A 57441-nucleotide genomic window follows, 5' to 3' on the forward strand; every position below is an offset into this window, starting at 1 on the left:
CCCGTGGGTCCGGTGTTCCCCGTGGGTCCGGTGTTCCCCGTGGGTCCGGTGTTCCCCGTGGGTCCGGTGTTCCCCGTGGATCCGGTGTTCCCCGTGGATCCGGTGTTCCCCGTGGGCCCAGTGTTTCCGTTAGAACCGCTGTTGCGCCTGCCGTCGCAACTAAAATAATTACGTGGGTACATATATGTTCTCCTTTCTATATTTTCAAAATCTAGTTTTTAAAATAGAACTACTATATATATATTATGAATTCTATAATTTTGTGTGGCAGATCGTATTTTGTGTCTAGATTTCAAAAGATAGCGGGAGGAGAATTAAGTAGTGTTAGAGCCACCATTTCTCCTGCGGAAGCAAAATAACATCCACATCAAAATTCTCTTTAAACCAATCATACATCAATGTCTCTTTTACTAAATATTCAGAGGCAGAGTGTGACACGCCAATTAGAGACATATTCGTTTCTTTTACATAATCCATAATGAGCGAGTATTTATGTCGGCCGTAATTATTGTCGATATGGCAATGGATTTCTCCTGTAATATATGCTTCAGCACCTTTTTCTTCTGCTTCCTTCATTAAAGATACAACATCGCCACATCCAGCGATAATTGCGATTTTTTTGATGGAATCATGTCGTTTACCTTCGAAGTCTGTGTAAGGAATCTGGAAGAGTTGTTTTAGATGTTTTTGGAGTGCTTCTGTTGATGTTTCATCTATTTCACAAATAAGGCCAACTGGTTCTTGTTCTGGACCTCCATATGCAAAGTTGTCCACTACAGTAGCATTTAATGCTTTTGCAATTGAAATACTCGTTCCATGTGTTTGATGAAAATCCATTGGTACGTGACATGTATATATAGAAAGTTGTTTTTCCTTTATTCCTTGCAAATATTTTTCAGGAATTGGTATGAAACCGCGGCCTGATCTTCCAATTGGATCACCGCACTCCATTACAAGGGGATGGTGCATAAAGAGTAAATCACCGGGTGTGGATTGTGAAATGAATGTTTCAAGAACGTCATCTGTAGGGAATACAGCTAAAAATACTTTGTTTACATTTTCAGATCCGTGCATCATAAGGCCGTTAAATAAATCTACAAAATTTGCTTCGAAAAATTGTTGCCAAGGAAATTTGATAGGATCATATACGGCTGGGATAAATCGACTAAAGGCGCTATCTTTTCCGTATTTTTCAATTTGAAATAAGTGATCGAGTGATTGCTCTATTTTTTTTAAGGCTGGCATGTTTGATAATCCTCCTTAAGATGATTCTTGCTTTATGAGTTGTTTGTATTCTTCGTAGCAAAATAAGAAGCGGATAGGAAACAAATAAAACCTAGAATCCAGCCAATAGAAGGAGAATAGGGAAGTACATGCTGTAATAGCATTCCGCTAGAAATGAAGAAACTACTAAATAGACCTAATAACATAGGATATCGTTGTAGTTTGAACACAGATAGTAAACATCCTTTCTCCTGCATGAACTACTCATAAAAGCTCGATTGCTGAAACTTTATGACATACATTGTATATTAGTCTTAATTTTCTGTATATAACTTTTAAGAAAAATGGTGATACAATATATAAATGATAAGAGAAGAGAGGATGAAGATTAACATATGTACGTTACTGTAACAGAAGCAGCATATAAAAAGATTATGGATACGATTCCAAGTGAAGCGAAATATATAAAGTTATTTTACGATAATGAGGGTTGCGGTTGTGTTATGAGCGGAATCATCGATTTAGTAGCTGTAGCAGAGAAAGATGAGCGCGATGTGGATATTGAATCAAGCACAATGAATTTTATCGCTGATCGTACAAAGCTTGTATTTATGGACGATAAGTTAACGGTTGATTGGCATGAAGGTGGAGGAACTTTTCAGTTGAAGAGCCCAAGCCAGTTTTATAATCCAAATATGAAATTACACGTTCGAGTATAGTAAAGGAAATGTGAGTCCAAAATGTATTTTGGACTCACATTTTTTTATTTTATAAGTCGCTATTATTGTCGATTTTTGTTGATAAGTCGATATATTGAAAAAATCGCTGATATAAATGGAGTTGCGCTGATATATTTGGGAAATCGCCGATATAATTTCATTTACCAAAACGTTTCAATAGTAAAAAGATTTTTTCACATAATGAAATGTACATGTGATTGAATTTTCTGTATAATCTTCTTTGCGGAGGGGATACGCATGAGAAGATGGGGAATTGAGTTATTAATTTTAAGTGTTGTTATTATTTGGGGGATTAACTATACGATTGCAAAGTATGGATTTTTAGAATTTACAGCAATTGAATTTACTGCACTTCGTATGATGGCGGCGGCACCGCTCCTGTTACTTCTTACCTTTTTTATTGAAAAGTCGGTTTATATGGAGCGAAAGGATATACCTAGACTAATCATCGTTAGCGTTGTAGGTATTATACTGTATCAAACGTTATTTATGGAAACTGTCAAATATACATCCGCTACAAATGCCTCTTTACTCATTTCTATTTCACCTATTTTTACAACTGTATTTGCGATTTTTCTGAAACAAGAAAATTTTTCTTCTCGAAAGTTAATCGGTTCTATGATTGCTTTTGTTGGTGCAGCATTAGTTTTAGTAGCAGGACATTCACTTACTAGTTCTTTTTATGGCAATGGAATTGGACTTATTACATCAATATGCTGGGGGCTTTATCCTGTTTTAGCAGGACCATTAATTAAAAAATATTCAGCATTACGTGTTACAGCATGGTCTGCATTAGTGGGTGCGATTCCGCTATTATTGTTAAGTGGTCCGCATGTGTTTGTCATGCCATTTCACATTACTCACGGAATGACACTATTTGCTTTACTATATTCTATTTTCTTTGTCACAGTATTTGGTCTAGTAATGTGGTATGTTGGTGTTCAAAAAATTGGGGCGTCACATACGATGGTATATATGTATATAACGCCGCTTGTAGCTGTTTTATTTGCAGCTGTCTGGGCAAATGAATATGTATCGTTTCAACAAATCATCGGTGGAATTATCATTTTTGTCGGTTTATGGTTTGTGAAATCGGAGAAAGTAAAAGTTCATTCTATTGCAGGGGAACCTATATCAAAATAGGAAAACAGATCACCTATGATCTGCTTTCCTATTTTTTTATTTTTGGTAAGAAGATGAGAAATAAGATAGCAGTAATAAGTGGAATTAAGTTTAAAAATGGAATACGGAAGAGTGTAATAAGAATAATACCTGGAAGAAGAACACCGAGGACAGCGTAAAAAATGCTATGGTTTTTCGTGTACCAATACAACGAAAGTCCGATAAGTGCAGGGATAATGAGATGAATGAGAGCCATTAAAAAATAAATCATTAGACGCCCCCTTTATTTGTGTGCTTATTACATCATATCCGTATGTTCATAAATTGATATCATTTTTTTCATAAATGGACGAAAAAAGTTTGAAAAACCGTCACAAAATATGAGAATATAATGTTTGAAATCTTGTATAATATTATTTTCTAAAAGCATTTAAACAACATAAACATACTGTTTATGTTGTTTTTAATTTGAGTGAAATGGATGTAAGGAATATGAATTTGAAAGAAATTTTTTGTTGGATAGATAAGAACGAATGAAGAGAGGTACAGCATGATTAGTATGTCACTAAGATCATTTAAAATCCAATCGTATTATATACTAGGTATTTTGTTACTAGGTTGGATGTTAACACCGTTTTCAGCACACTTTTTAGGCGCTGGAATTGGGCTTATTGTAAGTATGTATTGCGTTTGGCTTCTAGGGAGAAGAATTGAGAAGCTTGGAGATAGTATTGTAAAGAAGACGAAAGCACCGACACTCGGTATGTTTAACCGTTTTGCAGCTGCCATTTTGGGTGCTATTATTATGTACGAAATTGAGCACCACATGGTTATGTGGGCATTTGCAGTAGGGATTATGGGTGGTTATTTCTTAATCGTTGTGAATTTAGGATACTATAGCATGAAAGATGAGAAAGAACTAACAAAGAGCTAAAAGAGATAAAAAGATAAAAGACTTCTTTTTAGATGGAATAGATGATCCAGCCACAAATAGAAGCGGTCAGGGCCTTTTTTAACCCCATACGATGTGAAACTCGAGAGATGTAGCGAGTAGTGATATAATGTATATATTCGAAGCTGTAATTTTATAATCTAGGTCACAGATGAAGAGATTAGCATTTCACTTTATATAAGATATAGAAAGAAGCTTACGTTTTCACGTAAGCTTCTTTTTTATGTAAGTGTGTGTAACCGTTAAGCCGCATTGGGTTTTGTCGGTGAGTACGCGAAACTTTACGGTTACACGACACTTATTCATATGAGTAAAGGGTTATTCCAACAGAAAGTTTTAATTTAAGCGATTGGACCGCCTAAGTTAATGATATCTTCAGAAACGCTTTCGAACTTTTTGAAGTTCTCTTTGAATTCATTTGCAAGCTCGATTGCTTTTGCTTTGTAAGCAGCTTTATCAGCCCAAGTTTGTTCAGGCATTAACACTTCGTCAGGTACACCTGGTACGTGAAGTGGAACTTCAAGACCGAAGATGTCATGTTTAGCTGTTTCAGTTTTTGCAAGTTCGCCGCTTAATGCTGCTTGAATCATTGCACGAGTATAACCTAAGTTCATACGTTTACCAACTCCGTACTCGCCGCCAGTCCAGCCAGTGTTTACTAGGAATACTTTCGCATCGTGTTTCTCGATTTTTTCACCAAGCATTTCAGCGTAGCGAGATGCATCAAGTGGTAAGAATGGTGAACCGAAGCAAGTTGAGAATGTAGCTTGCGGAGATGTAACGCCGCGCTCTGTTCCTGCTAGTTTACTAGTGTAACCACTTAAGAAATGATACATAGCTTGCTCTTTTGATAACTTACTGATTGGAGGCAATACGCCAGATGCATCAGCAGTTAAGAAAATAATTGTATTTGGGTGTCCAGCAACACTTGGCAGTACGATATTGTCGATCGCATGCATAGGGTATGCAGCACGAGTATTTTCTGTTAAAGTAGTATCGTTGTAGTCGGCGATACGCGTTTGGTCATTAATGATAACGTTTTCTAAAACAGATCCAAATTTGATTGCATCGAAAATTTGTGGTTCTTTCTCGTGAGAAAGGTTTACACATTTTGCATAGCAACCGCCTTCAATATTGAATACACCGTTATCAGACCAACCGTGCTCATCATCACCGATTAATTTACGGTTTGGATCAGCAGATAATGTTGTTTTACCTGTTCCAGATAAACCGAAGAATAGTGCTACGTCGCCTTCTTCACCTACGTTTGCAGAGCAATGCATAGAAAGGATATCTTGTTCAGGTAATAAGAAGTTCATAATAGAGAAGATTGATTTTTTCATTTCTCCAGCGTATTCTGTACCACCAATTAGTACGATACGTTTTTCGAATGAAACCATAATGAATGCTTCAGAGTTTGTACCGTCAACAGCTGGATCAGCTTTGAAATTCGGTGCAGAAACAATTGTGAACTCTGATTCATGAGTTGTTAATTCTTCTTCAGTTGGACGAATGAATAATTGATGTACAAATAAATTGTGCCATGCATATTCGTTAATAACTTGAATTGGTAGGCGGTAATTGCGGTCAGCGCCTGCAAATCCTTTGAAGACGAATAACTCTTCTTTTTCTTTTAAGTATTCTAAAACTTTAGTATATAATTTATTAAAATGTTCTTCAGAAATCGGTTGGTTCACAGCTCCCCAAGCAATTTTGTCAGCAACCGATGCTTCTTTCACAATAAATTTATCTTTAGGAGAACGTCCTGTATATTTTCCAGTTGAAGCAGAAACGGCACCAGTCGAAGTTAATTTCCCTTCATTTCGCATTAATACTTTTTCCACTAATTGCGGAACACTTAGTTGAATCTGTGCATTGCTTCCGTTCAATAATTCGTGTAAACCAATTTGGACATTCACAGTACTCATATTTATATACCATCCTTTTCATTTAATGAAATATTTCTCGTAATCCCCAACAAGAGTATAACACAATTATATAAATAATGTATACTATTTATTTCTTTTTGTTTGTGTGAATGTATTATTTCCCTATTAATATTTCATTTCAGGCGTATTGAGAAAAACTTTCAGGAAAATGTGAATATTAATTGACAAATGAATATCATTTCTTTAGTATAGGTTGGGACGGATACTCTCTTATCCCGAGCTGGCGGAGGGACAGGCCCGATGAAGCCCAGCAACCTCACTTGTATTGATAAATGCAGGTGAATAGGTGCTAAAACCTGTGCGAGGCTACAGGTCTCGAACGATAAGAGCGAAGGGCAAAAAGCAGTATGCAAGTAGCAAATTAAACCTTTCCTCTATGTAAAGTAGGAAAGGTTTTTCTGTATGCTTGTGTGGGAGAATAAATGTATGTCGCAGTTTGTGGCAAATTAAGGATGAGTTCCGTACAATATATACAATTACTGTAGGGAGGTTTACCACATGACAAAAAAACGTCATCTGTTCACATCTGAGTCTGTAACTGAAGGACATCCAGATAAAATTTGTGACCAAATTTCTGATTCAATTTTAGATGCGATCTTATCAAAAGACGCAAATGCACGTGTAGCTTGTGAAACAACTGTAACAACTGGTTTAGTATTGGTAGCGGGGGAAATTACGACTTCTACTTACGTAGATATTCCAAAAATCGTTCGTGAAACAATTCAAGGCATTGGTTACACACGCGCAAAATACGGATTCGATGCAGAAACTTGTGCTGTTTTAACATCTATCGATGAGCAGTCTGCTGACATCGCTATGGGTGTTGACCAAGCGCTAGAAGCACGCGAAGGTCAAATGACTGACGCTGAGATTGAGGCAATTGGTGCAGGAGACCAAGGTTTAATGTTTGGTTTCGCATGTAATGAAACACAAGAGTTAATGCCACTTCCAATCTCGCTTGCTCACAAATTAGCTCGCCGTTTAACTGAAGTACGTAAAGATGATACATTATCATACTTACGTCCAGATGGAAAAACGCAAGTTACAGTTGAGTATGATGAAAATGGTAAACCAGTACGTGTTGATACTATCGTAATTTCTACACAACATCACCCAGATGTTACATGGGAAGAAATCGATCGCGACTTAAAAGAGCACGTAATTAAAGCTGTAGTACCAGCAGAATTAATGGATGGAGAAACGAAATTCTTCATTAATCCAACTGGCCGCTTCGTAATTGGTGGACCACAAGGTGATGCTGGTTTAACAGGACGTAAAATCATCGTTGATACTTACGGTGGATACGCTCGCCATGGCGGCGGTGCATTCTCTGGTAAAGATGCAACAAAAGTTGACCGTTCTGCAGCATATGCAGCTCGTTATGTTGCGAAAAACATCGTAGCAGCTGGTCTTGCTGACAAAGCAGAAGTACAACTTGCATACGCAATCGGTGTAGCACAACCAGTATCAATTTCAGTTGATACATTCGGCACAGGTAAAGTATCTGAAGACGTACTAGTAGAACTAGTTCGTAACAACTTCGATCTTCGCCCAGCTGGTATTATTAAAATGCTAGACTTACGTCGCCCAATTTACAAACAAACAGCAGCTTACGGCCACTTCGGACGTACTGATGTAGATCTTTCATGGGAACGTACAGACAAAGCTGCAGCTTTAAAAGAGCAAGCTGGTCTATAATATATGAAAAAAAGCTTTGCGCGGTGAGCGCAAAGCTTTTTTTATTTCGTTTTACTTACAATTTGAATGCATGATTTGCAATATACTTCGCCTTCTAGCTCAATATACTTTTTCGTATTAGTCATGCCACTTGCTGGAAAAGGCATATGAATCCATGCCTTTTCATACGTTTGTATTTCCTTTTACATGATTTACAAAGGGTGGATTTCTTCTGGAAGATATGCAATCAACCTTTCATTTGACGTGCTTTACCTGCGCAAAAGGCACTGTTTAGTAAAAATAGTGTCGCGAATATAATGCTTACTAATGTAGCGTATGGAATTGCACCTTTTAAGGAAAAGCCGACAGTGATTGAAGCGATGAATAAGAGGATGAATGTTGTTGTTAATTTTTTATAAAGTTCCATACTATGTAGACCTCCAATTTATTTTTTAGTACAAGTTTTAAAATTGAATTCTATTATGTAGAAAATATAAAGAGTAACTAAAGATATGTAGTCTAGGAGTATAAGAAAGTGCAGTTTCCTTTTTGTGGGTTAGTATACTTATATTGTATCATGGCGCATGATTGGCTTCATACATAATTGTGTAAAGATATGTATGATAAAATGAAGAAAAGTCTTTAAGAAAGGAAAGATAAAAAATGAGTGTAACTGAACATAAAAAACAAGCTCCAAAAGAAGTGCGTTGCAAGATTGTTACGATTTCCGATACACGTACGGAAGAAACGGATAAGAGCGGACAACTATTACATGAATTGTTAAAAGAAGCGGGCCATACAGTAACCTCTTATGAAATTGTAAAAGATGATAAAGAAAGTATTCAGCAAGCAGTGTTAGCTGGTTATCATAAGGAAGATGTAGATGTTGTATTAACAAATGGCGGTACTGGTATTACGAAGCGTGATGTAACAATTGAAGCAGTGTCAGCTCTATTAGATAAAGAGATTGTCGGGTTTGGTGAGTTGTTCCGCATGATTAGTTATTTAGAAGATATCGGGAGCAGCGCAATGTTAAGTAGAGCGATTGGGGGTACAATTGGGCGCAAAGTAGTTTTCTCGATGCCAGGATCGAGCGGGGCGGTTCGCCTTGCGATGAATAAATTAATTTTACCGGAATTAGGCCATATTACATTTGAGCTACATCGCCAATGAGTAGGTGGGCTGGAATTGTATTAGCGGGCGGTATGTCGAGTAGATTTGGTGAGCCGAAAGCGTTAGCGAGCTGGCAAGGTAGTACTTTTATTGAGCATATTTTGAAAGAGATGACAAGTGCGCTCCAAGAAGTTGTAGTCATTAGTCATTCTGATATAAAAGAGCGAGTAGAGCAATTCGTACAAGTTCCTGTTATAGAAGATATCCCGCACTATAAAGGGAATGGACCGCTGGCCGGTATTGTATCCGGAATGGAATACATAGAAGCAGATTGGTATGCTATTATGCCTTGCGATGCGCCAAATGTTTCGCATGAATGGTTTACCATTTTACTGGAGCAAACGAGCAATGAATATGATGCAGTTGTACCTATTATTAATGGAAGAAAACAGCCGCTACTTGCAGCGTATCATAACCGTGTGAAAGAAAAGATTTATGCTTTACTTCAGGAAGAGAAAAGAAGTATGGGGCAGCTTTTATCACAATGTAATGTGAAGTATGTTGCTGGAGAAGATGTACAAGCGAATACAGATTGGTTTATAAATGTAAATACAAAAGAAGAATATGTGCAGGCTCAAAAAAACCTTTCAAATGAATGAAAGGTTTTTTGATATACAGAATTGGGGAACAATTGCTGTATAAAGGTATGTGAGTAAGTTGATTTTAAGGGGAATTCTTAAAATCATTATACAGCAAAAACACTGTATAACCATATATTAATTTTTATGGGTTTTTATTACAAGTCTGTTTAGTTATGTTTATTTTTGCTATAATGAATATGGAAATAAATGATATTTCACCTTATGTATCATTCATTCAACTAAAATTTACAAGTGTGTAATAAACTCCCTTCGTTTTTTGAAGGGAGTTTTTCTGTTCAAGCAAGTAACTCTGATGCGGTATGCTGAAGGACTTCTTCATACTGGTTAAGTAAGCCGCGAAAGATCTCATCCCAGCTTTTTGATTTTGCAAAAGATGAAGCTGCTATTCCCATCTGCTCAAGTTTTTCTTCATTTTGCAATAAAGAATAAATGGATGATAGAAATGCATCCTCATTTTTAGGGGGACAAAGAATTCCCGTTTTTCCATCTGTAATAATATTTTTAACCCCGCCACTATTTGCACCAATGACAGGTGTGCCACATGCGAGTGATTCAAGTACGACATTTCCGAATGTTTCAGTAGCTGATGGAAATACCATTATGTTAGAACAAGCATATGCTTCAGCTAAATCTGCACTTTGTAAATAGCCAGTAAAAGTGACATTTGTTTGTGGAACAGCTTCACGCAAATTTGTTGCTAGAGGTCCGTCTCCTGCGATGAGCCAATGAATGTCGTTTCGAGTATGCGATGTTTTAACGATAAGGTTTTGCAACGTATCAATATCTTTTTCAGGAGCAATTCGTCCTACATAGGAAAGAACGTACTTCGCTGTAATATTATATTTTTTTCGGAATAGGTCTGTATTGTAAGCTGGATGAAAGAGTGTGCAATCTACACCACGTCCCCAAATGGAGAGGGCCTGAAAGCCTTTATTTTTTAATTGATGTAATGTTTCAGGGGAGGGAACGAAATTTTTTTGCATATGACTATGAAACCATTTTAAATAGTTCCAAAGCATATTGGAGAGAAATTCAATTTTGTAATAGCGTAAATACGCATCGAAATCAGTATGATAAGAACCGACAACTGGGATGTTTAACTTTTTGGCGTAATACAGTCCACAAAGTCCCATGTTGAAAGGTGTGGCAATGTGAATAATGTCAGGTTTAAAGGAATGAAGTTCCCGTTTAATACGCGGAGTAGGAAAAGAAAAGCGACATTCTGGATATAATATTGTTAACGGGATACTTCTCATCTTGTTCACATTAGCCACGAAATTATCTTCAGCTGTATGTTGAGGGGCGAAAACAGAATAGGCGATCTGTTCTTTTTGAAAGTAACTTGTTAATCGTTCTAACGTTTTCGCAACCCCGTTAACTTGTGGCGTAAAAGTATCGGTAAAAATGGCGACTCTCATCATATCACTCCTTTATGTGAAAAGTGGGATGAATTGATAAAAAGAGATGATGCCAGAGCAAGTGCCAAGGCACATGCCGACGAATACATCTGACGGATAGTGAAGCCCTAAATAAATACGAGAAATACCGACGCATAATGCTAACGGTAATAGGAAAGCAAGTAAGCTTGGATTATAGCAAATAAATGGAATGAAGACAGAGAAAACGGCTGTTGTATGACCAGACGGGAAAGAGTGGTCTTTTAATGGATGGACTGGATATTTCGCATCCTGAATTGTTAAATACGGACGTTTTCGTGGATACCACCTTTTTAATATTTGTACAGGAATATGGCTAATTGCTAAAGAAATAGCAGCAGCGATTGCCGCTTGGTGTAAAGTCCCTTTTGCAAAAATTAAAAAGAAAAGTGTAAGTGCAATGGAGAAAGTAGCACCACCGATATGGGTTATATTGCTGAAAAAGATATTTAATGTTTTTTGATCAAAGTAGCGATTAATTCCTTTAAAAATGTAACATTCTATTTTATATAATCCACTGACCTTCATGAAAATTCTCCTCCCTCGTTTACATATATATGGAGATATTAGCTTTTATTTTAATAAGATTTTGTTGAGGGAGTAATAATGTTTTGTAAAGAAAAAGTTAGTTTTTATATAAAAAAAGCTGCCAGTATTATGGCAGCAGTAAAATCATTTTTGTAGTGATTTATAATATTGACCTTTTTCAACATACTGCGTACGAATACGCTCCATATCTTTACGGTCTTCTTCTGTTAATTCACGAATGACTTTCGCGGGACGACCGAAAGCTAACGTGTTTGGTGGAATTTTCTTTCCTTGTGAAACGAGGCTTCCAGCGCCGATAAAAGCTCCTTCACCAATTTCAGCACCATCTAATATAATGGATCCCATTCCAATTAAAGCATCCTTTTTAATATGACAGCTATGTAAAATAACTTGATGCCCAACTGTAACATCATCTTCTAAAATAAGAGGATATTGAGGGCTTTGGTGGAGTGTACATTGGTCTTGTACATTTACTCGGTCTCCAATGATTGTTGGTGACACATCACCACGGATGACCGTATTAAACCAAATACTTGATTCCTCGCCAACGGAAACGTCGCCTGTAATCGTAACATAGTCAGCGATAAAAGCACTACTCGCAATTTTCGGTTTTTTTTCTTTGTAAGGATATATCATGTAAAGTCTTCCTTTCCTAGAGACTAGTTTTAGTGTATCAAATTATGAGAAAGAGTGAAATGGAGGAGGTCCGTATGTGGAATTATGAAGCAGAGGAAGCGAAAGCTGTCATTGTTATCGTGCACGGCGCAATGGAATATCACGGACGTTACGAAGCCGTTGCGGAAATGTGGAATCACATCGGCTACCACGTCGTGATGGGGGATCTTCCATCACATGGAACAACTTCAAGAAATAGAGGACATATTGATTCATTTGATGAATACATAGAGGAAGTTAAATTATGGGTGAAAGAAGCAAGAAAGTATAGGTTACCTATTTTTCTATTCGGTCATAGTATGGGTGGTCTTATCGTCATTCGTATGATGCAAGAAACGAAGAGAGAAGATGTAGAGGGTATTATTTTGAGTTCGCCTTGTTTAGGGGTAGTGACTGGACCCTCTGCCCCGCTTCAATTTGCTTCAAAAATATTAAATGTTGTGGCTCCAAAATTGCAATTTGCAACGAATCTTACGGTGGAAATGTCAACAAGGAATCATGAAGTGAGAGATGCAATGGAGAATGATTCATTGTTCTTGCGCAAAGTATCAGTACGTTGGTATAGTGAATTGATTAAGTCTATCGAAATTGCTCATAAAAAAATAGACGATTTTCCAGACGTTCCGCTCTTGCTAATGCAAGCATGTGAGGATAAACTTGTAGATAAAACACGTGTCCGCATGTGGTTTGATAATGTTAAAATAGGTGATAAGGCATATAAAGAATGGCCGAATTGTTATCACGAGTTATTAAATGAGTATGAGCGTGATGAAATTTTGAATTATATTCAGTCATTTACTGAAATACATGTCAATAATATAGTAAAAACAAACAAATAAATCATTATTTGTACATTTAATAGAGGAGATGAAGGAAGAAGTGAACGTACCGAGTAATCCCATAACGCTCATGGCGAAAGTATACCGTGATGTGTTTCCGGTTGTACACCATGAGCTAGCGATGTGGAAAGAGCGTGCCTACCATATTCCGAATGATGAGCTTCATAGTCAGGCAATCGCAAGTATTGAGCATAAAACGTTTCATTGTGAGGGTGGTGGCATTTTATCGCTGCTAGCAAATGAACACCGAGAGGAATGTATTCGTTTTATCGTAGCGTATCAAACAATCAGTGACTATTTAGATAATTTATGTGATCGCAGTACATCACTTGATCCGAATGATTTTGCCGCGCTACATGAATCAATGTTAATGGCACTATCACCTGAAGTGGAAGGTGGCGGTAATTATTATCGTTACCGTGATGATCAAGATGATGGTGGTTATTTAGATGAACTTGTTGAAACGTGCCAAGATGTTTTAAAGAAAACGAAGCACTATGACAAAATCGCTCCTGTTCTCCATGAACTTGCTTGTTATTATTGTGATTTACAAATTCATAAACACGTGAAGTTAGAAGAGAGAGAACCGCGCCTGAAAACATGGTTTGAAGCACATAAAGAAAACTTACCTGAGATGAGCTGGTTTGAATTTTCAGCATGTGCCGGTTCTACGCTTGGAATTTTCTGCCTTGTAGCATATGCATTTCATGATGAATTACATGATGAAGATATTGCGAAAATTAGACAAGGATACTTTCCTTACGTACAAGGACTTCATATCTTACTTGATTATTTCATCGATCAAGAAGAAGACCGCATAGGCGGAGATTTGAATTTCTGTAGTTATTATGAAAACGAGCAAGCTATATTAGATCGTATGAAACACTTTGTAGAAGAAGCAGAGAAGAGCATTGGTGATTTGCCTCATGCGAAGTTTCATCGTCTTATAAGCCGAGGATTACTTGGTATTTATTTATCAGATCAAAAAGTATCAGCACAAAAGAATATGCACAAAATGGCACGGCGCATTGTAAAGTACGGAGGCCTCACTTCAAGATTCTTCTATTGGAACGGGAAGATGTACCGAAAGAAAATGGCGCAGTGATGAAGAAAACCACTCATGTAGAGTGGTTTTCTTTTTATTATGATCGTATTTTTGAAAATACATATATGAGAAGTTCAATTGCAAAAATAACTAAAACAGATAGTCCGAATAAAGGCATGACAGCGCCTAATATAACCATCATGATAAAGAAAGCGAATATACTTTTCTTATCTCTTTGTTTTGGAGGTGCTGCTAATTTTCCTTTCGGCTTTCTTGCTAACCACATTTTTATTCCGTAATAAATGAGAAGTAGTAGAGATAATGTCGTTAGTAAGCATAATATTTTATTTGGCCATCCGAATAAATGTCCTTCATGAAGCGGAATACCGTAAGTGAACCATTGTGCAAGTAATCCATAATCACGATAGTCCGTTTTTGAAATGAGTTCCCCGCTATATTGATCAAAGTAAGCTGTTATCTCTTCACTTGGTGCAACATGCATCCCTGTAATACCAGAACCGCTCGATTTCGAAACAGTGAATACACCTTTCGGATCAGCTGGTAGTGAAATAACATGTGGCTTCTTTATTTCAATTCCTTTTTGTAATTCATCGACAGAAATTGCTTTCGGTTCATTTGAATTCGATTCAGGAGGAGCTTCTTTTCTTGTTGCCCACGGCAATTCTTTTACCTTTGATTCAGGCGGTGCCATGTACAATTTTGGATATCCGAGTGATTCATTAGAAGATGCAATTTTATAAATTTGGTTCCCCATAAATCCTGACCATGGCAATCCAGATGCGATTAGCAGAAAGAGAGGAATTGTAAATATAATACCGATAATAGAATGACGTCTTTTTGCTTTTTCTCGCTTATTGGATGATGGTGTGTTTTTGAATTGGCGTATACTCATGTACAATCCGGTTACGATTAAAAAGATTGTCCAGCATGCTGCAAGTTCTACAGTATAGTTGACGACAGTGCCACCAACTAAAAGAGAACTATGTAATTCCCTCATTATATTGGCAAACGTTTCACTTGCGTTTTGATCCCCAACAATTTGATTATTACTATCTAAATACACATATTTTTGTTGCCCAGTATACTCATTTGCAATCGTAAGTCTCGTATTATAATCCCCATTAAACTCACTAATTTTCGCCACGCTATAATGTGGATATTTTTTCTCTGTTAAGGAAATAGAATCAGCCATCGAAATAGATTCTGTTTGAGCGCTCTTTCCAAAATATAAATCTTTATAGATGAAATCTTCAACTTCCTCCCGAAATAAATACCCAATTCCGCTCAGTGACAAAGTAATAAGAAGCGGCGTAATAAAAAGTCCAGCATAAAAATGCCAACGCCAAAAAATGTAATGAAGCGAACGATTTTGTTTCATACTTTCAGTTCCCCTAACCTTCCCTATATGAATAACTACTTATTTAATATAGCGAGATTAAGTGTGATTACTTTGAAAGAATTGTGAAGAAAGTTAAAAGTTTTTAGGGTTTTCAACGTTTATAAATGTTTCTTCTTATTTGATAAATACATTTCAACAACCGCTTCAGCAAGATATTGAGAGGAATCAACAAAATCCTCATTCGCCACCACATTCAAATCGGTACACGCGATAATTGCAGTATCTACTTCATCTCTCAGTTGTAAAACGAGCGCATTCCACAATTCGCGAGCTTCTTCAATCTCTCCAGATTTAATGTAAGTAATAATTTGATTAATGCTTTCCTGCCATTTTTCATGATGAATGTATTCTATATTACGCTTTGCAATCCCATCTTGGTAAATCCTAGCTTGAACAGTTGCTTCTGTTGCGAGAAGAGCGACTCTTTTTGTATTTTCAGGAATTGCTTGTAACGTTTCATCGACTATATTTAAAATCGGGATAGAAAGCGAACGCTGTAATTCTTCAAAATAAAGATGCGCCGTATTACACGGCATAGCAATAAAGCTTGCGCCAGTACTTTCAAGTTTTTGTGCTCCGTCAATAATTGCTTTTTTCATCGCTTCGTGATCAATAGGGCGATCCATGTAAAACGGTGTTGGGCACGAGTAAATCATCATATGAGGAAAGTCCATATCATACTTTGCTCCGTATATTGTTTGGCACCTTGCTACAACTGTATCGACGAATGGTCCAGTTGATTTTGGACCCATTCCTGCTAGTATTCCGATCATTGTTTCGTCTCCTTTAAGAATGTATATATCCATTATATAGGAGAATAAAAAAAGACGTGCAGTGAATGCACGTCTTTTTTTTGTTATGTTTTGTCGAACAATCGATATATCCGAGAAATCGTTGATATATTGTAAGTTATGATAGATATATCGAAAAAATCGTTGATATATCCCGAGTTACGATAGATATAATTGAAAAATCGTTGATATATTATCGTTTCTCAATCGCCACAATAAATGGCGGGTTGTTTTGTTGGTTAATGAAGCCGTATTGCAGTACGTGTGCTTGTTTTTGGTCTAATTCTTCGGCAAATTTAAGTACAGCGTCGCGTTCTACTTGTCCTTCTGGATGTCCGTGGTAAATGACAAGGACGATGATACCTTCAGGCGCCATTACTTCTAATAATTGCTCGATCGCCGAGATTGTTGAGTTCGGTTTTGTGACGATATGTTTGTCTCCGCCAGGAAGGTAACCTAAGTTGAAAATTGCACCTGTTACTTTTCCTTGTGCGTCTTCCGGTAATACGGATAGAAGTGTATCGTGACTATCGTGAACTAAAACAGTACGTTCGAAAAGTTTTTTTTCTTTTAGACGAGTTGTTGAGCTTTCAATCGCCTCTTTTTGAATATCAAATCCAAATACTTTTCCGTTATCTCCAACGATTTCAGCTAGGAAGCAAGTGTCATGGCCGTTTCCTAAAGTTGCATCTACAGCGTAATCGCCTTCTTTTACTGCCGTTTGCAAGAGAGTACGAGCAAACGGTAATACACGTTCTAATTTCATTTTTGTTTCTCCTCATTTGCATATTTTCCTTGCCAGCTTCCGCGGCGTACAAATTCTGCATCGATGGAATTTAATACTTCCCATTTATTTAAGCTCCACATTGGACCGATCATTAAATCAGGCGGACCGTCACCTGTGATGCGGTGCACAATTACGTCTTCTGGAATAATTTCAAGTTGGTCAACAACGAGGCTTACGTAATCCTCAAGAGAAAGGAATTCGAGTTGTCCTTTTTCATATTGCTTCACCATTGGCGTTCCTTTTAATAAATGAAGTAAGTGGATTTTAATTCCTTGTACGTCAAGCTTCGCTACTTCACGTGCTGTTTCCATCATCATGTCGTAATCTTCAAGAGGAAGACCGTTAATAATATGAGAGCAAACTCGAATGCCATGCTTACGTAATTTATTTACACCTTCCACATAAGACGGATAATCGTGAGCGCGATTAATAAGATTTGCAGTACGTTCATGAACGGTCTGTAGTCCGAGTTCAACCCAAAGGTACGTGCGTTTATTTAAGTCCGCTAAATATTCAACAACATCGTCTGGTAAACAATCTGGACGAGTTGCGATAGAAAGACCGACAACGTCTTTTTCTGCTAGAAGCGGTTCGAATTTTTCTTTTAACACTTCAAGTGGTGCATGTGTATTTGTGTACGCCTGGAAATAAGCGATACATTTTCCATCTTTCCACTTTGAGCGCATTTTTTCTTTCATTTCATGATATTGCGTTATAACATCATCGCGGCGATCGCCAGCGAAGTCACCAGATCCAGCAGCACTGCAAAATGTACAACCGCCATAAGCAACTGTACCGTCACGGTTCGGGCAATCGAAGCCAGCATCTAATGAAACTTTAAAGATTTTTTCACCAAATTCATTTCGTAAATGATAATTCCATGTATGATAACGTTTATTGTCGTTTGTATATGGAAAAGGGTTTTGAACCTTCATTACTTTCCCTCCTAAGCCGAGTCAAAATAACACAAAATCCATTATAACATACTCATAAGGTTCATAAGGAAGGGACACACTAAAGGGGAATTGAAGCAAGGAGGGACAATTATGGCAGAGCGTCAATCACTTGAATCGTATATTACACAAGCGGAACAAGCGGTGGAATATGCGAAAGAACAATTAGACCAAGGTATGAGACAAGAGCATTATAATACGATGGAGTATTCGGATGCGCAGTTGCAATTAGAACAAGCATATAACGATTTACAAACGATGCAACAACATGCGAATGATGAGCAACGTGAGCAATTAAATAGAGCACGTATGGCAATTCGCCAATTGCAACATCAAATGATTATTACACCGCACTAATAAGGAGTGAATGTAATGGCGAAACGTTCAGATCAAAATAATCCAGAGCAAAAAACACAAAATGGACATAACGCTGAGTTTTCGAATGAACTTGATCCGATTGTTCAAGTAAAACAGCGTAATAGTAAAAAAGGACAACCTCAAAAATCAAAACAATCAGAGTAAACCAGGTCGAAATATGACCTGGTTTTATTTTGCTATATGACAATAATGTAAGATTTATGTAAGGTTTGTCGATAGTTGTGAGCAGCTTTCTCCAGTAGAGTAAGGAAGGATTAAATTTTATACAAGGAGTTGCTTTATGGGGAACAATATTACAAACAAGCGAATTGATGAGTTAGATTACATTCGTGGCTTTGCACTACTGGGAATTATTTTAGTAAATATTCTCGCATTACTTAACATTAAAATTCCAGATCCTAATACAGTGGATGCTAGCTATCAAAGATTTTTATACTTATTTGTAGAAGGTCGTTTCTTCTCAATCTTCTCATTCTTATTTGGAGTGGGATTCTATATCTTTATTTCAAGAGCGATTGCGAAAGGGAAAAATGGCTATGTTTTATTTTTACGTCGCTTAGTAGCATTATTTATTTTTGGTTTAATTCATCAAATGTTTCAGCCTGGAGAAGCACTAGCGTTATACGCAATTTGTGGGTTAATCGTTTTACCGTTTTATAAAGCGAAAAAAGAAGTGAATGTAGTAATTGGTCTTATTCTTACGATAGCTTTTAGTATTATGGCAGCTAAGGAATTATTACCATTAGGGTTAATTTTATTAGGTCTTGCTGCGGGGCAGTATAAAGTATTTGAAAATCTTTCAGCAAAAATTAAACAAGTCGCTATTTTTACAGGAATTATGTTTGTTTTAAGTGTTGTCGCGTTATGGTATCAATATGGACACGTTCCTGCCGAACCATTTGTAAATATGATGCTCATGAATGAGGATGGAACAGTGGACGCTGCAGGTCAATTCTTAAAAATTGGCATTACAGTTGGACCAATTATTTCAGCTTTCTATGTAGGAGCATTAATTTTATTACTTCAGTTAAAACCAGTTCAAACATTATTAGCACCATTGAAATATTATGGCCGCATGGCTTTAACGAATTATATTGGACAAACTGCAATGATTTTAATCGCAGGAAGTGTATTTAACTTTGCAGAAAACTTAACGTACATGCAGACTTTATATGTGTGTATTGCAATTTATGCAATTCAAATTGTCTTTAGCGTAATTTGGATGAAAATCTTTAAAATGGGTCCATTAGAATGGATTTGGCGTGTTATTACGTACTGGACGGTAACACCTTTAAAGAAATAAAGAGAGAAGTGGGCTGTTCCTTTTGTGGAGCAGCCCATTTTTTATTTTCAGCTTTTGTAGTTGCGCCGATATATTTGGAATTACGGTCGATATATTTGAAAAATCGCCGATATAATTTCATTTACCGATTCAATATGTCACTAATATTTAAAGTAGTAAAAGCCAAACTTACAAGCACACCTTTTTTATATTACAAAAGTGTAAGGTAAATGTAATGTTAACAAATAGCAGTTCGCCTCTAAAAAGCGCAAAATAGGTAATGGAAAAACAAGCGTAGGAGGATATATATGACGAAACCAGTTGTAGACGTGAAAAACGTTCAAAAAGTGTACGGTAAAAAAGGTGAGAACCAATCACATGCATTAAAAGGTGTTTCATTCTCAATTCAAGAGGGTGAGTTTGTAGGGATTATGGGACCATCTGGTTCTGGTAAAACGACATTATTAAACGTAATTTCAACACTTGATAAAGCAACGGGCGGCGTTGTTGAAATTGCGGGTACGGATATTACGAAAATGAAGCAAGGTGAACTTTCTGATTTCCGTTCACAAAAATTAGGATTCATTTTCCAAGACTTTAACCTATTAGAGAACTTATCTATTTATGAAAACATCGCACTTCCATTATCTCTTCAAGGTGTCGCATCACGTAATATTGGACCGAAAGTAGAAAAAGTAGCGGATATGTTAGGGATTACAGAAATTCTTCAAAAGTATCCATCTGAAGTATCTGGTGGACAGAAACAACGTTCAGCAGCAGCGCGTGCACTTGTGCATGAGCCGGCAATTATTTTAGGGGACGAGCCAACAGGAGCGCTTGATTCTAAAAATGCAACGAGTTTACTTGATGCGATGACAAACTTAAATAAAGATCAAGGCGTATCGATTATGATGGTTACGCATGATCCATATAGTGCAAGTTACTGTCAGCGTATTTTATTCATTCAAGATGGTGAGCTATATAAAGAAATTCATCGCGGTGGTACGCGTGAAGAGTTCTACAAAGAAATTTTAGATGTACTTGCAGATTTAGGTACACAAAAGGCGTAAGAAAGGAGGTTCCAGTATGTTATTTAAACTTTCCATGTCGGGGCTGAAAAGTAAGCTGAAAGATTATATCGTCTTACTTGTTGGTCTTGTCATGTCGATTTCAATTTTTTACATGTTCCAAACGTTAGCACTGAATAAAGCATTTTTAGAATCTAATTCAGTGATTAAATCTATTGGATTCGTATTCCAAGCAGGTTCATTTTTATTAGCAATTATAACGTTCTTCTACATTTTATATGCAAACTCTTTCTTATTATCTCTTCGTCAAAAAGAGTTCGGTATGTATATGATGTTAGGTGCGAAAAAACATAAAGTTACATTACTTATGTTTATTGAAACAATCGTATTAGGTGCTGCGTCTCTTGCAATCGGGATTGCAGTTGGAGTAGGACTTGCAGAAGGTATTGGACAGTTATTAATGAAACAGCTTGAATTTGCTGGTGAAGGGTATAAAGCATTTTATCTACCATCTATGACTGTTACTTGCATCTTCTTCTTTGCACTATTTGTATTATCAGCAATTATGAACAGTATTAAATTGTCACGTATTTCTGTATTGCAACTAGTACATGCAGATGCACAAACAGAGCGTGTTGCAGTAAAAGGTAAAAAGACAGTTGTAGTGGCATTCCTTGCTGTTATTTTATTAGGTATAGGTTATGCATCTATGATCTATATGGAAAAACTAAAAGAGATGGGAATCCTTATTGCATTAATTACAACGACAGCTGGTACTTACATGCTATTTGGCTCACTTCTTCCAGTCATTATTAAAAAGTTAAAAAGTAATAAAAAGCGTAGTGAAAAAGGACTTAATGCTTTTACATTTGCACAATTAAACTTCCGAATTAATAGTTTAACGAAAGTACTTGCAACAGTGGCAATGTTAGTTGCACTTGGAGCTGGTGCAATTTCAGGTGGTATGGCATTTAAAAATAACGTTATAAAAATGGTAGATGGTTTAGTAATATATGATTCAGTAGTTCATAATCCAACAGCTGAAGAAAAGAAAATTTTAGATGGTATTACATTTAAAGAGAAAAGCGAATATCGTTATAAAGTTGATGATAAATACGTTTACTATGTAAAAGAAGATTTAGAGAAAAATCGTCCTTTCGTAAAAGATATGGCAAAGATGAAGTCTATGAAGGATTTAGTAAATACGAAAAAAGTTTCAGAGGAACTACCGGTAGGTGCAGTTTCTAGAGAGATGAATCAAAAAGATGCGAATACTAAAGAACTTTCAGCGGAATGGACAGATGCTTTTAGTACAATCCATCCATATTATTTATACAATGATCATGCAATTAAAATTGTAGATCAAAAAATGTACGATGGGATAAATGGTAAAGAAGGTATAGCATTTATCGGAAAAACAGATGATTTTTTAACATATAAAAAAGAATGGAAAAAACTTGATGAGTTGCAGCTAGATAAATATAAAAATGTAAAAGCTGAACAAATGGATAGTAAATATCAAGCTTATAGTGGGTTCTATGGCATTGCGAGTGGAACAGTATTTATGGGATTCTTCCTTGGAATTGCGTTCTTAGCAATGATGGCAAGCTGCCTTATGTTTAAAATTCTTTCTGGTGCATCAAAAGATATTACGCGTTATCAAATGCTTCGTAAAATCGGTGTGCGCCGTGAGTTACTAACGAAATCGATTTATAAAGAGTTATTCTTAGTATTCTTATTCCCAGCAATTGTGGGTATCGCTCACGTATTAGTTGGTATGAATATTTTCGGATTTATTTTAATCGATCCGTACTTCCGTATTTGGGTACCAATTGTAATTTTCGTAGTTATTTATGCGATTTATTACTTCATTACCGTTCAATTGTATAAAGGAATTGTTCTTCCGAAAGAAGATTAATAATAAAAACCGAGCAAAAACGCTCGGTTTTTATTATTTTCAGAAAAAAACACTTTAATGTTACTGAAATGTATAATATAATGTAAGTAAGTAACGTAATATAAAAGTAGAAGTAGCTGTATAAGGAAAGGAGGAATCCAATCTGTAGAAAGAAGCTGAACTTTTATCCCCACATTTTTTTACCGCAACGTATTTATACAATCGTAAGTTTCCACATTGAAAGTTTTCAGAACCACCTGAGTATATTGTGAAAATAATGGATAACACATGGAAATCTCATAGCATGATAAGGTAAAATGGACAACATAATGAGAAAATTACCGTTCATAAGATGAGGAGAATACATGTATGGAAGTTGTAGAGGCATTAAAAGATATAAGCCAAATTGAGGCTATGAAAAAATATTTAAAAGAGCACTCCCAGCGAGATTATCTTTTATTTGTTATTGGAATTAACACAGGATTAAAAATTACAGAACTACTTAGCATGAAATTTGAAGATGTATTAAATGAAGACGGGACTGTTAAAGAGTTTTATGCTCTTCCTGTGAAAGATGAAAAATTTAAACAAGATATTTATTTAAATACAAAAGTAAAAGAAGCGCTTTTAGATTACGTACAATCTATTGGCGTTAAAAGAGAAAATTACGTATTTCAATCTAATAAAACGCCAAATTCAATTACGCGCCAACAAGCGTATCGTGTAATTCATAATGCTGCAGAAGCAGTTGGAGTTGTTGGTAAAATCGGAACGAATTCAATGCGAAAAACGTTCGGATTTCATGCGTACAAAAGAGGGATAGCGATTGCGCTATTGCAAAAACATTTTCATCACGCGACTCCATCAGAGACACTAAAGTATTTAGGTATCTCAAAGGATGAGACCTTTAAAACGGAGATTGATGTCGATTTATAAAAGCCGTAACTAAAAAATTAGGAGGCGGAAAATATGAATATTAGAGAGAGTGAACTGCCGGGTATTGGATGTAAGTTTGAAGTGATTACAAAAGGTAATGAAAAGATGGTTATCGTTATTCATGATGATGGCCGAAGAGAAATGTACCATTTTGATGCTGATCATGAAGAGAGTATTTCAAGTGTCTCTCTTCGTGATTCTGAAGCGAGACAAATTGCAGCTATATTGGGCGGAATGGTATATAGGCCACAAGCTTTAGATACGATTGAAATGGCTTTTGAGGGATTATCAATTGAGTGGTTTAAGGTGGAAAATAATGCACCAGTTGTACAAAAAACAATTGGTAGTTTACATGTTCGAAACACATATAACGTAACGATTATTGCCATTTTGAAAAAGAATATGAAGAAGTTCTTTAATCCAGGCCCAGATTCTATCATTGAAGCTGGCGATATGCTCGTATTATCAGGCGAAAGACATGAAGTAAAAAGAATTATTAATGAGTTGCTTTCAGTAGGAGGGGATTCATAATCGATGGATACTTTAATCTTTGAAGTTGGAACTGCGTTAGTATTAGTCGCTTTTGCAGCTATTCTCGCTGCAAAGTTAAAGTTCTCGATTATTCCGTTTCTCATTATACTCGGTATGCTAGTGGGACCACATGCCCCAGATTTAGGGCTTATCGATTTAAGATTTATTGAAAGTGGAGAAGTTATTTCCTTCCTCGGCCGTGTTGGCGTTATATTCCTCTTATTCTATTTAGGCTTAGAATTCTCAATTAAAAAATTAATTAAATCAGGAAAATCAATTGCTTTTGGGGGAACTGTTCATATATCGCTTAATTTTATATTAGGTTTACTTTACGGATATATAATGGGTTTCCCCTTATTAGAAACATTAATTATTGCTGGGATCATAACAATTTCATCGAGTGCAATTGTTGCGAAAGTAATTGTTGATTTAAGAAGATCTGGTAATAAAGAGACGGAGCTAATTTTAGGAATCATTATGTTTGATGATATCTTTTTAGCGGTATATTTATCAGTCGTTTCAGGATTAGTACTCGGAGGGGCAACGTCATTTGTAGGTGCTCTTACATCTATTTTAATCGCAGTAGGGTATATGCTACTATTCTTTGTAGTTGCTAGAAAAGCTACACGATTCTTAAATAAAATGTTAGATATTTCGTCCAATGAAATTTTTATTATCGTAATATTCGCTATTTTATTCTTTGTAGCAGGATTTTCAGAAACGATTCATGTTGCAGAGGCAATTGGAGCATTATTACTAGGACTCGTTTTTTCTGAAACAGAGCATAGTGATCGAATTGAACAGCTTGTCGTTCCGTTTCGTGATTTCTTTGGAGCTATATTCTTTTTCAGCTTCGGTTTAAGTATAGACCCATTTTCACTTGGCGGAGCAGTGTGGTTGGCATTAGGAGCAGTTTTCATTACTCTTATCGGTAATTTTACTGCTGGAATGGTTGCGGGGCGTAAAGCTGGGTTATCGCATAAGGCTTCTACGAATATCGGTTTAACACTTGTATCACGCGGAGAATTTTCCATTATCGTCGCGAATATTGGAATTGCGGGCGGCTTAATGGCAACGATTAAACCATTCTCAGCTTTGTATGTTTTAATATTAGCATCGTTAGGACCTTTGTTAACGAAAGAATCTGGGAGAATATATTCCTTACTAGATAAAATATTTAAATGGAGCGCTAAAGAAAGTGCGAAGCGAGAAAAAGAAGTTGGATAGTACAAATAAGGGTAGACTGCATGAAAATTTCATGCAGTCTACCCTTTTATATATTGTTACTGTCGTCGTTTTTTGTCGGTAAGTCGATATATTTTAATAATCGCTGATATATTTGTAGTTGCGCCGATATATTTTGATAATCGCTGATATATTTGTAGTTGCGCCGATATATTCTAATAATCGCTGATATAATCCAAGAAGTAATCAATATAATTTCATTTACCGCAAAACCATTATCTGAATTTCATCAACTATTAATCAGTTGCCTTCCTATTTAAAAACGACTACAATTTTACTGTTATATATATGAACGAAAAAAATAGAATAGGAGGGGAAACTATGCCAAGGAAAGTATGGCTATTAGTAGCTGGGATGATTATTAATGTCACGGGTGCTTCTTTTTTATGGCCTTTTAATACAATTTATTTGCATGATCACCTAGGCAAATCTTTATCTGTGGCCGGAATGGTATTAATGATCAACTCGCTTACTGGTGTAATCGGAAACTTGCTCGGCGGTGTTTTATTTGATAAATGGGGCGGTTATAAATCAATTTTAGTAGGGATTGTCATTACACTTGTATCGATTTTAGGTCTTGTGTTCTTCCACGGTTGGCCGTTATATGTTGTGTGGCTAGCGTTAATCGGCTTCGGTTCTGGGATGGTCTTCCCATCGATGTACGCGATGGTTGGTACGGTTTGGCCAGAGGGCGGAAGACGAGCGTTTAATGCGATGTACGTTGGACAAAACGTTGGTATTGCGATTGGAACAGCGTGCGGTGGTTTAGTTGCTTCATATCGTTTTGATTATATTTTCTTAGCGAACTTTATTTTATACTTTGTTTTCTTCTTAATTGCTTTTATTGGATTCCGTGGTATGGAAGACAAGAAAGAGCCAGGAGTGCAAAAAGAAGTCGAGACGAAAAAAGGTTGGTCACTTACACCTGGATTCAAAGCACTTCTTATCGTATGTGTAGCATATGCTTTATGCTGGGTTACATACGTACAGTGGCAAGGAGCGATTGCAACACATATGCAAGAATTGAATATTAGCCTTCGCCACTATAGTTTATTATGGACGATAAACGGAGCGATGATCGTTTGTGCGCAGCCGTTAGTTAGTATGTTAATTCGCTGGATGAAGCGTTCTTTAAAGCAACAAATTATGATTGGAATTTTCATTTTTGCGGCGTCATTCATTGTGCTAAGTCAAGCGCAGCAATTTACGATGTTCCTCATTGCGATGGTAACATTAACAATTGGTGAGTTATTTGTATGGCCTGCGGTTCCAACGATTGCAAATATACTTGCACCAAAAGATAAATTAGGGTTTTATCAAGGGGTCGTAAATAGTGCGGCGACTGTAGGGAAAATGTTCGGGCCGGTCGTTGGCGGAGCAATTGTGGATTTATACAATATGGAAGTATTGTTTATAGCAATCATGGTAATGCTTGTAGTAGCGCTTATAGCAACGAGTATTTATGATAAACGAGTAAAAGTAGAAGAAGCAGTTGAAGAAAAAATTGCAGTTTAGTTTGACGGAACATGTTCACATGTTTTAGAATATATTTAAATAAAACAACCTTTAGAACAAGGGAGATAGCTCGGCTGTCTTAAGATGAATTCGTTAGTTATTAAGAGTAACGATTAACCGAGAAGTCCTCGCTTTAAGTAAGCTCTTAAGAGATACTAGATGAAGGATAGTTCACTTAACTTATATGTGTAATAACAGTGAGAAGGAGTAGTAGTAATAGAAGCTGGTTTAGAGAGTTGACGGTCGGTGCAAGTCAATCCACGTTTCGTTATGAACTCGCCTTTGAGTTGCAGTTGTGAAACTAATAGTAGCAATTGCCGTTAATCCACGTTACGGATCTAAGCGAATGTATATTTTTACATTAATTTAGGGTGGTACCGCGGGAATCTATAACCTCTCGTCCCTTTCTAGGGATGAGAGGTTTTTTGTATTTTGGGCGGTGAAAATAAATAGAATTTCAAGGAGGGTATCTCATGAGCTTTAATCATCAAGATATTGAGAAGAAGTGGCAAGGGTACTGGGAAGAGAATAAAACATTCCGTACGCCAGATGAGACAGAAAAACCAAAATTTTATGCACTAGATATGTTCCCATATCCATCAGGTGCAGGCCTACACGTAGGACATCCAGAAGGTTATACAGCGACAGATATTTTATCTCGTATGAAGCGTATGCAAGGGTATAACGTTCTTCATCCAATGGGATGGGATGCATTTGGTCTTCCAGCAGAGCAATATGCACTTGATACTGGAAACAGCCCAGCTGAATTTACAGAGCATAATATTAATACGTTCCGTAACCAAATTAAATCATTAGGTTTCTCTTATGATTGGGACCGTGAAGTAAATACAACAGATCCAAACTACTATAAGTGGACACAATGGATCTTCTTAAAACTATTTGAAAAAGGCTTAGCTTACGTTGATGAAGTACCTGTAAACTGGTGTCCAGCACTTGGTACAGTACTTGCAAACGAAGAAATCATTGACGGTAAGAGTGAGCGTGGTGGACATCCAGTTGAGCGTCGTCCGATGAGACAGTGGATGTTAAAAATTACAGCTTACGGAGATCGTCTATTAGAAGATCTAGATGAGCTTGATTGGCCTGAAAGTTTAAAAGATATGCAACGTAACTGGATCGGTCGTTCTGAAGGTGCAGAAGTACACTTCAACATCGACGGTACAGATGAGAAGTTCACAGTTTTCACAACGCGTCCTGATACACTATTTGGTGCAACATATTGTGTACTTGCTCCGGAACATGCACTTGTTGCAGAAATTACAACAGCAGAACAAAAAGAAGCGGTAGAAGCTTACATTAACGCTGTAAAAATGAAGAGTGACCTAGAGCGTACAGAACTTGCGAAAGAAAAAACTGGTGTATTCACTGGTGCTTACGCAGTTAACCCAGTAAACGGTGAGAAATTACCAATCTGGATTGCTGACTATGTTCTTGCAACTTACGGAACAGGTGCTGTAATGGCAGTTCCAGCTCACGATGAGCGTGATTATGAATTCGCATCAGTATTTAATCTTCCAATGAAGGAAGTTGTAAAAGGCGGAGATATTACGAAAGAAGTGTACACAGGTGATGGTGCACACGTAAACTCAGCATTCCTTGATGGATTAAATAAAGAAGAAGCAATCGCAAAAATGATTGAATGGCTTGAAGTAACGAGCGCAGGAAATCAAAAAGTAACGTACCGTCTACGTGACTGGTTATTCAGCCGTCAACGTTACTGGGGTGAGCCAATTCCAGTAATTCACTGGGAAGATGGTACAATGACAGCTGTGAAAGAAGAGGAATTACCATTAGTTCTTCCGAAAACAGAAAACATCCGTCCTTCAGGTACAGGTGAATCACCACTTGCTAACATTGACGAGTGGGTAAATGTTGTTGATCCTGAGACTGGTAAAAAAGGTCGTCGTGAAACAAATACAATGCCGCAATGGGCTGGTAGCTGTTGGTATTACCTACGTTACATCGATCCAAACAATAGCGAAGCACTTGTAGATCCTGAAAAAGTAAAACAATGGCTTCCAGTTGATATTTATATCGGTGGTGCAGAGCACGCTGTACTTCACTTACTATATGCTCGTTTCTGGCATAAAGTATTATACGATATCGGTGTAGTTCCAACGAAAGAACCGTTCCAACAATTATTCAACCAAGGTATGATTCTAGGTGAAAACAACGAGAAAATGAGTAAATCAAAAGGTAACGTTGTAAACCCTGATGATATCGTAGCAAGCCACGGTGCAGATACACTTCGTCTATACGAAATGTTCATGGGACCATTAGATGCTTCAATCGCTTGGTCTGAAAATGGTCTTGACGGAGCTCGTCGTTTCCTAGACCGCGTATGGCGTCTATTCGTTCAAGATAACGGTGAATTAAGTGAGAAAATTACTGACGCACCAAATAAAGAGCTTGAAAAAGCTTACCATCAAACAGTGAAGAAAGTAACAGAAGACTATGCAGAGCTTCGCTTCAACACAGCGATTTCTCAAATGATGGTATTCATCAACGATGCATACAAAGCTGAAACACTTCCAAGAGAATATGTAGAAGGTTTCGTAAAAATGATTGCACCAGTTGCACCTCATATCGGGGAAGAGCTATGGAGCAAACTTGGATACAATGAAACAATCACATATGCAAGCTGGCCAACATTTGATGAGTCTAAACTTGTAGAAGATGAAGTTGAAATCGTTGTTCAAGTTATGGGTAAAGTTCGCGCAAAACTAACAATGAGTAAAGACGCATCAAAAGAAGAAATGGAACAACTTGCACTTGAAGCAATTCAAGACCAAATTGAAGGGAAAACAGTTCGTAAAGTAATTGTTGTTCCTGGAAAACTTGTTAACGTTGTTGCAAACTAATTTATTCTAAATGAAAGCTCAGAGTATTTATACTCTGAGCTTTTTTGTGTAAAAAATAATCTTTGGATCACTTTTATATAAGTTTTTAATTTATAAAGAAGTTTACTTTAAAGGCGTTTTGCATCTTTTCCTTTAATTTGTTTGTTGAGGAATTCTTATAAAGACAAACACCTATTCTTCACTAGGAAATATGATAAAAAAGGTAGGTAAAATTGAGCAGAAGAGGTGAAAGGAATGAAAGGGATGGACAATAATGCACCACATGGTTTCTTCGGGGGTGGATCGGATAGTTATGAACAAATGATGTTAATGGGAGGAGGACAACAAGGATACGGTGGAATTCCGAGCTGGATGGGTGGAGCAGCAGGAGGATTTCCAACATCGGTAGCTGGCATGCAAACTGGAATGCCTACATTAATGGGAGGATTTTCGACATCAGGGGCTGGAATGCCTACAGTAACAGGAGGATTTCCAACATCAGTAGCTGGCGTACAGACAGGAATTCCAGTAGGGGGACCAACTACATTTCCTTCTTTCGTTGGAGGAGTGCAGACAGGATTCCCTGTACCGGGAGTAGGTGTAGTGGCAGGAGGAGTAGGTGGTTATCCACAGGGTGTTCACGATCATCATGTACATCACCATCACCAAGGCCACCACGGTCATCATGTACATCACCACCACCAAGGCCACCAAGGCCATCATGGTCATCATCACCATCAAGGCCAACATGGCCACCACGGTCATCATCACCATCAAGGTCACCAAGGCCATCATGGTCATCATCACCATCAAGGTCACCAAGGCCATCATGGTCATCACCAACAACAAGTACATCATCAAGGTCACCACCACATTCATCCGCAAGCTGTTCTTTATCAAACTCACCAAGGCCAACATGGTCACCATGGACATCACCACCAAGGCCAACATCATGGACACCAAGGTCACCACCATCACCAAGGTCATCAAGGTCATCAAGGCCAACACGGTCATCATGGGCACCAAGGCCAACATCATGGACACCAAGGTCAACAGCACCAACATCATCAACAATATCAGCAATATCAACAACAGCAACAATCTTCTCCTTGGACAGGTGGAATTGGAGCAGGAGGAGCAGGGGCAGCAGCAGGAGCAGCTAGTATTAGTGGAGCAGCAGGACACGCAGGGCACGTGGGTCATTAATGATTGGCAGAAAAAAAGCCATAATAAAAAACTGCTAGGAAATCCTAGCAGTTTTTTTCAGCTTCTTGACGCTGACGTTCAATTTCAGCACGAAGTTGTGGTTCCGGTGCTTGCCAGCCTTCTGGCTTTAGAATCTTACCGTCGCCTTCACGGAATCGAGGCTTCCCATCAGGGAATAGTTTTGCCATGTTGGCGTTGTTTACAATTTCGAATCCTTTATCTGGACGTACGCCCATTTCTGCAAACGTTCCGAATGCAAAGTAAATAAGGTCAATCAGTGCATCGTATTGATCTTCAACAGTCGTTGCCTCTAGAAATTCTTCTAGTTCTTCCTGCATAAAACTTGCACGGATTTTTGCACGCTCTTCTGTTAATTTTGTTGGAGTATTTGTCACAGGATGTCCGAATACTTCATGCATTTTCGCAACAAGTTCGTATCCTTTATCTAAACCTTTTTCGTTTGTCATGTTGTTTCATCCTTTCTTACGTTATGCCGAAGTTTATTGTAACATAAGGTGATTATGAAATGAAAAGAACATCTTATCGAAATAAGATGTTCGCTCGTTATTCTTCTTTTTTTATTAAAAGCGATGAAATAAGATCGATGCCAAAAATACCGACGAGTAACATTGGTATAACGACAAGCAAGTAACGTGTGAAGGAAACATTTTTTAAGTATGTATGAGCAAATAAAAAGACGCCGAGAAATAAAATACCATTTAAAATAGGCTTTACTAATTTTTTAGACATAAGCTCCCCCATAAATATCTTCTCTCTCTATTTGATAATAAAAAACTCCTCTCTCCGTTGTATCATGCTGGAGAGAGGAGTTCAATCATTTCTCATTCAATGACACCAGAATTTGTAATATTTACGGTGTATTTTATATGAACCGGAACATCTTTATACATTTGTCTCCATTCTTCTAATTTGAATGGGCGATAATGTTGTTTATACTTTGCACCTAGTCCGAGAGGATCGACGCCTAAAGATTTAAATTGCTTAATTAACTTAGCAGCTTGTTTATCTAATTGTTTTTGGACATCTTTTTCAATGTTTTTTGTGTTCTTGTTATTTTCTAAGTTAATTTGTTTTGATAGTTCTTGAATACGTGCGTCAAGACGAACGTGAATGAAAAAAGAAGGCTTTCCGTTTTTAATTTTTATATCGTAAGTTGGAACAGAACGAATATTATTAATCATTACGTACGCAGAATCTGTTTTAAATTCATGTGAATCTAATTTATGTTTCTCTAATAGTCCTTTAAATATGAACATATCTTTTTCCGCAATTTTACCGATATATTTATCCTTTTTAAAAAGGCCAATTCCGGTAATTTTTATTTTATCACCATGCTTCTTTAGAATGGGAATATAGTAGTCTTTTCCTTCTTGATAATAGCGAAATGCTCCTATATGTAGATTATCCGCTGGTAAAGGTCCGGTCTCCATGTTATGTTCTAGCAATTTTTTTATATAAATTGCAACGTTGTATGAAGTCGAATATTTGCCTTTTAAAAGTTCAGTACCATTCCCATCTAATAAAGCAGCATATAAAGCGTTCCCTATATTCACATCTCGGAGTAATGTATCGAATGAAGTAGACATTCCTGTTTTGGCAAGTCTTATCGTATATAGAGCGACACGCATTTGTCCACTAGCAAAAGGTTGAGAAGACTCTAAAGATGTGTCTGCTTTTACTTGTTTTACCGCATTTGCACTGCCTTCAAAAACTTGAACTTTATTTCCTTTTTTTTGAATGGGACAAACGAATGTCACTTTTACTTTATTATCTTTTGCGACATCAAAAACGCTTCCTTGAATAAGTTGTACATCATCGATAATATTTTTTTGTAAACATCCAATTAGACTGAAGAATGTTATACAAGAAATAAGTATTAATTTGCTTGTGCTTTTGATTTTTTCCATTTTCTTTTCACCCACACAATAATAAATAGGATTGGGATGTATACATAAATGAGCCAAAAACTAACTTTTGATACATTACTAATAAAGTTATTAATATCGTGTCTGTTTGTTAAAAGTTGCGAAACAATGAGAGTGATAAAGATAAAAGCAATTAAAACACCCCTTTGTTTTACACGGAATATTTCATGAGTTCCTCTCATTGACGCCCATAAAGGGAGGATAAAACTTGAAATAATAACGAGTGCATAGCCTGAAATTGCAATATATTCGAGTCTTTCTATAAATGGTAATTGAATGACTTGGGTCATAGAAAGTTGTGCCCATATTGTTTTTAACAATTGCTTCTCACTAAAAAATGCAAAGGCTAAAAGGGTACTAAATAGATATAGAAGATTTGAAAATAGTGCTCCAAGCTGAGCGTATTTATGAGATTGCATAGGCTTTTTCACAAATGGATACACCATGAGGTAAATCTCAAAACCGGTCATACTGTAGATTGACAGTTGAGCGGATTTTAAAATGTCTGAAAAAGAATGTGTGAATATAGGTAGTAAATTATCCCAATGTGAATATTTCAAAACGAATAAGCTTAGAAATAAATATCCTAATGTACCACCAACAGAGATGACGCAAATACCGGTAATTACACGAAATCCAGAAGAGATAATGTAATAGCTAACTAAGCATAAAAAGAGTGTTAACATAAAGGTGGAAGCGGTAGGAAACATCCATACTTGAATAATTTCAACATATGTTCGGATGACTGAAATACTAACGATTAAAAAATAAGCCATAAAGATGATGCTAATGCCATTTCCTAGCCATTTTCCAAATGTTTGCCGATGTAAATCAACTAAATTCCCATTTGTTTCTTTTAATAAGACATACATCATCCATATAATAATATGGATGAAAATTCCCGTGATTATAACTCCCATCCAGCCGTCGTATCCAGCGGCTTTTGCGATAATTCGAGCGAATCCGAGAACTCCAGCACCGAACTGTGCACCGTGAATTAAGAAGAAAACAAAGACAGGAGATATTTGATATTTTTCTTGAACTTTACTCATCGAATGCACCTCATTTCTTAATCATCAAAGTCTGATCTATGTTTTGTTGAAATTCCTTTCGCTGCTTTTTTTACATGTTGTGGCCTTGCTTGTACATCTCTTGTATCAATCATTGTTAAAGGAAAACGAATCCAAGAATCTTTAACAGATTGTTGTCTTGTTGGATAAAACAAAGCGTATGGCTTGCGTAAAGAAGTAAGCCTGAATAGATGAGTAAATAAGAAGATAAATCCAAGAGAAATCCCGAACAATCCGCCTATTTCTGCAAACATAAGAAAAGGAAAGCGTAGTAATCGAACAGCGTTACCCATTTTATAAATAGGTGTAATAAAGGAAGCAAGTGCTGATAAGGCAACGATAATTAATAAAATATTGCTCGTTAAACCAGCTTGTACAGATGCTTGCCCGATTACGATACCGCCTACAATACCGAGCGTTTGACCAACTTTCATTGGTAACCTTGCGCCGGCTTCTCTTAATAAATCAATTGCAAGTTCTAAAAAGAGCGCTTCAATTAAAGGTGGGAATGGTACTTGTGCCCTTGATAAAATCAAAGTTTCAAGTAAATCACTTGGAATAAGTTCATAATGATAATTTAAAACTGCAACGTATAATGGTGTAGCGCAAATTGAAAATAGAACGGCAATTAATCTTAAAATCCTTGAAAATGTAGCGTACATCCAGGAGACGTTATAGTCTTCTGGTGAAATGAAAAAATCGAAATAGGATACAGGTGTTAGTAAAACACTTGGAGAACCATCAACGAAAATAGCGATTTTTCCATCAATTAGTGCTTTTGTAACTCTATCAGTGCGTTCTGTATTAATATAGAGAGGGAAGATCGATTTTTCACCCATCAATTCTTGTATATAAGCACTATCATTAATTTGATCATACTCAAGAGCGCGTAATGATTCTTCTAGAAAATCTACATTATCTTTTTCAGCGAGGTTGTCTAAATACATCATGACAACTTTTGTTTTGGAAAACTCGCCGATAATCATTTCTTTTGTTTGTAAATCCAAAACAGGAAGACGTTTTCGAACTAAATTAATGTTTGTATCAATATCCTCTACAAAACCTTCTTGCGGACCAATAACAGTTGATTCGTTTAAAGGAGGGGTTGGTGCACGATAATTATCAATTGCAATGTTTGCAAGCATACATTTTTGATCTTGCTGATTCAATTGAATAATCGCATGCCCCTTTAAAACCATATCCTCAATTTTTTGTAAGTCGTTCGTAATTGTAATGCCGCTCATCGGGATATGTTCCTTCAGCTCTTCTAGTGATGCGTTAGGTCGTTCTAAAAGAGTGGGCATTAAATACTTTTGTAATTTTTCTCCATCAAGTGAAGGTCGATAGTAAGAAATCCAATAAGGCATCGTTTCATCGTCGGATGTATGATAATTTACAAAATCACTAGACTTTTTCAGCTTCTCTATTAAATTTTGTAAAGAATGAATACGATCTTTTTCTGGTTTTGTAAAGTCATAAATACTATTACCTTTAGAGTTTTGCTGCTGTTGTCCTTGAGAAGATTTGTCTTGTTTAGCACTTTGTTGTTGATCCTGCTCGGAGTCGTTTTGCTTAGAATGTTGCTGTTGCCCTTGCTCCGAGTTGTCTTGCTTAGAGTGTTGTTGATTTTGCTCTGAGTTGTCTTGCTTAGAATGTTGCTGTTGTTCTTGAGAAGGTTCGTCTTGTTTAGCACTTTGTTGCTTACCTTGAGAGGAATCCTCTTGTTTAGCACTTTGTTGTTTATCTTGAGAGGAATCCTCTTGTTTAGCACTTTGTTGCTTACCTTGAGAGGAATCCTCTTGTTTAGCGCTTTGTTGTTTATCTTGAGACGAGTCCTCCTGTTTAGCACTTTGTTGCTTATCCTGAGAAGAATCTTTTTGCTCGTTATTTTTACCTTTATTATGTTTCATACTTCTAGTCTGTTCTTTGTTATCATCCTCTTGATTGTTAGAATGCTGCTCCCAGTTATCTGTTTCGTTTGCTTCTGGTGTATTTGATTTTTTTTTCTTACGTAACCAATTCCAAATCATATGTACGCCCTCTTTAATCTTGTAATATAGTGCTATTTTGTGGCTAATTTTGTATATTATTCATTTATTTATGAAAAGAAGAAGGAGATTAGTTTGCATAGAAAAAAATCTTTAGTAAGCAGTTCATACTATAACGGGGAGAGGGAGAGTCTGTGCAAATTGTAAAAAAGGAGAAGTTTGTTTTAAAAGAGTTTACGTTTGAAAATGGCAGGGAAATTCCTGTTCAAATGGGATACGAGACATATGGTACGTTGAATAGAGAAAGGTCAAATGTGATTTTGGTTTGTCATTATTTTAGTGCAACAAGTCATGCGGCAGGAAAATATACAGTGCATGATGAGGAGTCTGGTTGGTGGGATGGGCTCATTGGACCTGGGAAAGCAATTGATACAAATAAGTATTTTGTTATATGTACGGATAATCTTTGTAATGTGCAGGCGAGGAATCCATATGTGATTACAACAGGACCGAAATCGATTAATCCAGAAACTGGAAAAGAATATGCTGTGGATTTTCCGGTTTTTACATTTCTTGATGTAGCTCGTATGCAATATGAGTTAATAAAAGGTATGGGAATTTCAAGGTTACACGCTGTAATCGGACCGTCGGCGGGGGGAATGATTGCACAACAATGGGCGGTTCACTATCCACATATGGTAGAGCGGATGATTGGCGTTATTACGAACCCACAAAATCCAATTATTACGTCTGTAAACGTAGCACAAAATGCGATTGAGGCAATTCAACTGGATCCAAGTTGGAAAGATGGAAAATACGGAGAAGAGCAGCCGATAAAAGGGCTTCATTTAGCAAATAGAATGATGTTTATGAACGCGTTTGATGAGCATTTTTATGAAATGGCATTTCCTCGTAATAGTATAGAGATAGAACCTTATAAAAAGTTTTCTACATTAACATCATTTGAAAAAGAGATAAATAAAGCGACATATAGAAGTATAGAGTTAGTAGATGCAAATTCATGGATGTATACTGCGAAGGCAGTTTTATTGCATGATATTGCACATGGGTTTTCTTCACTAGAAGAATCTCTTTCTAACATAGAAGCGAATGTACTTATGATTCCGTGTAAACAAGATTTGCTTCAGCCGTCTCGTTATAATTATAAAATGGTAGATATTTTGCAAAAACAAGGAAAATATGCGGAAGTGTATGAGATAGAAAGTATAAATGGGCATATGGCAGGAGCATTTGATATTCATTTATTTGAAAAGAAAGTTTATGAATTTTTGAATCGGAAAGTATCTAGTTTTGTGTAGAAGACAAATGATGGGGAAAAGGTGCAATGTTTGTAATAGGCACCTTTTTTTACATAATTTGTAGACGGAAAATATATGTAGCGATTGCTATACCGAAAAACGCTATGCTAAGCAATAGAAATAAGAATGACATTTCTTGTGGGGAGTTTATTTTTCTATTATTTTTCATACTAAGAGCAATAATTGCAGCGAGTAAGAACACAATGCCCATAATGAAAAGAAAAAGCGTCATTTTAATCGACTCCTTTCATAAAACAAGTATATTGAGGATACAATGTGCTAGTTATGTTTGTAAAGAATAAATTTTTAGAGAAAATTGAGAAATAGTTTTTCGATTCTTTGCGTTCTTTCTTTTGCGTGCTAAAATTGGTAGAGAATGTTTGTGAAAAAGAAACTAAAGGTTTTATTGTATATAAGGAGGAACTACATATGACAGAAGTTAATACAATTACTACAGAAGAGGTACAAGAGCGTTTAGAAAATGGAGAAACGTTATTTTTAGTAGATGTAAGAGAAGATGAAGAAGTAGCGGCAGGAAAGATTCCAGAAGCTGTACATATTAAAATGGGCGATATCCCACATAAAGTAGATTTCTTTAATAAAGAGAATGAATATATCTTTATTTGTCGTTCAGGAATGCGCAGTGAAAATGTATGTCATTATTTAAATGAGCAAGGATTTAAAACAGTGAATATGGTTGGCGGTATGCTTCAATATGAAGGTGAAACGAAATAGTTAATAGTTAAAAACTTGAAACGAGTCTGTTTCAAGTTTTTTTCTTTTGCATACAGTATAAAAAAGGAGGAGGGGTCAATGGGGATTAACTTGCGTAAAGTAAAAATTATTAATAATACAGGAGCTGTTAATGTCGGCGACTGTTATGATATCTCGCCTTTAGCTGTAGCAAAAGTATATGCAGGTGCTGGAGGGTCGAGTGCGGCTATTTTTTTAAATGGGAAAAGACAGCCAGAAGCAGTCATTAGAACATCAGTGTTTCTTCCGCCATTAGCAACTAGTACACGTACATTAGGTTCATAGAGGAAAGGTAGAGTGTAATTATGCCTGCTCATATAAAAGAATTTGTTATTGTGAATAACACTGGAAATATATTTACCGGTGATAATTTGAGTGATACTTCATTTACTGCTTCGAAATCATATAGTGGTTCAATGGGGTGCACTTGGATTGATGTTGTTACAGTAATAGGGACGGAGACAAAGCTTTGTTTACAGCCGGGTGATTCGGTGACGACAACATATACAAGAGGCACTCCTGCTGGTACTGTAACAGGAATAAATATGGGGCAAAGTGTAAATGCATCGGGTATAGCACAAGCTGTCCCTAATACAGATAATATGGATTCAGTTGCTGGACTCCCTTAAGGAATTAAGGGAGTTTTTATTATTTAAAATAAAAATAGTCTTGGAAATTATTTTTGTAAATAGATTAAGAAGAGGTTTATTTATTATGAAAAAGACGGTTTGTAGGTGGTGAAAGTGTGAAGAAACGTGATAATAATGGGGGGCAAAATTCGTTAAGCTCTAATTTTAGAATTCCCCCCGAACTTATTGGGCCTACTTTCCCTCCTGTTCCAACTGGATTTACAGGTATAGGGATTACTGGCCCAACAGGTCCACGGGGTCCAACTGGTCCTCAAGGACCAAGAGGATTACAAGGTCCGATGGGGGAGATGGGCCCGACAGGACCTCAAGGTGTGCAAGGGATACAAGGATCAGTTGGGCCAATAGGTGCAACTGGACCAGAAGGACAGCAGGGGCCACAAGGATTGAGAGGACCACAAGGAGAAACTGGAGCGACAGGACCTCAAGGGGTGCAAGGGTTACAAGGTCCGATTGGTCCAACGGGAGCGACTGGGGCACAAGGTATACAAGGGATACAGGGATTACAGGGGCCAATTGGAGCGACGGGACCTGAGGGACCTCAAGGAATTCAAGGCGTCCAAGGGTTACCGGGTGCAACTGGTCCACAAGGAATACAAGGAGCACAAGGGATACAAGGAACACAAGGACCGAGTGGAAATACAGGTGCAACCGGAGCGACTGGTCAGGGGATAACAGGTCCGACGGGAGTAACCGGTCCAACAGGGATCACTGGCCCGTCAGGAGGACCTCCTGGTCCGACGGGGCCGACTGGTGCGACAGGTCCGGGTGGTGGACCAAGTGGAAGTACAGGTGCGACTGGAGCAACGGGGAATACTGGGGCTACAGGAAGTACAGGGGTAACAGGAGCAACGGGAAGTACAGGTCCGACTGGAAGCACGGGAGCACAGGGCTTGCAAGGAATCCAAGGGATTCAAGGGCCAATTGGGCCAACAGGTCCAGAAGGTCCGCAGGGTATTCAAGGTATTCCTGGTCCGACGGGAGTAACTGGTGAACAAGGAATACAAGGAGTGCAAGGTATTCAAGGGGCAACGGGAGCAACAGGGAATCAAGGTCCACAAGGAATACAGGGGGCTATAGGGCCTCAAGGGGCCACAGGAGCAACAGGAGATCAAGGTCCACAAGGAATCCAAGGAGTACCAGGGCCATCAGGAGCAACAGGCCCACAGGGAGTTCAAGGGATACAAGGTCCGATGGGTGATATAGGACCAACAGGTCCAGAAGGCCCAGAGGGACTTCAGGGCCCGCAAGGAATCCAAGGTGTGCCAGGGCCAGTTGGAGCAACGGGTCCAGAGGGTCCTCAGGGGATACAAGGTATTCAAGGACCGGTAGGAACAACAGGCCCACAAGGTCCCCAAGGAATACAGGGAATACAAGGTGTGCAAGGGATAACGGGAGCAACTGGAGTACAAGGAGCAACTGGAATTCAAGGGATACAAGGGGAAATAGGAGCAACGGGTCCAGAGGGTCCCCAAGGAGTGCAAGGTGCTCAAGGGGAGATTGGTCCAACAGGTCCGATGGGTCCCCAAGGTGTGCAAGGAGTACAAGGAATTCAAGGAGCGACGGGCGCACAAGGAGTGCAAGGTCCACAGGGAATTCAAGGAATCCAAGGTCCGACGGGGGCAACAGGAGATACAGGAGCAACAGGTGCGACAGGGGAAGGCACTACAGGCCCAACAGGAGTAACCGGTCCAACAGGGGTAACAGGCCCATCTGGAGGACCAGCAGGACCGACCGGCCCAACGGGGCCATCAGGTCCGGCGGGAGTAACTGGTCCATCTGGTGGACCACCTGGCCCGACAGGAGCAACAGGTGCGACAGGAGTAACAGGAGATACTGGGGCGACAGGCTCAACTGGAGTGACAGGAGCGACAGGAGAAACGGGAGCAACCGGAGTGACGGGTTTGCAAGGTCCGCAAGGAATCCAAGGTGTGCAGGGAGAGATAGGTCCGACGGGTCCCCAAGGTGTTCAAGGTCCCCAAGGAATTCAAGGAGTAACGGGGGCCACTGGAGATCAAGGTCCGCAAGGGATTCAAGGCCCACAAGGCGACATAGGTCCAACCGGCCCACAAGGAATTCAAGGCCCACAAGGTTCTCAAGGAATCCAAGGAGCGACAGGGGGAACAGGAGCACAAGGTCCACAGGGAATCCAAGGTCCGCAAGGTGACATAGGTCCGACTGGGCCACAAGGTCCAACTGGAATCCAAGGGATACAAGGAGAGATAGGTCCAACAGGTCCAGAAGGCCCAGAGGGACTTCAGGGCCCGCAAGGAATCCAAGGTGTGCCAGGGCCAGTTGGAGCAACGGGTCCAGAGGGTCCTCAGGGGATACAAGGCATTCAAGGACCGGTAGGAGCAACAGGCCCACAGGGTCCACAAGGAATACAGGGAATCCAAGGTGTGCAAGGGATAACGGGAGCAACTGGAGCACAAGGAGCAACTGGAATTCAAGGGATACAAGGGGAAATAGGAGCAACGGGTCCAGAGGGTCCCCAAGGAGTGCAAGGTATACAAGGGGCGATTGGTCCAACAGGTCCGATGGGCGCACAAGGAGTGCAAGGAATACAAGGGATTCAAGGAGCAACAGGTGCACAAGGAGTTCAAGGCCCACAAGGGATTCAAGGGATACAAGGTCCGACGGGAGCAACAGGAGATACGGGGGCAACCGGAGCGACGGGAGAAGGAACTACCGGTCCAACAGGAGTAACCGGTCCAACAGGGGTGACTGGCCCGTCAGGAGGACCAGCAGGACCGACCGGCCCAACGGGGCCATCAGGTCCGGCAGGAGTGACAGGTCCATCAGGTGGACCACCTGGCCCGACAGGAGCAACAGGTACGACAGGAGTAACAGGAGATACCGGGGCGACAGGCTCAACTGGAGTGACAGGAGCGACAGGAGCAACGGGAGCAACCGGAGTGACGGGTTTACAGGGTCCGCAAGGAATCCAAGGTGTTCAAGGAGAGATAGGTCCAACCGGTCCACAGGGTATTCAAGGTCCCCAAGGAATCCAAGGAGTAACGGGGGCAACTGGAGCACAAGGTCCCCAAGGAATTCAAGGCCCACAAGGCGACATAGGTCCAACCGGCCCACAAGGAATTCAAGGTCCACAAGGTCCTCAAGGAATCCAAGGAGCGACGGGGGCAACTGGGGCACAAGGCCCACAGGGAATCCAAGGTCCGCAAGGTGACATAGGCCCGACCGGCCCACAAGGCCCCCAAGGAATTCAAGGCCCGCAAGGAATTCAAGGTCCAACGGGAGCTACAGGAGCAACCGGAGCGACAGGTCTCCAAGGAATTCAAGGCCCACAAGGAATCCAAGGCCCGCAAGGAATTCAAGGTCCAACGGGAGCTACAGGAGCAACCGGAGCGACAGGTCCACAAGGAATTCAAGGTCCACAAGGAATCCAAGGCCCACAAGGAATTCAAGGCCCAACGGGAGCTACAGGAGCAACCGGAGCGACAGGTCCACAAGGAATCCAAGGTCCAGCGGGGGCAACTGGAGCAACGGGTTCACAAGGTCCAACTGGGGATACAGGTCCAACAGGTTCACAAGGGATTCAAGGTCCAACTGGTCCAACAGGAGCTGGAGCAACCGGAGCCACAGGAGCGACTGGAGTTAGTACAACTGCAACGTATGCGTTTGCGAATAATACATCAGGAACCGCTATTTCCGTTTTATTAGGTGGTACGAACGTACCATTACCGAACAATCAAAATATTGGCCCAGGAATAACCGTTAGTGGTGGAAATACTGTATTTACAGTTGCGAATGCAGGAAACTATTATATAGCCTATACAATTAATTTAACGGCAGGTTTACTTGTAAGTTCTCGTATAACTGTAAATGGCAGTCCGCTTGCGGGAACGATAAATGCCCCGACAGTCGCTACTGGTTCATTTAGTGCAACAATAATCACTAACTTGCCTGCTGGAGCTGCTGTTAGCTTACAGTTATTTGGAGTAGTTGCAGTAGCTACATTATCTACGGCAACGCCAGGGGCTACTCTAACTATTATTAGATTAAGTTAATAAGCAGAAAACCTTGAAACTTTTATGTTTCAAGGTTTTTTATCCTTGTATTTGTAAGTAAACCTCGTTAACCAGGGGGAGTGGATACCCTCTAATTATTTAAAGTTTCACTTTATTCACTTGAGCAAAAACATCGCAGTTCGAAAATATATTATAATAGAATGAAAAGAAAGAAATTTGGCAGAAAGGGAGGGTGGCGATGCAGGAGATGGTTAAAGATTTTTTTGGACGCCCACTTCAAGATTTACGTATATCTGTCATTGATCGTTGCAATTTTAGATGTACATATTGTATGCCAGCGGAAATATTTGGGCCAGAATATGCTTTTTTGAAAGACGAGTTTTTACTAACTTTTGATGAAATTGAGCGTTTGGCAAAATTATTTGTTAGCATCGGTGTACGGAAAATTAGACTTACTGGCGGTGAGCCACTGCTTCGTAAAGATTTAACAAAACTTATTGCACGTCTTGTGAAAATTGATGGGCTAATAGATATAGGGTTAACGACAAATGCTATTCATTTAACGAAACAAGCGAAGGCATTAAAAGAAGCTGGATTACATAGAGTGAATGTTAGTTTAGATGCGATAGATGATGACATATTTAAGAATATTAATGGTCGAAATATTAATACGAAACCGGTAATTAAGGGAATTATAGCAGCTAAAGAGGCGGGACTGGAAGTAAAGGTAAATATGGTTGTGAAAAAAGGGATGAACGATCATCAAGTACTTCCGATGGCTGCGTATTTTAAAGAGCAAGGAATCACGCTTCGGTTTATTGAGTTTATGGATGTTGGTAGTACAAATGGGTGGAATTTTGATCAAGTCGTTACAAAACGAGAATTAATTGAGATGATTCATAAGGTGTATCCGCTTGAGCCGGCTGAAGCGCATTACTTTGGTGAAGTTGCGAAGCGATATCGGTATGTTGGAACAAATGTTGAAGTTGGTTTTATTACATCTGTCTCTGAGTCATTTTGTGCCTCTTGTACGAGGGCGAGAATTTCGGCAGATGGAAAGTTTTATACGTGCTTATTTGCGACAGAGGGTTTGGATGTAAGAGAACTTCTTAGAGGAAATCTTTCGGATGAGGAGTTATTAAGTGTTATACAAGATGTATGGATGAATAGAAAAGATAGGTATTCGGATGAACGAACAGAAGAAAGTGCAAAAAATCGTCCGAAAATCGAAATGTCTTATATAGGAGGATAAGAAAGGGGGCTATCGCATGCAGGAGCGATATTCAAGACAAATATTATTTTCTGGTGTTGGAGAAGAAGGACAGAGAAAAATAAGAGAGAAGCATGTGCTTATTATTGGTGCTGGTGCTCTCGGTGCGGCAAATGCAGAAGCGATTGTTAGAGCAGGGGTTGGAAAAGTAACGATTGCTGATCGGGATTATGTAGAATGGAGTAATTTACAAAGACAACAACTATATACGGAAGAAGATGCAAAGCAGTATAAACCGAAGGCGATAGCGGCTGCAGAACATTTACAAGCAATTAATTCTGAGGTGGAAATAAATCCTGTTGTGACAGATGTAACGGTGCAAGAAATGGAAGAATTAGTGAATGATGTAGATTTAATATTAGATGCGACAGATAATTTTGAAACGCGTCTTCTCATTAATGATATTTCACAAAAGTATAATATTCCGTGGATATATGGTGGGTGCGTCGGGAGTTACGGAGTAACGTATACAATTTTACCAGGGAAAACACCGTGTTTTCGCTGTTTAATGGAGCATCCGGCGAGCGGAGCAACATGTGACACAGCTGGTATTATACAACCGGCAGTACAATTAGTAGTTGCGCATCAAATTACGGAAGCGCTGAAAATATTAGTAGAAGACTTTGGGGCGCTTCGTGAAACGATGTTATCGTTTGATCTTTGGAATAATCAACAGATGGCATTTAAAGTGAATAGGCAGAAAAAAGATACTTGTTTATCTTGCGGAAGGTTACGTACATATCCGAGTTTAACATTTGAAGCACAAACAAAAACAGAAGTGTTATGTGGGCGAAATACAGTACAAATTCGCCCGGGTGTGCGGAAGAATTTTAATTTAGAAGAAATTAAAAAGCGCTTACAAAGAAGCGTAGAGATAAAGGCGACACCTTATTTATTATCATTTCCGGTAGAAGAATATCGTTTTGTTTTATTTACAGATGGCAGGGCGTTTATTCATGGGACGAATGATATGAATGTAGCGAAAAGTTTATATGCAAGATATATAGGTTGAACCTAAAGGGAATCCTTTAGGTTCAACGGAGAGAGGATTATGAATTTCTCGTATAATCTCCACTTTTTCCACCTGTTTTTTCAAGTAAGTACGTTTCGCCGATAATCATACCTTTATCGATAGCTTTACACATATCATACACAGTAAGAGCGGTAGCGGAAGCAGCTGTTAAAGCTTCCATTTCAACACCGGTGCTACCTTCTGTTTTAACTTTTACTTCAATGAGTAAACGATATTGTTCTTCTGATTGTTTCCAATCGAAAGAAACGTCAACACCTTTTAATAATAAAGGATGGCACATTGGGATAATATCAGAAGTTCGTTTCGCAGCCATAATGCCTGCGATTTGCGCAACTGCTAATACGTCACCTTTCCCAATTTCATTGTGAGAGATTTTATCGTAAATTTCTTTCGTAACGACAATGCTAGAGCACGCAATTGCTGTTCGAACGGTTGTTTTTTTGTCGCTTATATCAACCATTTTTGCGCGTCCTTGGTCATTAAAATGTGTAAATGAAGACATGGAATTCCTCCTTGAAGTAATTTCTATTGAATACATAAAGTTTAATCGAGATAAAAAAAATTGCAAATATGAGGTGAGAAACGATGGTAGAAAAACGAATTCCAATTCAAGTTGCTGAGGCAGTAGAACGGGTAATGAAATATGCAAAGCATGGTGAAGTAGAAGAAATTTCTATTACGGAAAGTTACGGGAGAATTCTCGGGGAAGATGTTGTCTCAGATCATGACGTTCCTCATTTTGATCGTTCCCCTTACGATGGTTTCGCCATTCGAGCAGAAGATACGAAAGGAGCAACCCAAGAGAATCCAATTGAATTTGAAGTAATAGGAGAAATCGGGGCGGGGTCTGTTTTTTTAGAAGAAGTAGGAGCTTTTAAAGCGATTCGTATTATGACAGGAGCAGCTATTCCAGAAGAATGTAATGCAGTCGTAATGCTCGAGCTGACAGAAGGGTTTGAGAAGAACGGGAAAACATATATGAAGTTAAAACGCCCTTTTAATAACGGTGACAATGTGTCGTTTAAAGGAGAAGACATAAAACAAAATCAAGTTCTCGTTAAGAAAGGTGTTGCAATTAACCCAGGGATTGCAGCCTTACTAGCAACGTTTGGATATAGCACTGTGAAAGTTGTAAAACAGCCTGTTGTCGGTATTGTAACGACAGGAAGTGAATTATTAGAAGTACATGAGCCTTTAGAACCGGGGAAAATTAGAAATAGTAACTCGTATATGATCGCAGCTCAAATTATGAAAGCTGGCGGGAAAGTTCGTTATTATGGTCAACTCGCGGATGAGTTAGATGCATGTTTTACAGCTGTTCAATCAGCGGTGGATGAGGTCGACATTTTAATTACAACAGGCGGTGTATCAGTAGGAGATTATGACTACTTACCAGCTATTTATGAAAGGTTACAGGCGAATGTACTCTTTAATAAGATAGCCATGAGGCCCGGAAGTGTAACGACAGTAGCTGAAGTTGATGGAAAGTTACTCTTCGGTTTATCAGGAAATCCTTCTGCTTGTTATGTAGGCTTTGAATTATTTGTGCATCCAATTATAAAAACATATTTGTATGCGAAGGAACCTCACGTATATAGAGCGGATGCTATTTTACAAAAAGATTTTCCAAAGCCAAATCCATTTACTCGTTTCGTAAGAGCGAACGTAACAATTGTGGACGGAGCGTTACAAGCGATGCCGGTTGGTTTAGATAAATCGAGTGCGGTATCTTCACTTGCAGATGCGAATGCTTTTATCGTGTTACCTGGAGGAACGAGAGGATTTGAGACCGGAATGAAAGTATCCGTATTATTGTTAGAGCACTCTGAGGGATGTGATTGGCCATGGGCAAAGCCCCTTCAATCTTACAAATAGTAGGATATCAAAATAGCGGAAAAACGACACTTGTAGAGAAAATTGTGCATGTGTTAGCTGAAAGTGAAATGAAAGTTTCTACAATTAAACATCACGGGCACGGAGGTTTTCCAGAAGTAGCGCAAAAAGATAGCGAAAGGCACCGTAAAGCTGGTGCTGTCGTAAGTAGTGTAGAAGGTGCTGGATTGCTTTCACTTTCTTCACTAAGAAAGAAATGGTCCTTGCAAGAAATTATTCGCTTATATGAGTTTTTTGAAGTGGATACAATTTTAATAGAGGGCTATAAAAAAGAGAACTACCCGAAAGTAGTGTTACTTCGTTCTGCGGAAGACGTTGAACTTTTACATGAAGTAGAAAATATAGTGGCGATTATTACGTGGTATGATGTCCCGGCAAATATACGAGAAGAATATAAAGTATTTCATATAACAGAAGAAGAGTTGTACATAGACTGGTTTTTACAAACGGTTAGGAGTGCGAAATGACAAATACATATTATGAAGTAATTGATACAGAAATCTCGATTGAAGAGGTAACGAAGAAAGTGATTCGACGTGAATGCGGTGCTGTTACAACATTTATTGGAACGGTTAGAGAGTTTACGAAAGGGCGTCGTACATTATACTTAGAGTATGTTGCTTATAAGACGATGGCAGAAAAGATGCTAGAGAAAATTGGTCTGGAAGTGAAAGAGAAATGGCCGGGTACATATGTTGCGATTACACATCGCATCGGTACGTTGCAAATTTCTGATATAGCGGTTGTTGTTGCTGTTTCAACACCACACCGTAAAGCGGCTTATGAAGCAAATGAATATATTATGGAACGCATAAAACAAATTGTTCCGATTTGGAAAAAGGAGTTTTGGGAAGATGGTGACTCATGGATTGGTGATCAATTAGAAAAAACACCATATCCGGCGGGAGAGCCTGGGAAGGAGCTATAAGTATGATTAGAGTATTGTTATTTGCGCACTTGCAAGAAGAAGCAGGGACAAGTGAATTACAAATAGAGAAAGAAAATATTACGGTTGCAGAGTTAAAAGATGTTGTTGCGAAAGAATATAATGTACCAGTTTCAGAGCCAATTATGGTTGCGATTAATGAAGAATACGCAAATGAAGATGACAGGGTCCAAGATGGTGATGTGGTTGCACTTATACCACCAGTGAGTGGTGGTTAATATTGGATTCATTAAAACGACTTTCCTAAGTAGGGGAAGTCGTTTTTTTTATGGCGTTTTTGAGAACACTAACTTATAGGATAAGGAGGACGTTATGAAAAAAATATGTGTAATTATTACAGCGATATGTTCTATCTTTTTCTCTTCTCCAAGCGATTCTTTCGCGAAAGAATCAAGAGAACAGCTTTTAGAGAGTGCGTTATTGAATAGGTACTATTCGGTTATTAGACAAGTGACAGAAGATCAATATGAATGTGATGCAGTTATAAATATAAAGCGTCTCGGCAGGAAAGATGAATTTGTTCCTAGATTTGAAGTGACGCTACAATTTCTTACATTTCAAGGGGCGCATAATCCGCCAAATGACAAAGTTACACTTACTTTGGAGGATTATTTAGATCATATAAAGGTAAAAAATGTGGAGCGAGAAAAAAATGTTTCTAATGATATTGTAGAAAAGATTTGTGCTCGCAAAAAAGAAAAAATGAAAGCTCATTCTAATGATTGAGAGCGGTAACTTATTCCGCTATTTGCGGGATGATTAAAGTTTAAATTTATGACATTTTACAGAGAAAGGTAATGGGCGATGGATATATTTTTAGCAATTTTACCAGCTATATTTTGGGGGAGTATTGTGTTATTTAACGTAAAACTGGGCGGGGGACCGTATAGTCAAACGCTTGGAACAACGTTTGGAGCACTTATTTTCTCAATTGTTGTTTATATTTTTATGAAGCCAGTATTAACACCTACCGTGATTGGGGTTGGAGTTGTGTCAGGTTTATTTTGGGCGCTTGGTCAGGCGAATCAATTGAAAAGTATTGATTTAATGGGCGTTTCGAGGACGATGCCAATTTCAACAGGACTTCAATTAGTTGCGACGACTTTATTTGGCGTTATCGTATTTCATGAATGGTCCACGACAATATCGGTCGTCCTTGGGATTTTAGCGCTCGTTTGTATTATTGTCGGTGTTATTTTAACATCACTTCAAAGTGAAGAAGAAAAGAATGCAGAGCAAGCAGCAAATTTTAAAAGAGGTATCATAATTTTATTAATTTCAACAGTCGGTTATTTAGTTTACGTAGTAGTGATTAGATTATTTAACGTAGATGGTTGGTCAGCTTTATTACCACAAGCAGTTGGTATGGTATTAGGAGGGATTTTGCTTACCTTTAAACATCATCCATTCAATAAATATGCAATCCGAAATATTATTCCAGGATTAATTTGGGCAGCTGGAAATATGTTTTTATTCATTTCGCAGCCGCGTGTTGGAGTCGCAACAAGTTTCTCGCTATCGCAAATGGGGATTATTATTTCCACGCTTGGTGGGATCCTTATATTAGGTGAAAAGAAAACGAAACGCCAATTAACGGGTATCGTTGTCGGTATCGTTTTTATTATTGCAGCCGGAATTATGTTAGGTATAGCAAAAAGTTAAAGGAGGTATTGAAATGTATAGTGATTTAGAAGGAAAAGTGGTCGTTATTACAGGATCAGCAACTGGTCTTGGTAGGGCGATGGGAGTAAGGTTTGCTAAGGAAAAAGCGAAAGTGGTTATTAATTATCGCTCACGAGAATCAGAAGCAAATGATGTGTTAGAAGAAATTAAAAAGGTAGGCGGAGAAGCGATTGCTGTAAAAGGTGATGTAACCGTCGAATCAGATGTTGTGAATCTCATTCAATCTGCTGTGAAAGAATTTGGTACGCTCGACGTTATGATTAATAATGCAGGGATAGAAAATGCAGTACCATCGCATGAAATGCCACTTGAAGATTGGAATAAAGTAATCAATACAAATTTAACAGGTGCTTTCTTAGGAAGTAGAGAAGCGATTAAATATTTTGTAGAACATGACATTAAAGGGTCTGTCATTAATATGTCTAGTGTTCATGAGAAAATTCCGTGGCCACTATTTGTGCACTATGCAGCGAGTAAGGGTGGCATTAAACTGATGACAGAAACGTTAGCGCTAGAATATGCGCCAAAAGGTATTCGAGTAAATAATATAGGACCAGGTGCAATTAATACGCCGATCAATGCAGAAAAGTTTGCTGATCCTAAAAAACGTGCTGACGTAGAAAGTATGATACCGATGGGCTACATTGGAAAACCAGAAGAAATTGCAGCAGTAGCAACTTGGCTCGCTTCTTCAGAGGCGAGTTATGTAACGGGAATTACGCTATTTGCAGATGGTGGAATGACGTTATATCCATCGTTTCAAGCTGGGCGTGGGTAATATAAAAGGACGAAGAGATAAAACTCTTCGTCCCTTTTTTTACAAAAAAAATAGCGGCCAGCTATTTTAAATTTAGTGATTAATTGTATCTTGAAGAAATTCTGTTGCTTGATGTTCAGTAACATTTTGTACGAGCGCGACTTCGCTGATCATCATTTTTCGGGCATTATCTAGCATTTGTTTTTCGCTCGCATTTAATGCTCGCTCTTTATTACGGCGAAGTAAATCCCGAACAACTTCTGCGCTATCTTGTAAATTGCCGTTTTTCATTTTTTCCATATTCATTGTATATCTTTGTTTCCATGAGAGTGATGGGTCTGACTCCCCGTTTTGAAATTCAAGAAGTATATCATCTAACGTACCTCGATCAACGATATAACGAATACCTGATTTTTTTAATTGTTCCATCGGAAGCATTACTTGCATATCTTTACTAATGATGCGTATCACACAATATTGACGTGAAGTACCTAATATTTCTTTCTCTTCAATTGCTTCAATGATTCCTGCACCGTGCATTGGATAAACGATTTTATCACCAATTTGAAACAAATCATCCACCTCCATATGTGGTAACCACTTTTAATGATAGCATACGTATGTAAAAATGTCAAATTTTATATAATAACATAATATTTATATTCGAGTCAATAAGATAAAGTGCTTTTTTATGTTTTTTTTGGGACCTTATTTATAGTGATTTTTTCAGAAAAATAGTACAGGTGAAGAAAGAAGGCATATCCACTTATTTTTAAGCATAAAATGTAAAAGCGCTAATACAATATACCTAAATCCGTTCTTTGCAAAGGAGGGAGAGAAGGTGGGGCGCACAATAAAAATTGATATTACAAATAAAGTTGTAGCTAAATTTAGACCAAATTATTTGGAATTATATACGAGTAAATTTATGATAGGTAAGTTTTATGTCTATACTGAAGATAAAGAATATGTGTTAGAAGACGGATATATATATGAGAATGGAAAGTTTTATCGCATCATAGATACGCACCGTGGCAATAATCAAGCGGCGGAGGGCTGCGATCTAGGACGGTGTTAACATGATTCGTGTGAAAGTGTTTGATGAAAGTCACGAAAAAGACTTAGAAGACGCTGTGAATGTTTTTTTGAAAAAGATTGATGATAGCAACTTTGTAGATATTAAGTATCAAGTTGGTGTTTCCATTAACGACGATGAAAACCAAATTTATTGTTTTTCAGCAATGATCGTTTATAAAGCATAAAAAAGAGCTGGCTCACCCAGCTCTTTTTTATGTTTTATGTTGGGACAACATGTGTCGGTAATACGTTCATAATAGATTGGGGTGTGCCTAATTTCTTTGTCGTTAAAAGAGGCTCCCCTGTTTCATGATTTTGGGCATCTTTACACATACCAAGGTGATAACGATCACCTAAAAATGGATCAATATAAAAACCGTTTTTAAATACTTTATCATTCGGATGTTTTTCATGGTGAATATCAGAGCAGTTAATGCAATAGAACATAGCGTTCAACCCCTTTTTATTTTGTTTGAAAAAAGTGAGTCGGTAGTCATTTCGCTCCTAAGGAAATGTTGAGGAGAAGAGAAATAACTACCTACTCAAATGGTGGGCATATTCCTTCTGATTTGTCATATCTCGCGTATTGTCCCTGAGGGAAGGAGGAGAGACGAAGTACGCATGATATAAGTAAGGCGCTTCTTTCAATATGGATGATGGAGTTTCATGTTGAGAGAAGTTTTTATTTTGTATTGCCTTTGTGAGTATATTATGAGGAAATGCTAAGAGGGTGTTTGTCCTGTTGAAAAAATGTTGAGAATTTCTCAACAGTAAAAGAATTAGCATTGACATGAAACTAAAAGGTGTTATATTATCGAAGTGCAACCAAAAGGTGTTATGTTATAACGCCGAGTAAAGGAGAATGAACATGGAACAACAAAATACATTAAATGATATTAAACAAACAATCGTTTTTAACGCGTCTATTCAAAAGGTATGGAGTGTAGTATCAACTGCAGAAGGAATTGCGTCATGGTTTATGCCAAATGATTTTGTATTAGAAGTAGGACATGAATTTCATGTGCAATCGCCATTTGGGCCATCACCATGTAAAGTGTTAGAAATTGATGAGCCAAACTATTTATCTTTCTCATGGGATACAGATGGCTGGGTTGTTTCATTTAATTTGAAAGACTTAGGAGATAACAAAACAGAATTTACGTTAATTCACGGCGGCTGGAAACATCCTGATGAAATTCTTCCGAAAGCGAATGCGAAGAGCTCTATTATTCGCGATAGAATGAGCGGTGGTTGGGTAGCGATTGTAAATGAAAAACTGAAAAAGGTTGTCGAAGGCTAAGTGTCCTCGTCAGCAGCGAAATATGATGTATTTCAAGCAATTGCTGATCCAACCCGCCGAGAAGTAATACGGTTATTAAGTGACAAAGAGTTACCGATTTCCAAAATAACGGATCATTTTCCGATGAGTCGTACTGCGGTTGTAAAGCACCTTCATATTCTTTCAGAAGCGAATTTAGTAAGTGGAAGAAAAAGCGGAAGAGAGAAGATATATCGTTTGCATCCAGAACCATTAGAAGAATTACAACAGTGGCTCTCGTATTATGAACGTTTTTGGGATAATAAATTATCCATGCTGAAACATATTGTGGAGAATGAAGAATAAAAAAAGGATGACCAAAATGGTCATCCTTTTTATTGTTGCTCACTTGTTTGTGTAGCTGGCTTTAATAAAAGCCAAGCAATAATTAATGTAAATACTGCTAATACGAAAGTGCTCATATAAATGACATGTACGCTTGATGCTAATGCGGATTGTGATTCGGTTACTACGTTTGCTGTAGTACCGCCATGTCCACCAGATACAAGATCAAGATTTTTAATACCACGTGCGTGAATCATCGTATTAAAGATTGTACCGAATATTGCAGCACCTAACGTTTGACTAAATGTATTAATAAATGTATTTAAACCAACAGCTGTCCCGCGTGTATGAGCTGGCACGGCTGCTTGAATTGTTACCATGTAAATCGGTGTCACAAGCCCCATTCCTAAGCCGAATAATCCGACTGCTACATAAATAAGGAACGATGGTGAATTTGTTGATAGTGTAAATAATAAGAACGTAGCAACTGATAAGATGCTAGCTCCAAGTAAAATAATTTGTTTCGTTTTTAACTTGCCAACTAAGTTACCCGAGAACATAGCCCCAAATGTCCACATAACAGGAATTGGCATTAAAATGAGTCCAGCTTCTGTTGCATTTTTTCCTAAAACACCCTGGCTCCAAATTGGAAGATACACAGTAATACTAATAATCATTGCGCCAGCAATAAGAGTTAATATATTTATCGTAGATAATGTACGGTTAGAGAAAAGTGCTAGCGGAATTAATGGTTCCGGAGATTTTTTCTCGATGAATAAGAAAATAATAAATGAAACGACGGCGAAGATTAATAGGCCGATAATTGTTATGTCTCCCCAGTTTTGCTTACTGCTACCTGTTAATAATGCATATAGTAGAGCGATTGTACTTAATGAGAAGACTGTCGCACCAAGATAGTCGATATGGTGTTTAGCGGGCTTAATAGATTCTTTGTAGTAAATTACAATCATTAAGCAAGCGATAATTCCGAATGGAACGTTTAAGAAGAAGATATAACGCCAAGAAAGGGAATCAACTAAAAATCCACCTACTAACGGTCCGATAACACCGGATACACCCCAAACGGCACTCATCCAACCTTGTGCTTTCGCGCGGTCTTTCGCTTCGCTATATAAGTCTCCAATAATCGTCATTGTGATTGGCATAACAGCACCAGCACCGATACCTTGAAGCGCGCGGAAGAAAATTAATTGTTCCATCGATGTAACGACTCCGCAAAGTGCAGAACCGACTAAAAAGATTGTAGCCCCAATCAGTAAAACCTTTTTACGACCGAATAAATCAGCGAGCTTTCCGTATATTGGAGTCGAAACAGCTGTTGCAAGCATATAAATTGCATATACCCAACTAACAAGTTCGACGCCTGACAAATCACTCGTTATACGAGGGATTGCTGTACTAACAATCGTTCCTTCTACCGCAGAAAGAAACGTCATTAACATTAAAGACATCATGACTTTTTTTCTCATTTGTTTTCCCCTTACCCTTTTTTAAATATTCAACAATATAAAATATAAAGGTACTAAGGTATATAAAGCAACAAAAAAGCAATGGAAAGTTACATGGAGCAGATGTTTGTCGCTTCTTGTCGGTAAGTCGATATATTTGAGAAATCGCCGATATAAGTTGTAGAATCGCTGATAAATTTGGAAAATCGCCGATATAATTACAGAATCGCTGATATATCTGTGGAATCGCCGATAATGATTTCATGGCAATATTAAAAAAGAAACAGGAATCCCTGTTTCTTTTTTTAATATTGCATTTTCGCGTTTTCTCCAGCTGTCGTTCCAGCAATTCTACCAGTAACAAGTGCTGATGTAATATTATAGCCACCAGTATAACCGTGGATATCAAGAACTTCTCCGCAGAAATATAAGCCGTTCGTAAATTTAGAAGACATTTCTTTCGGATTAATTTCTTTCACGGATACACCTCCGCCAGTAACGAATGCTTTTTCAATTGACTGCGTACCATTTACATTCACAGTAAACTCTTTAAAGTCTTTCACAAGTGCACGAATCTTTTCGTGAGAAACTTGTCCAGCTTGTTCACTACCGTCAATTTCATTTTTTTCTAATAAGAATAGGAAGTAACGTTCAGGGACATAACCTTTTAAAACGTTTTTAATTCCTTTTTTCGGATCTTCTTTCATTTGTTTCAGCATGCGCTGAAATAATTGCTCACTATTTTCCTCTGGCAATGCATCAATACTCATTTGTATTGTGTTCGTTTTAAACTTTTTCAGTGCTTTCACGACGAATTGACTACAGCGAAGAGCAGCAGGACCAGATAGGCCAAAATGAGTGAAGAGCATGTCCATTTTGTGAGAAATGATAGCTTTTCCTTTCGGGTTTAATACGCTTAAGTTTATATCACGTAAAGCAAGACCTTGTAATGAGCGATCACGTATAAACGGCTCGTTTGACAGGATAGGTACTTCTGTTGGGAATAATTCTGTAATTGTATGACCTGCTTTTTCAGCCCAAGCGTATCCGTCTCCAGTGGAACCAGTTTGAGGAACAGATTTTCCGCCAACAGCGATAACGACGTGATTTGTTTCTAACACTTCGCCTGTTTGCAGTACAACTGCTTTCGTTTGACCATTTTCATATTCAATCGTTTCAACAGGCGTATTTGTACGGATTTTTACACCTAAGTTTTTTAATCGTGTTAAAAGTGCGTCTACAACAGATTGCGCTTTGTTTGACACAGGGAACATGCGACCGTGGTCTTCTTCTTTCAATTTAACACCGAGATTTTCGAAGAATGTAATAATATCTTCATTATTAAAAATAGAAAAAGCGCTGTATAAGAAGCGACCGTTTCCTGGTATATGTTTAACAATTTCATCAAGTGGTAGACGGTTTGTTACGTTGCAGCGTCCGCCACCAGAAATCGCAAGTTTACGCCCAAGTTTATTTCCTTTATCAAGAAGTAAGACATTTGCGCCTTCTTCTGCAGCACCAATTGCAGCCATTAGCCCAGAAGGACCGCCGCCGATGACAATAACATCATAATGCATAATATATCGACCTCATTTTCTACATTTCCTGCCTAAAAGAATAGCATGTTTTCCCTTAAAAGAAAAATAGAGTGAAGTACTGCTTAATGAGAGAATTGTGGTACAATACAAAAGTTAGAGTTCAGCACTATCCTGCTATTTGTAGGCGATAAGACTAAAACCTCAAGATTTAGGAGAAGTAAATAGGGAGTCTGTTAGCCTGTAAATGCTCGAATGGTTCAACTAATAAGGAGTAGGAGAGAAGTCTCCAACTAATTATAGTTTCACTTTATGTAGATGTAGGAGGATTTTTGTATGTCCGATTCGAAATTTCTGCGCGGAACGCTTATTGTTACGCTAGGGACATTTTTAGTAAAGTTCTTAGGCATGATTTACGTCTTTCCGTTTCATGCATTAGTAGGCACAGAAGGCGGAACGCTCTATACATATGGATACATTCCATATACGATCTTTTTAAGTATCGCAACGGCAGGTGTGCCGCTTGCTGTTTCAAAATTTGTTTCCAAATATAATGCGCTTGGCGATTATAAAACGAGCCGGAGAATGTTCCGCTCGGGAATGGTTATGATGATAGTAACAGGAGTTCTTTCGTTCCTAGTACTGTACATGACGGCGCCACTGTTTGCAGAAGCGATGCTTGGTAAACAAAGTATACACAATAATGTAGGAGAAGTTACGACGATCATTCGTCTTGTAAGTTTCGCACTTATTGTTGTACCAGCAGCGAGTTTAATTCGTGGTTATTTCCAAGGTCACCAGTCTATGGGACCAACTACCGTTTCACAAATTATTGAACAAATTATTCGTATCGTCTTTTTATTAGCTGGTAGTTTTATCGTTATTAAAGTACTTGGCGGTACAGTTGCAACAGCAGTTGGAGTAGCGACATTTGCTGCGTTCGTTTCAGCGGTTGGAGCACTCGGTGTGTTAATTTGGTACTGGTTAAAACGTAAAAAATATTTGGATCAATATTTAATTGAACAAACTGTACCAGAATCAACAGTAAGTACTGTTCAATTGTTTAAAGAGTTATTCGCATATGCGATTCCTTACGTTGTAATTGGGTTAACAATTCCTTTATATCAACAAATTGATACATTGACATTTAACTCAATTATGCAGGCGATTGGTCAAGGTGATATCGCAGAGCGAGCGCTTGGTATTTTCACAATGTGGACGCATAAGTTAATTATGATTCCTGTATCACTTGCAACAGCGTTTAGTTTAACGCTTGTACCAGCAATTACAAAATCATTTACTGAAAAACAATACCGCTATTTGAAATTACAAATTACACAAACATTCCAAGCAAATATGTTTTTAACATTGCCAGCAGTTATCGGTATTTCAACACTTGCATATCCAATTTACACTGCTTTCTATGACTCAGATCCATTAGGTGGACAAGTATTAATGTGGTATGCACCAGTTGCATTGTTATTTGCTTTATTTACAGTAACAGCGGCAATTCTTCAAGGGATTAATCAGCAAAAGCATGCGATTGTCGCGCTTATTATGGGTGTTATTTTGAAATTTGTATGTAACGTAATCTTTATTCGTTATTTCGGTACAGTAGGAGCAATTCTAGCGACCGCAGTTGGTTTCTTA

61 protein-coding genes, 1 riboswitch and 1 other annotated feature (1 of these 63 cut by a window edge) are annotated in these 57441 nt (G+C 38.2%); of the genes, 38 read left to right on the top strand and 23 right to left on the bottom strand.

Going from position 1 to position 57441, the window contains the following annotated elements; genetic code table 11:
- Window positions 1-324: 324 nt before the first annotated feature.
- Together AC1Q8M_RS15285 and AC1Q8M_RS15290 are read right to left on the bottom strand one after the other, a co-directional pair.
- Complete coding sequence (locus AC1Q8M_RS15285) at window positions 325-1245, bottom strand: Nif3-like dinuclear metal center hexameric protein (RefSeq protein ID WP_098311936.1); 921 nt, start codon at window positions 1243-1245, stop codon at window positions 325-327.
- Window positions 1246-1277: 32 nt separating this feature from the next.
- The gene (locus AC1Q8M_RS15290) at window positions 1278-1454 is read right to left on the bottom strand and encodes a hypothetical protein (RefSeq protein ID WP_015406513.1); all 177 of its coding nucleotides are present in this window, start codon (window positions 1452-1454) and stop codon (window positions 1278-1280) included.
- A gap of 165 nt (window positions 1455-1619) precedes the next feature.
- Between AC1Q8M_RS15290 and AC1Q8M_RS15295 the strand changes: the two genes are divergently transcribed.
- Window positions 1620-1943: an iron-sulfur cluster biosynthesis family protein gene (locus AC1Q8M_RS15295; protein WP_000289570.1), complete on the top strand. Its 324-nt coding sequence runs from the start codon at window positions 1620-1622 to the stop codon at window positions 1941-1943.
- A gap of 258 nt (window positions 1944-2201) precedes the next feature.
- On the top strand, window positions 2202-3107 hold the full coding sequence (locus AC1Q8M_RS15300) for a DMT family transporter (protein ID WP_098361131.1): 906 nt from the start codon (window positions 2202-2204) through the stop codon (window positions 3105-3107).
- A gap of 28 nt (window positions 3108-3135) precedes the next feature.
- Here the strand turns inward: AC1Q8M_RS15300 and AC1Q8M_RS15305 are convergent, their stop codons facing one another.
- Complete coding sequence (locus tag AC1Q8M_RS15305; RefSeq protein WP_000639042.1) at window positions 3136-3357, bottom strand: hypothetical protein; 222 nt, start codon at window positions 3355-3357, stop codon at window positions 3136-3138.
- A 279-nt stretch (window positions 3358-3636) separates the two neighbouring features.
- On the opposite strand from AC1Q8M_RS15305, the gene AC1Q8M_RS15310 reads away from it, so the two are divergent.
- Window positions 3637-4020 (top strand): ATP synthase subunit I, encoded by a 384-nt coding sequence (locus AC1Q8M_RS15310; RefSeq protein WP_000624926.1) that lies wholly within the window; start codon window positions 3637-3639, stop codon window positions 4018-4020.
- Between the two features lie 359 nt (window positions 4021-4379).
- Here the strand turns inward: AC1Q8M_RS15310 and pckA are convergent, their stop codons facing one another.
- A complete protein-coding gene (gene pckA, locus AC1Q8M_RS15315; RefSeq protein ID WP_053563510.1) occupies window positions 4380-5966 on the bottom strand; it encodes a phosphoenolpyruvate carboxykinase (ATP) in 1587 nt (528 codons plus the stop codon).
- Between the two features lie 228 nt (window positions 5967-6194).
- Window positions 6195-6316, top strand: a riboswitch (SAM riboswitch).
- Window positions 6317-6485: 169 nt separating this feature from the next.
- Between pckA and metK the strand changes: the two genes are divergently transcribed.
- Complete coding sequence (gene metK, locus AC1Q8M_RS15320; RefSeq protein ID WP_000163117.1) at window positions 6486-7685, top strand: methionine adenosyltransferase; 1200 nt, start codon at window positions 6486-6488, stop codon at window positions 7683-7685.
- 226 nt (window positions 7686-7911) lie between these two features.
- On the opposite strand, the gene AC1Q8M_RS15325 is transcribed toward metK, so the two are convergent.
- A complete protein-coding gene (locus AC1Q8M_RS15325) occupies window positions 7912-8091 on the bottom strand; it encodes a hypothetical protein (protein WP_098855695.1) in 180 nt (59 codons plus the stop codon).
- Window positions 8092-8327: 236 nt separating this feature from the next.
- Here AC1Q8M_RS15325 and AC1Q8M_RS15330 point away from each other — a divergent pair, with 236 nt between their 5' ends.
- Window positions 8328-8837: a MogA/MoaB family molybdenum cofactor biosynthesis protein gene (locus tag AC1Q8M_RS15330; protein ID WP_000117130.1), complete on the top strand. Its 510-nt coding sequence runs from the start codon at window positions 8328-8330 to the stop codon at window positions 8835-8837.
- Window positions 8834-9436 carry a molybdenum cofactor guanylyltransferase gene (locus AC1Q8M_RS15335; RefSeq protein ID WP_098855694.1) on the top strand — a complete coding sequence of 201 codons (603 nt, stop codon included), beginning with the start codon at window positions 8834-8836 and terminating at the stop codon, window positions 9434-9436. Before AC1Q8M_RS15330 ends, AC1Q8M_RS15335 begins: the two co-directional genes overlap by 4 nt.
- A gap of 278 nt (window positions 9437-9714) precedes the next feature.
- On the opposite strand, the gene AC1Q8M_RS15340 is transcribed toward AC1Q8M_RS15335, so the two are convergent.
- The 3 genes from AC1Q8M_RS15340 to AC1Q8M_RS15350 all read right to left on the bottom strand — a co-directional run bounded on the left by AC1Q8M_RS15340 (window position 9715) and on the right by AC1Q8M_RS15350 (window position 12060).
- Window positions 9715-10857, bottom strand: a complete 1143-nt coding sequence (locus AC1Q8M_RS15340; RefSeq protein WP_098361132.1) for a glycosyltransferase family 4 protein — start codon at window positions 10855-10857, stop codon at window positions 9715-9717.
- A gap of 12 nt (window positions 10858-10869) precedes the next feature.
- On the bottom strand, window positions 10870-11403 hold the full coding sequence (locus AC1Q8M_RS15345; protein ID WP_000868578.1) for a phosphatase PAP2 family protein: 534 nt from the start codon (window positions 11401-11403) through the stop codon (window positions 10870-10872).
- A 144-nt stretch (window positions 11404-11547) separates the two neighbouring features.
- Window positions 11548-12060, bottom strand: coding sequence for a gamma carbonic anhydrase (locus AC1Q8M_RS15350; RefSeq protein ID WP_153593537.1), 513 nt, complete (start codon window positions 12058-12060; stop codon window positions 11548-11550).
- A 74-nt stretch (window positions 12061-12134) separates the two neighbouring features.
- On the opposite strand from AC1Q8M_RS15350, the gene AC1Q8M_RS15355 reads away from it, so the two are divergent.
- Together AC1Q8M_RS15355 and AC1Q8M_RS15360 are read left to right on the top strand one after the other, a co-directional pair.
- The gene (locus AC1Q8M_RS15355) at window positions 12135-12938 is read left to right on the top strand and encodes an alpha/beta hydrolase (RefSeq protein WP_025118653.1); all 804 of its coding nucleotides are present in this window, start codon (window positions 12135-12137) and stop codon (window positions 12936-12938) included.
- A gap of 40 nt (window positions 12939-12978) precedes the next feature.
- Entirely contained in the window at window positions 12979-14043 is a 1065-nt protein-coding gene (locus AC1Q8M_RS15360) for a tetraprenyl-beta-curcumene synthase family protein (protein WP_001102475.1), read from the top strand.
- A 37-nt stretch (window positions 14044-14080) separates the two neighbouring features.
- Here the strand turns inward: AC1Q8M_RS15360 and AC1Q8M_RS15365 are convergent, their stop codons facing one another.
- From AC1Q8M_RS15365 to mnmL, 4 genes are all read right to left on the bottom strand, one after another.
- Window positions 14081-15382: a PepSY-associated TM helix domain-containing protein gene (locus AC1Q8M_RS15365; protein ID WP_098361133.1), complete on the bottom strand. Its 1302-nt coding sequence runs from the start codon at window positions 15380-15382 to the stop codon at window positions 14081-14083.
- A 119-nt stretch (window positions 15383-15501) separates the two neighbouring features.
- Window positions 15502-16176 (bottom strand): aspartate/glutamate racemase family protein, encoded by a 675-nt coding sequence (locus AC1Q8M_RS15370; RefSeq protein ID WP_090976843.1) that lies wholly within the window; start codon window positions 16174-16176, stop codon window positions 15502-15504.
- 211 nt (window positions 16177-16387) lie between these two features.
- Window positions 16388-16960 carry a tRNA 5-(aminomethyl)-2-thiouridylate-methyltransferase MnmM gene (gene mnmM / locus AC1Q8M_RS15375; protein WP_098361134.1) on the bottom strand — a complete coding sequence of 191 codons (573 nt, stop codon included), beginning with the start codon at window positions 16958-16960 and terminating at the stop codon, window positions 16388-16390.
- On the bottom strand, window positions 16957-17916 hold the full coding sequence (mnmL, locus tag AC1Q8M_RS15380; RefSeq protein WP_000868033.1) for a tRNA modification radical SAM protein MnmL/YtqA: 960 nt from the start codon (window positions 17914-17916) through the stop codon (window positions 16957-16959). The genes mnmM and mnmL overlap by 4 nt, the downstream gene beginning before the upstream one ends.
- 111 nt (window positions 17917-18027) lie before the next feature.
- Here mnmL and AC1Q8M_RS15385 point away from each other — a divergent pair, with 111 nt between their 5' ends.
- The 11 genes from AC1Q8M_RS15385 to AC1Q8M_RS15435 all read left to right on the top strand — a co-directional run bounded on the left by AC1Q8M_RS15385 (window position 18028) and on the right by AC1Q8M_RS15435 (window position 30813).
- On the top strand, window positions 18028-18291 hold the full coding sequence (locus tag AC1Q8M_RS15385; protein WP_000840869.1) for a YtzC family protein: 264 nt from the start codon (window positions 18028-18030) through the stop codon (window positions 18289-18291).
- 15 nt (window positions 18292-18306) lie between these two features.
- Window positions 18307-18456 (top strand): hypothetical protein, encoded by a 150-nt coding sequence (locus AC1Q8M_RS15390; protein ID WP_001129340.1) that lies wholly within the window; start codon window positions 18307-18309, stop codon window positions 18454-18456.
- Between the two features lie 136 nt (window positions 18457-18592).
- The gene (locus AC1Q8M_RS15395) at window positions 18593-19615 is read left to right on the top strand and encodes a DUF418 domain-containing protein (RefSeq protein WP_061660245.1); all 1023 of its coding nucleotides are present in this window, start codon (window positions 18593-18595) and stop codon (window positions 19613-19615) included.
- A 287-nt stretch (window positions 19616-19902) separates the two neighbouring features.
- The gene (locus AC1Q8M_RS15400; RefSeq protein ID WP_000165837.1) at window positions 19903-20664 is read left to right on the top strand and encodes an ABC transporter ATP-binding protein; all 762 of its coding nucleotides are present in this window, start codon (window positions 19903-19905) and stop codon (window positions 20662-20664) included.
- A gap of 16 nt (window positions 20665-20680) precedes the next feature.
- Window positions 20681-22540 carry an FtsX-like permease family protein gene (locus tag AC1Q8M_RS15405; protein ID WP_050822136.1) on the top strand — a complete coding sequence of 620 codons (1860 nt, stop codon included), beginning with the start codon at window positions 20681-20683 and terminating at the stop codon, window positions 22538-22540.
- Between the two features lie 348 nt (window positions 22541-22888).
- Complete coding sequence (locus AC1Q8M_RS15410; RefSeq protein ID WP_000454206.1) at window positions 22889-23455, top strand: tyrosine-type recombinase/integrase; 567 nt, start codon at window positions 22889-22891, stop codon at window positions 23453-23455.
- A 33-nt stretch (window positions 23456-23488) separates the two neighbouring features.
- Window positions 23489-23986, top strand: a complete 498-nt coding sequence (locus AC1Q8M_RS15415; RefSeq protein ID WP_001026053.1) for a cation:proton antiporter regulatory subunit — start codon at window positions 23489-23491, stop codon at window positions 23984-23986.
- Window positions 23987-23989: 3 nt separating this feature from the next.
- On the top strand, window positions 23990-25213 hold the full coding sequence (locus AC1Q8M_RS15420; protein WP_000380176.1) for a cation:proton antiporter: 1224 nt from the start codon (window positions 23990-23992) through the stop codon (window positions 25211-25213).
- Window positions 25214-25552: 339 nt separating this feature from the next.
- Window positions 25553-26746, top strand: a complete 1194-nt coding sequence (locus AC1Q8M_RS15425; protein ID WP_001137537.1) for an MDR family MFS transporter — start codon at window positions 25553-25555, stop codon at window positions 26744-26746.
- A 188-nt stretch (window positions 26747-26934) separates the two neighbouring features.
- Window positions 26935-27154 (top strand) — a binding site (T-box leader).
- Window positions 27155-27219: 65 nt separating this feature from the next.
- Window positions 27220-29628 carry a leucine--tRNA ligase gene (gene leuS, locus AC1Q8M_RS15430; protein ID WP_000009442.1) on the top strand — a complete coding sequence of 803 codons (2409 nt, stop codon included), beginning with the start codon at window positions 27220-27222 and terminating at the stop codon, window positions 29626-29628.
- A gap of 234 nt (window positions 29629-29862) precedes the next feature.
- On the top strand, window positions 29863-30813 hold the full coding sequence (locus AC1Q8M_RS15435) for a hypothetical protein (protein WP_098312885.1): 951 nt from the start codon (window positions 29863-29865) through the stop codon (window positions 30811-30813).
- Window positions 30814-30857: 44 nt separating this feature from the next.
- Here AC1Q8M_RS15435 and AC1Q8M_RS15440 read toward each other — a convergent pair whose 3' ends face one another.
- The 5 genes from AC1Q8M_RS15440 to AC1Q8M_RS15460 all read right to left on the bottom strand — a co-directional run bounded on the left by AC1Q8M_RS15440 (window position 30858) and on the right by AC1Q8M_RS15460 (window position 35859).
- A complete protein-coding gene (locus AC1Q8M_RS15440; protein WP_000180554.1) occupies window positions 30858-31280 on the bottom strand; it encodes a pyrophosphohydrolase domain-containing protein in 423 nt (140 codons plus the stop codon).
- 97 nt (window positions 31281-31377) lie between these two features.
- Window positions 31378-31563, bottom strand: a complete 186-nt coding sequence (locus AC1Q8M_RS15445) for a hypothetical protein (protein ID WP_000038781.1) — start codon at window positions 31561-31563, stop codon at window positions 31378-31380.
- Window positions 31564-31655: 92 nt separating this feature from the next.
- Window positions 31656-32741: a spore germination protein GerHC gene (gene gerHC, locus AC1Q8M_RS15450; RefSeq protein WP_000411387.1), complete on the bottom strand. Its 1086-nt coding sequence runs from the start codon at window positions 32739-32741 to the stop codon at window positions 31656-31658.
- Complete coding sequence (locus tag AC1Q8M_RS15455; protein WP_000049081.1) at window positions 32711-33811, bottom strand: spore germination protein; 1101 nt, start codon at window positions 33809-33811, stop codon at window positions 32711-32713. The genes gerHC and AC1Q8M_RS15455 overlap by 31 nt, the downstream gene beginning before the upstream one ends.
- A gap of 17 nt (window positions 33812-33828) precedes the next feature.
- Window positions 33829-35859 (bottom strand): spore germination protein, encoded by a 2031-nt coding sequence (locus AC1Q8M_RS15460; RefSeq protein WP_000638086.1) that lies wholly within the window; start codon window positions 35857-35859, stop codon window positions 33829-33831.
- A 152-nt stretch (window positions 35860-36011) separates the two neighbouring features.
- Here AC1Q8M_RS15460 and AC1Q8M_RS15465 point away from each other — a divergent pair, with 152 nt between their 5' ends.
- Window positions 36012-37136, top strand: coding sequence for a homoserine O-acetyltransferase family protein (locus AC1Q8M_RS15465; RefSeq protein WP_098855693.1), 1125 nt, complete (start codon window positions 36012-36014; stop codon window positions 37134-37136).
- A 49-nt stretch (window positions 37137-37185) separates the two neighbouring features.
- Here AC1Q8M_RS15465 and AC1Q8M_RS15470 read toward each other — a convergent pair whose 3' ends face one another.
- Window positions 37186-37368 carry a hypothetical protein gene (locus AC1Q8M_RS15470; RefSeq protein WP_000171889.1) on the bottom strand — a complete coding sequence of 61 codons (183 nt, stop codon included), beginning with the start codon at window positions 37366-37368 and terminating at the stop codon, window positions 37186-37188.
- Between the two features lie 197 nt (window positions 37369-37565).
- On the opposite strand from AC1Q8M_RS15470, the gene AC1Q8M_RS15475 reads away from it, so the two are divergent.
- The 6 genes from AC1Q8M_RS15475 (at window position 37566) to AC1Q8M_RS15500 (ending at window position 44807) form a co-directional block, all read left to right on the top strand.
- The gene (locus tag AC1Q8M_RS15475; protein WP_000141254.1) at window positions 37566-37871 is read left to right on the top strand and encodes a rhodanese-like domain-containing protein; all 306 of its coding nucleotides are present in this window, start codon (window positions 37566-37568) and stop codon (window positions 37869-37871) included.
- A 78-nt stretch (window positions 37872-37949) separates the two neighbouring features.
- Window positions 37950-38174 (top strand): spore germination protein, encoded by a 225-nt coding sequence (locus AC1Q8M_RS15480; RefSeq protein WP_000512463.1) that lies wholly within the window; start codon window positions 37950-37952, stop codon window positions 38172-38174.
- A 20-nt stretch (window positions 38175-38194) separates the two neighbouring features.
- Window positions 38195-38518, top strand: a complete 324-nt coding sequence (locus AC1Q8M_RS15485) for a hypothetical protein (protein WP_001110850.1) — start codon at window positions 38195-38197, stop codon at window positions 38516-38518.
- 116 nt (window positions 38519-38634) lie between these two features.
- A complete protein-coding gene (locus AC1Q8M_RS15490; protein ID WP_098855692.1) occupies window positions 38635-42564 on the top strand; it encodes a BclA-related collagen-like exosporium protein in 3930 nt (1309 codons plus the stop codon).
- Window positions 42565-42763: 199 nt separating this feature from the next.
- Entirely contained in the window at window positions 42764-43777 is a 1014-nt protein-coding gene (gene moaA, locus AC1Q8M_RS15495) for a GTP 3',8-cyclase MoaA (RefSeq protein ID WP_001157116.1), read from the top strand.
- A 16-nt stretch (window positions 43778-43793) separates the two neighbouring features.
- Window positions 43794-44807 carry a molybdopterin-synthase adenylyltransferase MoeB gene (locus AC1Q8M_RS15500; protein WP_063548802.1) on the top strand — a complete coding sequence of 338 codons (1014 nt, stop codon included), beginning with the start codon at window positions 43794-43796 and terminating at the stop codon, window positions 44805-44807.
- Between the two features lie 37 nt (window positions 44808-44844).
- Here the strand turns inward: AC1Q8M_RS15500 and moaC are convergent, their stop codons facing one another.
- Window positions 44845-45330 carry a cyclic pyranopterin monophosphate synthase MoaC gene (moaC, locus tag AC1Q8M_RS15505; RefSeq protein WP_048558777.1) on the bottom strand — a complete coding sequence of 162 codons (486 nt, stop codon included), beginning with the start codon at window positions 45328-45330 and terminating at the stop codon, window positions 44845-44847.
- A gap of 83 nt (window positions 45331-45413) precedes the next feature.
- Between moaC and AC1Q8M_RS15510 the strand changes: the two genes are divergently transcribed.
- The 7 genes from AC1Q8M_RS15510 (at window position 45414) to AC1Q8M_RS15540 (ending at window position 50128) form a co-directional block, all read left to right on the top strand.
- Window positions 45414-46703, top strand: a complete 1290-nt coding sequence (locus AC1Q8M_RS15510; protein WP_098511245.1) for a molybdopterin molybdotransferase MoeA — start codon at window positions 45414-45416, stop codon at window positions 46701-46703.
- Entirely contained in the window at window positions 46673-47188 is a 516-nt protein-coding gene (mobB, locus tag AC1Q8M_RS15515; protein ID WP_098855691.1) for a molybdopterin-guanine dinucleotide biosynthesis protein B, read from the top strand. The genes AC1Q8M_RS15510 and mobB overlap by 31 nt, the downstream gene beginning before the upstream one ends.
- Complete coding sequence (gene moaE / locus AC1Q8M_RS15520) at window positions 47185-47649, top strand: molybdopterin synthase catalytic subunit MoaE (protein WP_000185943.1); 465 nt, start codon at window positions 47185-47187, stop codon at window positions 47647-47649. The genes mobB and moaE overlap by 4 nt, the downstream gene beginning before the upstream one ends.
- Window positions 47650-47651: 2 nt before the next feature.
- Window positions 47652-47885: a molybdopterin converting factor subunit 1 gene (moaD, locus tag AC1Q8M_RS15525; RefSeq protein WP_000621772.1), complete on the top strand. Its 234-nt coding sequence runs from the start codon at window positions 47652-47654 to the stop codon at window positions 47883-47885.
- 94 nt (window positions 47886-47979) lie between these two features.
- Entirely contained in the window at window positions 47980-48393 is a 414-nt protein-coding gene (locus tag AC1Q8M_RS15530) for a DUF3888 domain-containing protein (RefSeq protein WP_090976857.1), read from the top strand.
- Window positions 48394-48471: 78 nt separating this feature from the next.
- Window positions 48472-49329 (top strand): glucose uptake protein GlcU, encoded by an 858-nt coding sequence (gene glcU / locus AC1Q8M_RS15535; protein WP_000350865.1) that lies wholly within the window; start codon window positions 48472-48474, stop codon window positions 49327-49329.
- A 13-nt stretch (window positions 49330-49342) separates the two neighbouring features.
- Window positions 49343-50128, top strand: coding sequence for a glucose 1-dehydrogenase (locus AC1Q8M_RS15540; RefSeq protein WP_000286698.1), 786 nt, complete (start codon window positions 49343-49345; stop codon window positions 50126-50128).
- A gap of 72 nt (window positions 50129-50200) precedes the next feature.
- On the opposite strand, the gene AC1Q8M_RS15545 is transcribed toward AC1Q8M_RS15540, so the two are convergent.
- Entirely contained in the window at window positions 50201-50695 is a 495-nt protein-coding gene (locus AC1Q8M_RS15545; protein WP_090976859.1) for a CarD family transcriptional regulator, read from the bottom strand.
- 253 nt (window positions 50696-50948) lie between these two features.
- On the opposite strand from AC1Q8M_RS15545, the gene AC1Q8M_RS15550 reads away from it, so the two are divergent.
- Together AC1Q8M_RS15550 and AC1Q8M_RS15555 are read left to right on the top strand one after the other, a co-directional pair.
- On the top strand, window positions 50949-51185 hold the full coding sequence (locus AC1Q8M_RS15550) for a DUF2553 family protein (RefSeq protein WP_000533803.1): 237 nt from the start codon (window positions 50949-50951) through the stop codon (window positions 51183-51185).
- Window position 51186: 1 nt separating this feature from the next.
- Window positions 51187-51369 carry a sporulation protein Cse60 gene (locus AC1Q8M_RS15555; RefSeq protein WP_000621751.1) on the top strand — a complete coding sequence of 61 codons (183 nt, stop codon included), beginning with the start codon at window positions 51187-51189 and terminating at the stop codon, window positions 51367-51369.
- Between the two features lie 34 nt (window positions 51370-51403).
- On the opposite strand, the gene AC1Q8M_RS15560 is transcribed toward AC1Q8M_RS15555, so the two are convergent.
- Window positions 51404-51631: a DUF3973 domain-containing protein gene (locus tag AC1Q8M_RS15560; protein WP_000498988.1), complete on the bottom strand. Its 228-nt coding sequence runs from the start codon at window positions 51629-51631 to the stop codon at window positions 51404-51406.
- 421 nt (window positions 51632-52052) lie between these two features.
- Here AC1Q8M_RS15560 and AC1Q8M_RS15565 point away from each other — a divergent pair, with 421 nt between their 5' ends.
- On the top strand, window positions 52053-52484 hold the full coding sequence (locus tag AC1Q8M_RS15565; protein WP_000437770.1) for an SRPBCC family protein: 432 nt from the start codon (window positions 52053-52055) through the stop codon (window positions 52482-52484).
- Complete coding sequence (locus tag AC1Q8M_RS15570) at window positions 52485-52808, top strand: ArsR/SmtB family transcription factor (RefSeq protein ID WP_000098837.1); 324 nt, start codon at window positions 52485-52487, stop codon at window positions 52806-52808. It abuts the gene before it with no gap.
- A gap of 29 nt (window positions 52809-52837) precedes the next feature.
- On the opposite strand, the gene AC1Q8M_RS15575 is transcribed toward AC1Q8M_RS15570, so the two are convergent.
- Both AC1Q8M_RS15575 and AC1Q8M_RS15580 read right to left on the bottom strand, forming a co-directional pair.
- On the bottom strand, window positions 52838-54277 hold the full coding sequence (locus AC1Q8M_RS15575) for an MDR family MFS transporter (protein WP_001228030.1): 1440 nt from the start codon (window positions 54275-54277) through the stop codon (window positions 52838-52840).
- A 284-nt stretch (window positions 54278-54561) separates the two neighbouring features.
- Window positions 54562-55833, bottom strand: coding sequence for a BaiN/RdsA family NAD(P)/FAD-dependent oxidoreductase (locus AC1Q8M_RS15580; RefSeq protein WP_025118400.1), 1272 nt, complete (start codon window positions 55831-55833; stop codon window positions 54562-54564).
- Between the two features lie 294 nt (window positions 55834-56127).
- Between AC1Q8M_RS15580 and AC1Q8M_RS15585 the strand changes: the two genes are divergently transcribed.
- Window positions 56128-57441, top strand: the 5' portion of a protein-coding gene (locus tag AC1Q8M_RS15585; protein ID WP_001284026.1) for a putative polysaccharide biosynthesis protein. 339 nt of this gene lie beyond the right edge of the window; the window shows 1314 of its 1653 coding nt (coding positions 1-1314); the start codon lies at window positions 56128-56130; its stop codon lies beyond the right edge, outside the window.

It is taken from the genome of Bacillus sp. GW823-FHT06A10 (genome assembly GCF_058795375.1).

Coding starts and splice junctions, on each gene's coding strand:
- AC1Q8M_RS15530 (WP_090976857.1), top strand. CDS start 47,980: ATGAAAAAAATATGTGTAATTATTACAGCGATATGTTCTATCTTTTTC.
- AC1Q8M_RS15420 (WP_000380176.1), top strand. CDS start 23,990: ATGGATACTTTAATCTTTGAAGTTGGAACTGCGTTAGTATTAGTCGCT.
- AC1Q8M_RS15510 (WP_098511245.1), top strand. CDS start 45,414: ATGGTAGAAAAACGAATTCCAATTCAAGTTGCTGAGGCAGTAGAACGG.
- AC1Q8M_RS15480 (WP_000512463.1), top strand. CDS start 37,950: ATGGGGATTAACTTGCGTAAAGTAAAAATTATTAATAATACAGGAGCT.
- AC1Q8M_RS15560 (WP_000498988.1), bottom strand. CDS start 51,631: ATGTTCTATTGCATTAACTGCTCTGATATTCACCATGAAAAACATCCG.
- AC1Q8M_RS15500 (WP_063548802.1), top strand. CDS start 43,794: ATGCAGGAGCGATATTCAAGACAAATATTATTTTCTGGTGTTGGAGAA.
- AC1Q8M_RS15350 (WP_153593537.1), bottom strand. CDS start 12,060: ATGATATATCCTTACAAAGAAAAAAAACCGAAAATTGCGAGTAGTGCT.
- pckA (WP_053563510.1), bottom strand. CDS start 5,966: ATGAGTACTGTGAATGTCCAAATTGGTTTACACGAATTATTGAACGGA.
- AC1Q8M_RS15400 (WP_000165837.1), top strand. CDS start 19,903: ATGACGAAACCAGTTGTAGACGTGAAAAACGTTCAAAAAGTGTACGGT.
- AC1Q8M_RS15555 (WP_000621751.1), top strand. CDS start 51,187: ATGATTCGTGTGAAAGTGTTTGATGAAAGTCACGAAAAAGACTTAGAA.
- AC1Q8M_RS15330 (WP_000117130.1), top strand. CDS start 8,328: ATGAGTGTAACTGAACATAAAAAACAAGCTCCAAAAGAAGTGCGTTGC.
- AC1Q8M_RS15545 (WP_090976859.1), bottom strand. CDS start 50,695: ATGGAGGTGGATGATTTGTTTCAAATTGGTGATAAAATCGTTTATCCA.
- gerHC (WP_000411387.1), bottom strand. CDS start 32,741: ATGGAAAAAATCAAAAGCACAAGCAAATTAATACTTATTTCTTGTATA.
- moaE (WP_000185943.1), top strand. CDS start 47,185: ATGACAAATACATATTATGAAGTAATTGATACAGAAATCTCGATTGAA.
- AC1Q8M_RS15365 (WP_098361133.1), bottom strand. CDS start 15,382: ATGAAACAAAATCGTTCGCTTCATTACATTTTTTGGCGTTGGCATTTT.
- AC1Q8M_RS15455 (WP_000049081.1), bottom strand. CDS start 33,811: ATGAGTAAAGTTCAAGAAAAATATCAAATATCTCCTGTCTTTGTTTTC.
- AC1Q8M_RS15425 (WP_001137537.1), top strand. CDS start 25,553: ATGCCAAGGAAAGTATGGCTATTAGTAGCTGGGATGATTATTAATGTC.
- AC1Q8M_RS15580 (WP_025118400.1), bottom strand. CDS start 55,833: ATGCATTATGATGTTATTGTCATCGGCGGCGGTCCTTCTGGGCTAATG.
- moaD (WP_000621772.1), top strand. CDS start 47,652: ATGATTAGAGTATTGTTATTTGCGCACTTGCAAGAAGAAGCAGGGACA.
- AC1Q8M_RS15310 (WP_000624926.1), top strand. CDS start 3,637: ATGATTAGTATGTCACTAAGATCATTTAAAATCCAATCGTATTATATA.
- AC1Q8M_RS15540 (WP_000286698.1), top strand. CDS start 49,343: ATGTATAGTGATTTAGAAGGAAAAGTGGTCGTTATTACAGGATCAGCA.
- AC1Q8M_RS15415 (WP_001026053.1), top strand. CDS start 23,489: ATGAATATTAGAGAGAGTGAACTGCCGGGTATTGGATGTAAGTTTGAA.
- AC1Q8M_RS15345 (WP_000868578.1), bottom strand. CDS start 11,403: ATGAAGGTCAGTGGATTATATAAAATAGAATGTTACATTTTTAAAGGA.
- glcU (WP_000350865.1), top strand. CDS start 48,472: ATGGATATATTTTTAGCAATTTTACCAGCTATATTTTGGGGGAGTATT.
- AC1Q8M_RS15460 (WP_000638086.1), bottom strand. CDS start 35,859: ATGATTTGGAATTGGTTACGTAAGAAAAAAAAATCAAATACACCAGAA.
- AC1Q8M_RS15435 (WP_098312885.1), top strand. CDS start 29,863: ATGAAAGGGATGGACAATAATGCACCACATGGTTTCTTCGGGGGTGGA.
- mnmM (WP_098361134.1), bottom strand. CDS start 16,960: ATGAAATTAGAACGTGTATTACCGTTTGCTCGTACTCTCTTGCAAACG.
- AC1Q8M_RS15440 (WP_000180554.1), bottom strand. CDS start 31,280: ATGACAAACGAAAAAGGTTTAGATAAAGGATACGAACTTGTTGCGAAA.
- AC1Q8M_RS15370 (WP_090976843.1), bottom strand. CDS start 16,176: ATGATCGGAATACTAGCAGGAATGGGTCCAAAATCAACTGGACCATTC.
- moaA (WP_001157116.1), top strand. CDS start 42,764: ATGCAGGAGATGGTTAAAGATTTTTTTGGACGCCCACTTCAAGATTTA.
- leuS (WP_000009442.1), top strand. CDS start 27,220: ATGAGCTTTAATCATCAAGATATTGAGAAGAAGTGGCAAGGGTACTGG.
- AC1Q8M_RS15295 (WP_000289570.1), top strand. CDS start 1,620: ATGTACGTTACTGTAACAGAAGCAGCATATAAAAAGATTATGGATACG.
- AC1Q8M_RS15305 (WP_000639042.1), bottom strand. CDS start 3,357: ATGATTTATTTTTTAATGGCTCTCATTCATCTCATTATCCCTGCACTT.
- AC1Q8M_RS15470 (WP_000171889.1), bottom strand. CDS start 37,368: ATGACGCTTTTTCTTTTCATTATGGGCATTGTGTTCTTACTCGCTGCA.
- AC1Q8M_RS15340 (WP_098361132.1), bottom strand. CDS start 10,857: ATGAGAGTCGCCATTTTTACCGATACTTTTACGCCACAAGTTAACGGG.
- AC1Q8M_RS15390 (WP_001129340.1), top strand. CDS start 18,307: ATGGCGAAACGTTCAGATCAAAATAATCCAGAGCAAAAAACACAAAAT.
- AC1Q8M_RS15565 (WP_000437770.1), top strand. CDS start 52,053: ATGGAACAACAAAATACATTAAATGATATTAAACAAACAATCGTTTTT.
- AC1Q8M_RS15475 (WP_000141254.1), top strand. CDS start 37,566: ATGACAGAAGTTAATACAATTACTACAGAAGAGGTACAAGAGCGTTTA.
- AC1Q8M_RS15355 (WP_025118653.1), top strand. CDS start 12,135: ATGTGGAATTATGAAGCAGAGGAAGCGAAAGCTGTCATTGTTATCGTG.
- AC1Q8M_RS15575 (WP_001228030.1), bottom strand. CDS start 54,277: ATGAGAAAAAAAGTCATGATGTCTTTAATGTTAATGACGTTTCTTTCT.
- AC1Q8M_RS15325 (WP_098855695.1), bottom strand. CDS start 8,091: ATGGAACTTTATAAAAAATTAACAACAACATTCATCCTCTTATTCATC.
- AC1Q8M_RS15405 (WP_050822136.1), top strand. CDS start 20,681: ATGTTATTTAAACTTTCCATGTCGGGGCTGAAAAGTAAGCTGAAAGAT.
- AC1Q8M_RS15335 (WP_098855694.1), top strand. CDS start 8,834: ATGAGTAGGTGGGCTGGAATTGTATTAGCGGGCGGTATGTCGAGTAGA.
- metK (WP_000163117.1), top strand. CDS start 6,486: ATGACAAAAAAACGTCATCTGTTCACATCTGAGTCTGTAACTGAAGGA.
- AC1Q8M_RS15300 (WP_098361131.1), top strand. CDS start 2,202: ATGAGAAGATGGGGAATTGAGTTATTAATTTTAAGTGTTGTTATTATT.
- AC1Q8M_RS15385 (WP_000840869.1), top strand. CDS start 18,028: ATGGCAGAGCGTCAATCACTTGAATCGTATATTACACAAGCGGAACAA.
- AC1Q8M_RS15285 (WP_098311936.1), bottom strand. CDS start 1,245: ATGCCAGCCTTAAAAAAAATAGAGCAATCACTCGATCACTTATTTCAA.
- mobB (WP_098855691.1), top strand. CDS start 46,673: ATGGGCAAAGCCCCTTCAATCTTACAAATAGTAGGATATCAAAATAGC.
- AC1Q8M_RS15445 (WP_000038781.1), bottom strand. CDS start 31,563: ATGTCTAAAAAATTAGTAAAGCCTATTTTAAATGGTATTTTATTTCTC.
- AC1Q8M_RS15395 (WP_061660245.1), top strand. CDS start 18,593: ATGGGGAACAATATTACAAACAAGCGAATTGATGAGTTAGATTACATT.
- moaC (WP_048558777.1), bottom strand. CDS start 45,330: ATGTCTTCATTTACACATTTTAATGACCAAGGACGCGCAAAAATGGTT.
- AC1Q8M_RS15485 (WP_001110850.1), top strand. CDS start 38,195: ATGCCTGCTCATATAAAAGAATTTGTTATTGTGAATAACACTGGAAAT.
- AC1Q8M_RS15410 (WP_000454206.1), top strand. CDS start 22,889: ATGGAAGTTGTAGAGGCATTAAAAGATATAAGCCAAATTGAGGCTATG.
- mnmL (WP_000868033.1), bottom strand. CDS start 17,916: ATGAAGGTTCAAAACCCTTTTCCATATACAAACGACAATAAACGTTAT.